49 protein-coding genes (1 of these 49 running past the window's edge) are annotated in these 57,671 nt (G+C 66.0%); 24 read left to right on the forward strand and 25 right to left on the reverse strand.

All coding sequences use genetic code 11. The annotated features are described in order from the left end of the window. Positions 1-123: 123 nt before the first annotated feature. Positions 124-1,455, reverse strand: a complete 1,332-nt coding sequence (locus AB0876_RS29090; RefSeq protein ID WP_526043632.1) for an acyltransferase family protein — start codon at positions 1,453-1,455, stop codon at positions 124-126. A gap of 292 nt (positions 1,456-1,747) precedes the next feature. Between AB0876_RS29090 and AB0876_RS29095 the strand changes: the two genes are divergently transcribed. After that, a complete protein-coding gene (locus AB0876_RS29095) occupies positions 1,748-3,178 on the forward strand; it encodes an RNA-guided endonuclease TnpB family protein (RefSeq protein ID WP_526043633.1) in 1,431 nt (476 codons plus the stop codon). A gap of 57 nt (positions 3,179-3,235) precedes the next feature. On the opposite strand, the gene AB0876_RS29100 is transcribed toward AB0876_RS29095, so the two are convergent. The 8 genes from AB0876_RS29100 to AB0876_RS29135 form a co-directional block, all read right to left on the reverse strand. After that, on the reverse strand, positions 3,236-4,414 hold the full coding sequence (locus AB0876_RS29100) for an MFS transporter (protein WP_491842213.1): 1,179 nt from the start codon (positions 4,412-4,414) through the stop codon (positions 3,236-3,238). Positions 4,415-4,523: 109 nt separating this feature from the next. Continuing rightward, positions 4,524-6,155, reverse strand: a complete 1,632-nt coding sequence (locus AB0876_RS29105) for a monocarboxylic acid transporter (RefSeq protein WP_526043634.1) — start codon at positions 6,153-6,155, stop codon at positions 4,524-4,526. After that, complete coding sequence (locus AB0876_RS29110; protein WP_491842215.1) at positions 6,152-6,496, reverse strand: DUF485 domain-containing protein; 345 nt, start codon at positions 6,494-6,496, stop codon at positions 6,152-6,154. The genes AB0876_RS29105 and AB0876_RS29110 overlap by 4 nt, the downstream gene beginning before the upstream one ends. Before the next feature lie 151 nt (positions 6,497-6,647). Then, positions 6,648-8,378, reverse strand: coding sequence for a sodium/solute symporter (locus AB0876_RS29115; RefSeq protein WP_491842216.1), 1,731 nt, complete (start codon positions 8,376-8,378; stop codon positions 6,648-6,650). Further along, positions 8,375-8,686, reverse strand: coding sequence for a hypothetical protein (locus AB0876_RS29120; RefSeq protein ID WP_491842473.1), 312 nt, complete (start codon positions 8,684-8,686; stop codon positions 8,375-8,377). The genes AB0876_RS29115 and AB0876_RS29120 overlap by 4 nt, the downstream gene beginning before the upstream one ends. Before the next feature lie 97 nt (positions 8,687-8,783). Next, on the reverse strand, positions 8,784-9,581 hold the full coding sequence (locus AB0876_RS29125) for a LytR/AlgR family response regulator transcription factor (protein WP_491842217.1): 798 nt from the start codon (positions 9,579-9,581) through the stop codon (positions 8,784-8,786). Positions 9,582-9,600: 19 nt separating this feature from the next. Continuing rightward, on the reverse strand, positions 9,601-10,800 hold the full coding sequence (locus tag AB0876_RS29130; RefSeq protein ID WP_491842218.1) for a sensor histidine kinase: 1,200 nt from the start codon (positions 10,798-10,800) through the stop codon (positions 9,601-9,603). Positions 10,801-10,849: 49 nt separating this feature from the next. Then, a complete protein-coding gene (locus AB0876_RS29135) occupies positions 10,850-11,152 on the reverse strand; it encodes a DUF732 domain-containing protein (protein ID WP_491842219.1) in 303 nt (100 codons plus the stop codon). A gap of 91 nt (positions 11,153-11,243) precedes the next feature. Between AB0876_RS29135 and AB0876_RS29140 the strand changes: the two genes are divergently transcribed. Together AB0876_RS29140 and AB0876_RS29145 are read left to right on the forward strand one after the other, a co-directional pair. Beyond that, entirely contained in the window at positions 11,244-11,828 is a 585-nt protein-coding gene (locus AB0876_RS29140) for an HhH-GPD-type base excision DNA repair protein (protein ID WP_491842220.1), read from the forward strand. 102 nt (positions 11,829-11,930) lie between these two features. Then, positions 11,931-12,080: a DUF1059 domain-containing protein gene (locus AB0876_RS29145; RefSeq protein WP_003882209.1), complete on the forward strand. Its 150-nt coding sequence runs from the start codon at positions 11,931-11,933 to the stop codon at positions 12,078-12,080. Positions 12,081-12,180: 100 nt separating this feature from the next. On the opposite strand, the gene AB0876_RS29150 is transcribed toward AB0876_RS29145, so the two are convergent. Both AB0876_RS29150 and AB0876_RS29155 read right to left on the reverse strand, forming a co-directional pair. Further along, a complete protein-coding gene (locus tag AB0876_RS29150; protein WP_526043635.1) occupies positions 12,181-13,251 on the reverse strand; it encodes an Rv1157c family protein in 1,071 nt (356 codons plus the stop codon). A gap of 42 nt (positions 13,252-13,293) precedes the next feature. Next, positions 13,294-13,950: a hypothetical protein gene (locus tag AB0876_RS29155; protein ID WP_491842222.1), complete on the reverse strand. Its 657-nt coding sequence runs from the start codon at positions 13,948-13,950 to the stop codon at positions 13,294-13,296. Between the two features lie 328 nt (positions 13,951-14,278). Between AB0876_RS29155 and AB0876_RS29160 the strand changes: the two genes are divergently transcribed. Further along, positions 14,279-15,508, forward strand: a complete 1,230-nt coding sequence (locus tag AB0876_RS29160) for a mannosyltransferase (RefSeq protein WP_491842223.1) — start codon at positions 14,279-14,281, stop codon at positions 15,506-15,508. Here AB0876_RS29160 and AB0876_RS29165 read toward each other — a convergent pair. After that, a complete protein-coding gene (locus tag AB0876_RS29165) occupies positions 15,477-15,770 on the reverse strand; it encodes a 4a-hydroxytetrahydrobiopterin dehydratase (RefSeq protein WP_491842224.1) in 294 nt (97 codons plus the stop codon). The two genes, AB0876_RS29160 and AB0876_RS29165, sit on opposite strands and share 32 nt — an antisense overlap. Positions 15,771-15,795: 25 nt before the next feature. Here AB0876_RS29165 and AB0876_RS29170 point away from each other — a divergent pair, with 25 nt between their 5' ends. The 6 genes from AB0876_RS29170 (at position 15,796) to narI (ending at position 24,303) form a co-directional block, all read left to right on the forward strand. After that, positions 15,796-16,194, forward strand: coding sequence for a (deoxy)nucleoside triphosphate pyrophosphohydrolase (locus AB0876_RS29170; RefSeq protein WP_526043636.1), 399 nt, complete (start codon positions 15,796-15,798; stop codon positions 16,192-16,194). A 220-nt stretch (positions 16,195-16,414) separates the two neighbouring features. After that, positions 16,415-17,593 (forward strand): nitrate/nitrite transporter, encoded by a 1,179-nt coding sequence (locus AB0876_RS29175; RefSeq protein ID WP_526043751.1) that lies wholly within the window; start codon positions 16,415-16,417, stop codon positions 17,591-17,593. Next, a complete protein-coding gene (locus tag AB0876_RS29180; protein ID WP_526043637.1) occupies positions 17,593-21,279 on the forward strand; it encodes a nitrate reductase subunit alpha in 3,687 nt (1,228 codons plus the stop codon). Before AB0876_RS29175 ends, AB0876_RS29180 begins: the two co-directional genes overlap by 1 nt. Next, on the forward strand, positions 21,276-22,925 hold the full coding sequence (gene narH / locus AB0876_RS29185; RefSeq protein ID WP_064882719.1) for a nitrate reductase subunit beta: 1,650 nt from the start codon (positions 21,276-21,278) through the stop codon (positions 22,923-22,925). The genes AB0876_RS29180 and narH overlap by 4 nt, the downstream gene beginning before the upstream one ends. Next, entirely contained in the window at positions 22,925-23,575 is a 651-nt protein-coding gene (gene narJ, locus AB0876_RS29190) for a nitrate reductase molybdenum cofactor assembly chaperone (RefSeq protein ID WP_526043638.1), read from the forward strand. Before narH ends, narJ begins: the two co-directional genes overlap by 1 nt. Next, entirely contained in the window at positions 23,575-24,303 is a 729-nt protein-coding gene (narI, locus tag AB0876_RS29195) for a respiratory nitrate reductase subunit gamma (protein WP_491842229.1), read from the forward strand. Before narJ ends, narI begins: the two co-directional genes overlap by 1 nt. 6 nt (positions 24,304-24,309) lie before the next feature. Here the strand turns inward: narI and AB0876_RS29200 are convergent, their stop codons facing one another. Beyond that, on the reverse strand, positions 24,310-24,780 hold the full coding sequence (locus tag AB0876_RS29200) for a MarR family winged helix-turn-helix transcriptional regulator (protein ID WP_526043639.1): 471 nt from the start codon (positions 24,778-24,780) through the stop codon (positions 24,310-24,312). Between the two features lie 35 nt (positions 24,781-24,815). Then, positions 24,816-25,859, reverse strand: coding sequence for a TIGR03617 family F420-dependent LLM class oxidoreductase (locus AB0876_RS29205; RefSeq protein ID WP_526043640.1), 1,044 nt, complete (start codon positions 25,857-25,859; stop codon positions 24,816-24,818). Positions 25,860-25,972: 113 nt separating this feature from the next. Here AB0876_RS29205 and AB0876_RS29210 point away from each other — a divergent pair, with 113 nt between their 5' ends. From AB0876_RS29210 to AB0876_RS29225, 4 genes are all read left to right on the forward strand, one after another. After that, positions 25,973-27,127: a sulfotransferase gene (locus tag AB0876_RS29210; RefSeq protein ID WP_526043641.1), complete on the forward strand. Its 1,155-nt coding sequence runs from the start codon at positions 25,973-25,975 to the stop codon at positions 27,125-27,127. After that, positions 27,117-28,424 (forward strand): hypothetical protein, encoded by a 1,308-nt coding sequence (locus AB0876_RS29215; protein ID WP_526043642.1) that lies wholly within the window; start codon positions 27,117-27,119, stop codon positions 28,422-28,424. The genes AB0876_RS29210 and AB0876_RS29215 overlap by 11 nt, the downstream gene beginning before the upstream one ends. A gap of 71 nt (positions 28,425-28,495) precedes the next feature. Beyond that, complete coding sequence (locus AB0876_RS29220; protein ID WP_526043643.1) at positions 28,496-29,881, forward strand: WS/DGAT/MGAT family O-acyltransferase; 1,386 nt, start codon at positions 28,496-28,498, stop codon at positions 29,879-29,881. Positions 29,882-29,884: 3 nt separating this feature from the next. Next, positions 29,885-30,322: a pyridoxamine 5'-phosphate oxidase family protein gene (locus AB0876_RS29225; protein WP_064882726.1), complete on the forward strand. Its 438-nt coding sequence runs from the start codon at positions 29,885-29,887 to the stop codon at positions 30,320-30,322. On the opposite strand, the gene AB0876_RS29230 is transcribed toward AB0876_RS29225, so the two are convergent. After that, on the reverse strand, positions 30,319-30,585 hold the full coding sequence (locus tag AB0876_RS29230; protein ID WP_055120552.1) for a hypothetical protein: 267 nt from the start codon (positions 30,583-30,585) through the stop codon (positions 30,319-30,321). The two genes, AB0876_RS29225 and AB0876_RS29230, sit on opposite strands and share 4 nt — an antisense overlap. Positions 30,586-30,872: 287 nt before the next feature. Here AB0876_RS29230 and typA point away from each other — a divergent pair, with 287 nt between their 5' ends. Further along, positions 30,873-32,774, forward strand: a complete 1,902-nt coding sequence (gene typA / locus AB0876_RS29235; RefSeq protein ID WP_491842235.1) for a translational GTPase TypA — start codon at positions 30,873-30,875, stop codon at positions 32,772-32,774. A gap of 159 nt (positions 32,775-32,933) precedes the next feature. Here typA and AB0876_RS29240 read toward each other — a convergent pair whose 3' ends face one another. Next, on the reverse strand, positions 32,934-34,217 hold the full coding sequence (locus AB0876_RS29240) for a hypothetical protein (protein WP_491842236.1): 1,284 nt from the start codon (positions 34,215-34,217) through the stop codon (positions 32,934-32,936). Positions 34,218-34,829: 612 nt separating this feature from the next. Between AB0876_RS29240 and AB0876_RS29245 the strand changes: the two genes are divergently transcribed. Continuing rightward, positions 34,830-36,710: an ABC transporter family substrate-binding protein gene (locus tag AB0876_RS29245; protein ID WP_526043752.1), complete on the forward strand. Its 1,881-nt coding sequence runs from the start codon at positions 34,830-34,832 to the stop codon at positions 36,708-36,710. 51 nt (positions 36,711-36,761) lie between these two features. Here the strand turns inward: AB0876_RS29245 and AB0876_RS29250 are convergent, their stop codons facing one another. From AB0876_RS29250 to AB0876_RS29260, 3 genes are all read right to left on the reverse strand, one after another. Continuing rightward, positions 36,762-38,006 carry a hypothetical protein gene (locus AB0876_RS29250; protein WP_526043644.1) on the reverse strand — a complete coding sequence of 415 codons (1,245 nt, stop codon included), beginning with the start codon at positions 38,004-38,006 and terminating at the stop codon, positions 36,762-36,764. A gap of 565 nt (positions 38,007-38,571) precedes the next feature. Next, positions 38,572-39,942: a hypothetical protein gene (locus tag AB0876_RS29255; protein WP_526043645.1), complete on the reverse strand. Its 1,371-nt coding sequence runs from the start codon at positions 39,940-39,942 to the stop codon at positions 38,572-38,574. 517 nt (positions 39,943-40,459) lie between these two features. Next, positions 40,460-41,695 carry a chloride channel protein gene (locus tag AB0876_RS29260; RefSeq protein WP_526043646.1) on the reverse strand — a complete coding sequence of 412 codons (1,236 nt, stop codon included), beginning with the start codon at positions 41,693-41,695 and terminating at the stop codon, positions 40,460-40,462. Positions 41,696-41,774: 79 nt separating this feature from the next. On the opposite strand from AB0876_RS29260, the gene mshB reads away from it, so the two are divergent. Together mshB and AB0876_RS29270 are read left to right on the forward strand one after the other, a co-directional pair. Further along, a complete protein-coding gene (gene mshB / locus AB0876_RS29265; RefSeq protein ID WP_526043647.1) occupies positions 41,775-42,632 on the forward strand; it encodes an N-acetyl-1-D-myo-inositol-2-amino-2-deoxy-alpha-D-glucopyranoside deacetylase in 858 nt (285 codons plus the stop codon). 110 nt (positions 42,633-42,742) lie between these two features. Beyond that, positions 42,743-43,165 carry a hypothetical protein gene (locus tag AB0876_RS29270; protein ID WP_526043648.1) on the forward strand — a complete coding sequence of 141 codons (423 nt, stop codon included), beginning with the start codon at positions 42,743-42,745 and terminating at the stop codon, positions 43,163-43,165. Position 43,166: 1 nt separating this feature from the next. Here the strand turns inward: AB0876_RS29270 and AB0876_RS29275 are convergent, their stop codons facing one another. Then, positions 43,167-44,528, reverse strand: a complete 1,362-nt coding sequence (locus AB0876_RS29275; RefSeq protein WP_526043649.1) for a hypothetical protein — start codon at positions 44,526-44,528, stop codon at positions 43,167-43,169. Positions 44,529-44,730: 202 nt separating this feature from the next. On the opposite strand from AB0876_RS29275, the gene AB0876_RS29280 reads away from it, so the two are divergent. Beyond that, on the forward strand, positions 44,731-47,322 hold the full coding sequence (locus AB0876_RS29280) for a bifunctional FO biosynthesis protein CofGH (RefSeq protein WP_526043650.1): 2,592 nt from the start codon (positions 44,731-44,733) through the stop codon (positions 47,320-47,322). Positions 47,323-47,646: 324 nt separating this feature from the next. Beyond that, positions 47,647-48,195: a YceI family protein gene (locus tag AB0876_RS29285; protein ID WP_055120547.1), complete on the forward strand. Its 549-nt coding sequence runs from the start codon at positions 47,647-47,649 to the stop codon at positions 48,193-48,195. A 93-nt stretch (positions 48,196-48,288) separates the two neighbouring features. Here AB0876_RS29285 and ctaD read toward each other — a convergent pair whose 3' ends face one another. After that, complete coding sequence (gene ctaD / locus AB0876_RS29290; protein WP_491842239.1) at positions 48,289-49,986, reverse strand: aa3-type cytochrome oxidase subunit I; 1,698 nt, start codon at positions 49,984-49,986, stop codon at positions 48,289-48,291. 47 nt (positions 49,987-50,033) lie between these two features. Between ctaD and fdxA (AB0876_RS29295) the strand changes: the two genes are divergently transcribed. Further along, positions 50,034-50,378 (forward strand): ferredoxin, encoded by a 345-nt coding sequence (fdxA, locus tag AB0876_RS29295; protein ID WP_085105683.1) that lies wholly within the window; start codon positions 50,034-50,036, stop codon positions 50,376-50,378. Continuing rightward, positions 50,375-50,998 (forward strand): helix-turn-helix transcriptional regulator, encoded by a 624-nt coding sequence (locus AB0876_RS29300; protein ID WP_491842240.1) that lies wholly within the window; start codon positions 50,375-50,377, stop codon positions 50,996-50,998. The genes fdxA (AB0876_RS29295) and AB0876_RS29300 overlap by 4 nt, the downstream gene beginning before the upstream one ends. A gap of 7 nt (positions 50,999-51,005) precedes the next feature. On the opposite strand, the gene AB0876_RS29305 is transcribed toward AB0876_RS29300, so the two are convergent. The 4 genes from AB0876_RS29305 to AB0876_RS29320 form a co-directional block, all read right to left on the reverse strand. Then, positions 51,006-51,809 (reverse strand): slipin family protein, encoded by an 804-nt coding sequence (locus tag AB0876_RS29305; RefSeq protein ID WP_526043651.1) that lies wholly within the window; start codon positions 51,807-51,809, stop codon positions 51,006-51,008. Then, positions 51,806-52,432: a hypothetical protein gene (locus tag AB0876_RS29310; RefSeq protein WP_526043652.1), complete on the reverse strand. Its 627-nt coding sequence runs from the start codon at positions 52,430-52,432 to the stop codon at positions 51,806-51,808. Before AB0876_RS29310 ends, AB0876_RS29305 begins: the two co-directional genes overlap by 4 nt. Beyond that, positions 52,429-54,729, reverse strand: coding sequence for a nitric-oxide reductase large subunit (locus AB0876_RS29315; protein WP_526043653.1), 2,301 nt, complete (start codon positions 54,727-54,729; stop codon positions 52,429-52,431). Before AB0876_RS29315 ends, AB0876_RS29310 begins: the two co-directional genes overlap by 4 nt. A gap of 129 nt (positions 54,730-54,858) precedes the next feature. Beyond that, positions 54,859-56,874, reverse strand: a complete 2,016-nt coding sequence (locus AB0876_RS29320; RefSeq protein WP_526043654.1) for an FAD-dependent oxidoreductase — start codon at positions 56,872-56,874, stop codon at positions 54,859-54,861. 262 nt (positions 56,875-57,136) lie between these two features. Between AB0876_RS29320 and fdxA (AB0876_RS29325) the strand changes: the two genes are divergently transcribed. Further along, positions 57,137-57,460 (forward strand): ferredoxin, encoded by a 324-nt coding sequence (gene fdxA / locus AB0876_RS29325; protein ID WP_003882174.1) that lies wholly within the window; start codon positions 57,137-57,139, stop codon positions 57,458-57,460. Positions 57,461-57,489: 29 nt separating this feature from the next. After that, on the forward strand, positions 57,490-57,671 hold the 5' end (the start) of the coding sequence (gene dapC / locus AB0876_RS29330; protein WP_491842244.1) for a succinyldiaminopimelate transaminase. Its footprint extends 919 nt past the window's final position; 182 of the gene's 1,101 nt are visible here — the first part of the coding sequence; the start codon lies at positions 57,490-57,492; its stop codon lies beyond the right edge, outside the window.

Genomic DNA, 57,671 nt, shown 5'->3' on the forward strand with positions numbered 1-57,671 from the left:
GGCCACCTAGAGCACCACCAGACACGACAAATCCCCTGCCACATCCAACGACATGCCAGGGGAATCATCAGCCGCACAGAAAATGCAACAGCCACTATCGAGCAGCAATCCGCCGCGTTGAAGTCAGTCGCGGGCCAGCGCCCGGGCCACGACGAGGGCGGCCAGCATGACTGCCACGCAGTACACGCCCTGATCCTTCAGGCCCCAGGCGACCGAGGTCAGCGTCGCCGCACCGGCCAGGCACAGCAGCAGACCCACCGCGGCGCTGCGGATACCGGTGTCGGCCACCGCGCCACCGTCCCACAGTGGCAGCGGCGAATTCTCCAGCGGTCGCAGCGCGACGAAGGCGACCGCGACCAGTCCGGCCATCACGGCCAACTGCAGCACCGACAGCGCGATGAAGCCGGGGGCGGACGGGTCGATGCGGTCGGCGCCGAGGTAGTCGAACACCAGGTGCAGGCCCAGCAGCAGCGGCATGTGCCACAGGTACAGCGTCATCGCTCCGGAGTTGCCGATCGCGGTCAGCCACCACACCCGCGGCCGCTGAGCCCACCGGTTGATGGCGGGAGCGGCGGCAATCGCGAACGCGCACATCATGATTGCGTGGCCGGCCAGCAGCAGCGACGGCGGCGTCATGTTCTTCAGGTGCTGGGTCTCGATGCCGACCAGGCTCAGCTCGTAGGGGCCGAAGTACAGCAGTGCCAGGTTCACACCGAGCATGCCGATCCCGATCTTCAGTGCGGCGCCGCTGGACAGCAGGTGGCGGCGGTAGGCCACACCGAACACGCCGGGGATCAACCACACCACGGTGTTGAGATAGCCCAGTGTGGCGTAGCCGGCTTGGTCCACGTTAATCCGGACAAAGTCGATGACGGCGATGAACGCGTACGTGCCGATCACCGCCGCCGCCATCTGTCCGGTGGTGTTGATACGGGCCAGCAGCGGTACGGCCGCCAACACCAGGACATAGGCGCCCAGGAACCACAGCAGCTGGATGGAGATCCCGGCGACGGGCTCGTAGACGTGCTCCGGAAGCACGAACCGCAGCACCGCCAGGGCCGCGGTCCAGAAAGCCAGGTAGTAGAACACCGGCCGGTACAGCCGGGTGCAGCGTCGCAACAGCCATCCGCCCCAGGACGAGCCGGGCTTCCAGGACTGCACGGAAGCGGCCACACCGGCGAAGAAGAACAACGGCATGATCTGGAACACCCAGGTCAGCGCCTGAAACACGACGGACGCGGTGAGCAGGTTGCTCCAGATGAACACGTCGTCGCGGATTGTGCTGGTCGCCATGATCGTGTGGCCGAACACCACACCGACCAGGGACACGATCCGGATGACGTCGATGGCGCGGTCCCGGTCGGGCGGGGTCTGCGCCTCGACCTCGGCGGGCGAGGGGAACAGCCCGGCTTTCGCGGGGGCTTTCTTGGCAGCTGTGTCAGCAGCAACGGTCATGGCTAGAACGCTATGGCCCCGCGGCTGCGTAGTCCCTAGGTAGAAATACGGGATTCTTCGCTGAATTAGCAGGGTGATTTGGTTGAGGTGGACGAAGCATTCGTGGTCGGCCACGGGTCGTTTCCTGGTGGAGGTCATTGCGGCGGCAGTGATAGGTCGAAACCGTTGGTTTGTTCGACCCCCAGCGTCGAGGCTGGACGATGAAGCCGTGGCCGGGTGTGGGCGCGGAGACCACGTCGACGTTGTTGCTGGCAAGCGCGCTTGTCGGTGGTGCGTGAGATGTTGATCAGCGATGGCGCGACACACCACATTCCGGTTCTGTCTCGATCCCACGGTCGAGCAGTACGAGGTGCTGGCCCGCCATAGCGGGGCGTCGCGGTTCGCGTTCAACCAATGTTTGCGAATGGTGAAAACTGCGCTCACACAACGTCGCACTGATCCGGCCTTAGAGGTGCCGTGGACCGGTTTTGATCTGATCAACGCGTTCAACTCGTGGAAGAAGACCGAGGCCGCCGGCCGGGTCCTTGCCGTCGATGCCCACGGCGACGCCGAGGTAGTGGTGACAGGTCTGTCCTGGCGGCGTGAGGTGTGTCAGCAGGTGTTCGAGGAAGCCGCCGTCGATCTGGGCAAGGGCCTCAAAGCCTGGTCAGACTTGCGTTCCGGAAAGCGCAAAGGCAGGCGAGTCGGATTCCCGCGGTTCAAGAAGAAATCCGGCGCTGCGGCCTCGTTTCGGCTGCGCAACCACCATCGCAAAGGCAGACCGGCGTCGATCCGTGTCGGTGACGACAATCGCCCCCGCTCGGTCACACTGCCCGGCATCGGGCAGGTCGCAGTGCGCGATGACACCCGCCACCTACGGCGGATGATCGCCAGGAACCGGGCGAGAATCCTGTTCGCCACCATCAGTCATCACGGCGGCCGATGGTGGTGCTCGCTGAATATCGAGGCCGCCGACTTGCATCCACTTCGCCGGCACCCGGCTCGCACCGACCACGCCGGCCGTTGGGTAGGTGTGGACCGTGGCCTATCGGCGTTCCTGGTCGCCGCCACCATCGACGGCGCCGAAGTCGCCCGCATCAGCGATGCACCCAGGGCGCTGGCCGTGGGGCTCAAACAGCAGCGACGGCTGGCCAAATCGTTGTCGCGCAAGAAGAAAGGATCACACAACCGCATGGATGTCGCCGCTCGGTTGGGTCGGCATCATCACCGTGTCGCCAATGTGCGCCGCCATTTCCTGCACCAAGTGACGGGCGAGCTGGTCAAGACCCACGACCGGATCGTCATCGAGGACCTGAACGTGGCGGGAATGCTGGCCAATCACCGGCTGGCTCGGGCTATCTCGGATGCGGGCTGGTCGGAGTTCGCCCGCCTGCTCACCTACAAGCAGGTGTGGCGCGGCGGCCAACTCATCGAGGCCGACCGCTGGTATCCGTCAACCCGGCTGTGCCCGCAATGCCGCGCGGTCAACACCGAGATGACGCTGGCCGATCGGGTGTTCACCTGTGACTGCGGACATACCGCCGACAGAGACACCAACGCAGCGACGAATCTGGCCCGCTGGGCCCACGCCCACCACGATGAGCTTCATCGATCCCCGGACCCCCAAGCAGGAGGCCGGGCCACCAATGCCCGCCGACGGGACGGCTCTGGCCAACACCCCCGTGTTGGTGAAACCAGCCCGGATGACGCGGGAACCGACGTTCACACCGCACCAGCGGCCTGAACCGAAGACGCCCGAGAAGGGCGGTGCCGAACACTCATCCGAGTTGTTCGACATGCTTTAGGTAGAAGCACTCAACTTCGTCCTGGCCTCCGCGAACAGGATCGCGGTCAGACAGATCGCGGCCAGCACCGCGACGGTGATCGCGAAAGTGATGCCGGCGGTCCGCAGGCCCAGTGATTGAGCGGCCAGTCCCTCGCCGATCACCGGAAGCGAGATCGCGACATAGGCGACGACGAAGTACGTGGAGCTGACCTCGGCGCGACGCTGGGCCGGGGCGCGCTCGACGACCGCGGCCAGGCCCCGGCTGAAGCTCATGCCCTGGCCGATGCCGGATACCACCGCAGCGGCGATCAGACCGGGCAGCGAGGAAAAATACAGTGCTGCAGTCAGAATCATCATGCCGACGATCAGCAGTCCGCACCCGACCGCCACCGCCCGCTCGGCGCCCATTCGATTCGCTGCTACCTGGGTCAGGGCCGAGGCCGCGAAGATGGAGCAGGCGATCGCGCCCGCCACCGCGTGGTTGCTGATACCGATGACGTTCGACAGGAACGACGGCGCGACCGCGGTGAACAGTCCGGTCACCGCGAATCCGGCGAAGGCGGCCAGTGCGGCGATGACGAAGACGGTCCGCACCTCGGTGGGCACGGACAGTCGCTGCAACCCGATCCTGCCGACGCGCGCCGACGTCTCCGGCACAACGAACACCGCGATCCCGGCCAGGAGGGCGAGGCCGATGTGAATCAGGAACGGCAGGTGAAGGGGTTGCGGTGCGTACTGCACCAGTAGACCGGCCAGCAGCGGGCCGGCACCCAAGCCGCCGATGTTGGCCACCGTGGCCACCGCCGCGGCCCTGGATTTCCAGGCCTGCGGGGCGGCCTCGATGACGGCCGCCGTGGCGGTTCCGGTGAAGAGACCCGCCGACAGACCGGACAGCACCCGGCCGATCAGCAGCAGCGGCACCGAATCGGCGAACAGGAACACCACGGCACTGGCCAGGGCCGCCGCCACACCGGCGAGCAGCATCGGCCGCCGTCCCACGGCATCCGACCAGCGGCCGAACGCGAGCAGCGCGAACAGCACACCGCAGGCGTACGTGGCATAGATGACCGTCGTGGTCAGCACCGCGAAATGCATGCGGTCGGCGTAGAGCGCATACATCGGGGTGGGCAGCGTGGTGCCCACCATGATCGCGGCGAACGCGTAGGCGAGGAGAGGAAAGGAGAAGCGGCGCACGCTGAATGGTAGCCGTGCGATTCCAGTCGTTATTCCGCCGAAATGGCATTCCGGCAGCGTGCTACTCGCACTTTCGCTGCCGGAATGCCATTTCGGGGATTGGGTGGCGTTAGTGCGCGACCGCCTTCTCGGCGCCGACACCGGTCAGCGACCGGACTTCCATCTCGGCATTGAGCTCGGGGTCGCCGGTGTCGGGCGACGTGAGCGTGCCGATGATGCCGAGCGCGAATGCCAGCGGGATGGACACGATGCCCGGGTTGGCCAGCGGGAAGAAATCGAAGTCCGCGCCGGGGATCATGGCGGTCTTCGAACCTGATACGGCGGGGGAGAACACGATCAGCACGATGGTCGAGATCAGGCCGCCGTACATGCTCCACAGGGCACCGCGGGTGTTGAACCGCTTCCAGTACAGCGAGTACACGATCGTCGGCAGGTTGGCCGCGGCCGCCACGGCGAATGCCAGGGCGACCAGGAACGCCACGTTCTGGCCGTTGGCCAGGATGCCCAGCCCGATCGCGAACACACCCAGCACGACCGCGGTGATACGCGAGACCCGCACCTGCTCGTCCTCGGTCACCTTGTGGGACTTGAGAACCGAGGCATAGATGTCGTGCGCGAACGACGCCGACGCCGTGATGGTCAGGCCGGCCACGACGGCGAGGATCGTCGCGAACGCCACCGCCGAGATGACCCCGAGCAGGATCACCCCGCCGAGTTCGAAGGCCAGTAGCGGGGCGGCGGAGTTCACGCCACCGGCCGCCCCGAGGATCCGGTCCGGGCCGACCAGTGCGGCCGCCCCGTAGCCGAGCACCAAGGTGAACAGGTAGAAGGCGCCGATCAGCGCGATCGCCCAGACCACCGACCGCCGAGCCTCTTTCGCGGTCGGCACGGTGTAGAAGCGCATCAGCACGTGCGGCAGTCCCGCCGTGCCGAGCACCAGCGCGAGCGCCAGCGAGATGAAGTTGATCTGCGAAGTGAGCGATCCGCCGTACTGCGCGCCCGGGGCCAGCACGTCGCGGCTGGACACGCCCTTGGTGGTGGCCCCGGAGATGGCAGACTGGGCCGAGCCGAGGATCTCGGAGAAGTTCAGCCCGAACTTGCTCAGCACCATCACGGTCATCAGGGCGGCGCCGGCGATCAGCAGAACCGCCTTGATGATCTGCACCCAGGTGGTGCCCTTCATGCCGCCGACCAGAACGTAGACGATCATCAGGATGCCGACGACGGCGATCACGATCGATTGTCCGGTCCGGCTGTTGACGTCGAGCAGCAGGGCGACCAGTCCGCCCGCCCCGGCCATCTGGGCCAGCAGGTAGAAGAGCGACACCGTCAGTGTGGAGATGGCCGCGGCCAGCCGCACCGGGCGCTGCTTGAGCCGGAAGCTCAGCACGTCGGCCATGGTGAATTTGCCGGTGTTGCGCAGTAATTCGGCCACCAGCAGCAGGGCGACCAGCCAGGCCACCAGGAAACCGATCGAGTAGAGGAAGCCGTCGTAGCCGTAGACGGCGATGGCGCCGGCGATGCCGAGGAAGCTGGCCGCCGACAGGTAGTCGCCGGCGATGGCGATGCCGTTCTGCGGGCCGGAGAAGCCGCGGCCGCCGGTGAAGAACTCGTCGGCGGTGGCGTTGCGCTTGCTGGCCTTGATCACGACGATCATCGTGACGACGACGAAGAGGCTGAAGATGCCGATGTTGGCGACCGGGTTGCCGACGGTCTCGGCGGCGAGCGTTGTGACTGTCATCGGGTGCCTTCCAGTTCTTCGCGGATGGCGGTGGCCCGCGGGTCGAGCTCCTTGTTGGCGAAGCGGACGTACAGCCCGGTGATGAGGAACGTGGTGAGGAACTGGCCCAGCCCGATCAGCAGGCCGACGTTGACGTTGCCGAACACCCGGATGGCCATGAAGTCGTGGGCGAACGCGCCGAGAGCGACGTAGAGGCCATACCAGACCAGGAAGAACGCGGTCATCGGAAAGACGAAGCGGCGCAGGCGGGTACGCAGCTCCTGGAACTCAGGACTGGCCTGCATGGCGAGGAACTGTTCCCCGGTGGGGGCAGCCCTCTCGGGAAGGTCGGTTTCGGTCACCCGAGGACTCCTGACAATTGGCTGTGAGAGCGGATAGCGCCTGAACCTAATTGAGAGCTGGGTCACATGGGTGGGGTATCGGGGGCGATACGCCGAATTCGGTCATCGCTGCGCCGAGCGGTCGGTCGTCGGGGCTGAGCGGCAGGCGGGATCAACCCGCGGGGACGCGCTCGACGCCGAGGCCGAGGCGCTCCGGCACATGCATACGCGCGAAGATCTGCGCGACGCCGGGAGTGGGCCGGGTGAGCAGGCTGACGACGATCATGGTGAGGAACGCGATCGGCACGCTGACCGCGGCTGGGTAGCCCACCATCACCGCGGGCCATCCGCCGAGTACGTCGTCATCGATACCACCACTGATCGCCACGAGCACCGCGCCGCCGCACACACACCCGCCCACCACGAGCCCGCACGCCGCGCCGATCGCCGTCAGGCCGCGCCACCAGATGCCGAGCACCAGCAACGGACAGAGGGTGGACGCTGCGACCGCGAAGGCCAGGCCGACGCTGCGCGACAACTCGAGTCCGGACACCATCAGCGACAACGGGATCGGGATCAGCCCACCGATTACCGCGGCGATCCGGAAGTCGCGCACCCGGCCGCGCAGCACATCGGTGGCCAGGGCGCCGGCGACGCTGATCAGCAGGCCCGAGGAGGTGGCCAGGAATGCCGCGATGGCACCCGCGGCCACCAGGGCGGCCAGCAGTTGGCCGCCGATACCGCCGACGGCCGCACCCGGGGCCAAAAGTACTGCAGCATCGGCAGTTCCGGTGATGAGCAGCTGCGGGACGTACAGCCGGGAAAACACGCCGAGCAGGATCGGGAAGAAGTAGAACACCGACAGCAAGGCCACCACCGCCAGCGCGGTACGGCGGGCGGCCCGCCCGTCGGGGTTGGTGTAGAAGCGGACCAGCACATGCGGCAGTCCCATCGTGCCCAAGAACGTGGCGACGATGATGGACAACACCTGATAGAGCGGATGTCCGCCGCCCAGACCCCCGCCCGAGGCGATCCACTCACCGCCGGTGCCCGGCGTGCCGGCCACCACGGGCGTCGCCGCGCCGGCGGCGAGCGTGAGCGTGGTGCCCGCGCCGAGAGTATGTTGCCCGGGCGCGGTGATCCTCGCGGAGTCGACATGACGGCCGTCCAGATCGCCGGACACGGTGATGCCGGCAGGTTCGATCACCTGGACCACCACTGCGGTCTCGATCTGCACGGTGGTCTGCTGTTGCACAGTGGGCGGCAGCGGGCCGCCCAATTCGCCGCGGTCGCCGATGAACAGCCCGAGTAGTGCCAGGGCGGGGACTGCGATGGCGGTGAGCTTGAGCCAGTATTGAAAGGCCTGCACGAACGTGATCGACCGCATGCCCCCGGCCACCACATTGGTGATGACGATCGCGGCGACCAGCAGCGGACCGATCCAGACCGGAACGCCCAGAAGTGTTTTCAGGGCGAGCCCGGCCCCCTGATACTGCGGGGCCAGATAGAACAGGCAGATCACCACGACAACGAGCATGGCCACCTTGCGCAGGCGGGCCGAGCCGAGCCGGAACTCGGCGAAGTCGGGGACGGTGTAGGCCCCCGAACGTCGCAGCGGAGCGGCCACGAACAACAGCACACCCAGATAACCCGCGGTGAAACCGACCGGGTACCACAGTGCGTCGGCACCGTACTTCGCGATCAACCCGGCCACCCCGAGAAATGAGGCAGCGGAGAGATATTCGCCGGAGATCGCGGCGGCATTCCACTGCGGGCCGACGCTGCGTGAGGCCACCAGGAAGTCGGAGGTGGTGCGCGACAACCGGACTCCGTACGCGCCGATGGCGATGGTGGCGACCACGGAGGCCAGCAGGGCGGCGGCGGTCAGCGGTGCCCCGGTCATGGTTCGCTGTCGACGACCCGGACGAAATCCCGTTCGCCCTGTTCGGCCAGACGCACATAGAGTCGTCCGACCCCGTACAGCAGCGGGTAGAGCAGTCCGGCCAGGATCAGCCAGTTGAGCCGGATGCCGAGTACGGTGAGCGCGGCGAACTCCGGTACGGCGGAATTGAGTAGTACCAGTGCCACCACGACCGTGACCACTACGGCGGCGAGCCGCAAGGCGAGCCCCAATTGGGTGCGCACCAGGCCACGCACGAGTGCGTCGCCCACCTGGGTCTGCTCGGCCACCTCGATGCGGGTGCGCACCATGCGGGTACCGCGGCGGTGGGCCAGCACGACGCGTTGGCGTCCGGCGGCGGGCCGCCCATTGGGTCCGGCGGCGGGCCGTCCAGAGGACCCAGGTCGCTCACTCATCGCTGCCCGCCGGTTTGAGGGAGCGCATCGGATCGCGGACCAGTCGGTCCCGCAGTTCGCGGGCCTGGCGCCGGCTCACCGGAAGCTCCACGGCGGGGGAGGTTCCGTTGGCGCGTAACCGCACCAGCACCGCGCCTTCGGCCGTACGCAGCCCGGTGACCTGTCGCAGTGACACCAGGTACGACCGGTGGATGCGCTGGAACCCGTGGTCGCGCCAGCGGGTTTCCAAGGTGCTCAACGGGATCCGCACCAGGTGGGCGCCGGTGGCCGAGTGCAGCCTCGCGTAGTCACCTTCGGCCTCGACCCAGCCGATGCTGTCGCGGGGCACCAGGTGGGTGATCCCGCCCAGTTCGGCGGGAACCACGTTCCAGTCCCGGTCCTCGGGCTGTGCCGGTTCAGTGGCCGCGGCCCTCGGCGCGGCGGACGCGACCCGGCGCACGGCTTCGTCCAGGCGGTTCTGCCGGATCGGTTTGAGCAGATAGTCGACGGCGCCGACATCGAAGGCCGCCACCGCCTTGTCCTCGTGGGCGGTCACGAACACCACGGCGGGCCGGTTCGCGTAATTGGCCAGCACCCCGGCCAATTCGATGCCCGACAGGCCGGGCATGTTGATGTCGAGGAACACCGCGTCGAAAGCCTGCTGGTTGAGTTCGCGTAGTGCCGAGGTGGCGTCGGACGCGGTATGCACCTCACCGACGTCGGGGTGCCGGCCCAGGAGGTAGGCCAACTCGTCGAGGGCGGGTGCCTCGTCGTCGACGGCGAGTACGGTCAGCTTGGTGCTCGGCGTCATGATTCGCTCGCGAGTTCGCTCATGCGAACGCACCTCCGCCGGCTCGGACCCCTGAACGGAACTTCGGCACGCGCATCACCACTTTGGTGCCAGCGCCGACCGCTGTCTCGACCACAAGACCGTAATCGTTGCCGAATGCCGCTCGCAGCCGATGGTCCACATTCGTCAGCCCGACATGTGCGGACTCCCCGGTACGGTCGGCCAGTGCGTCGCCGGGGCCGGCGCGCAGCGTGTCGGGATCGATGCCGGCACCGTCGTCCTCCACGGTGATCACGCATTCAGTGCCCGCGTCGCGGGCGATGATCTCCACCGATCCGCCGCCCTGGCCCGCCAGCCCGTGCCGCACAGCGTTTTCCACCAGCGGCTGCAGCGCCAGGAACGGCACGACGACGTTGAGTACCTCGGGGGCCACCTGAAGCCGCACCCGCAGGCTGGTGCCGAACCGGGCCCGTTCCAGCGTCAGGTAGCGGTCGATGTTGCGCAGCTCGTCGGCGAGCGTGGTGTACTGCCCGGCCGCACGGAACGAGTAGCGGGTGAAATCCGCGAATTCCAGGATCAGTTCGCGCGCCCGGTCCGGGTCGGTGCGGACGAACGAGGCAATGGTGTTGAGCGCGTTGTAGATGAAGTGCGGGCTGATCTGGGCCCGCAGCGCCAGTACCTCGGCCCGGTCCAGCCGGGCGCGTGACGCGTCGAGTTCGGCCAGCTCGAGCTGGCTGGCGGCGTAGCGCGCCACCTCGCCGACTGCGCCGAGCATGCCCGGGCCTGGGCTGGCGGGCGCCAGCACCACGAGGGCGCCGAGCACTTCGCCGCCCTCGGTCAGCAGCGGCTGCGCCACGACAGCCGTCGACCGCGCGGTGTGCAGGACCCGACGACCCGCACTGATCGACTCGCGGGCGGTGTCGGCACAGACGTCGACGGTGCCGGACTGCCAGATCGACTCGTCGTCGTGGTCGCGGGCCAGCAGTGCTGCGTCGTCGTCGAACAGGGCCAGCCCCGCGGTGCCGGTCAGCTCGCGTAGATACGGCGCCGCGGTCTGGGCGGATTCGGTGTCCAGGCCTTGTCGTAACGCGCGGGCGGCCTGCGCGGCGGTGTGCAGTGCGGCATGCACGGCGCGTTCGGTGGGGGTGGCCACCACCCGTCGGGTGCGCACCACGACGACGGCGGCGACCGCCGCCAGGATCAGCGCCAGGGCCAGCGCGACTGCCACTTCGCCGGACATCGTGCGGCCAACCTTAGATGGCTGTGCGGCGAAACCGCAGCTAGCTCAATTACTGAACGGGGCAGGTGTACTTTCGGGCCACGTCCATCACCCGCTCCTGCGCTCCGATGCCGATAACCCCTTGTGCGGACATTTCCAAACCGATGTATCCCATCAGGCCGCCGTGACACGCCTGATGAGCAACGCGCCATGCGGTGTCGGGATTCAGGTGATAGCCGTTGCGTTCCAGGCCCTGCATGTAGTTGTCGAACTCCGGTGTGCCCTGATCGGGGATCGCGTTGGCCGTGGCGGCCAAGGCAAGCGCGGTAATCACCGCTGCAAAGAAGGGTGCAACGACGCGTCTCATGTCCATCTCCTATGGGCACATCACCGGTTAACGCGTACACATTCGCACACTCCACCGACACGGACGTCAAAAACGTGGCTAGTCCTAGACTGGCGACGTGGGAAAACTGCAGCTAGTCCAAGACCCGGAGGCAGACGCCCTGCTGGAGTCCAACCCGTTCGCGCTCTTGGTCGGGATGTTGTTGGATCAGCAGATTCCGATGGAGACGGCATTCGCCGGACCCAAGAAGATCGCCGACCGCCTCGGTGGCGTCGACGCCCGCGAGATCGCCGACTACAACCCGGACGAGTTCATCGCACTGGTGTCGCAAACCCCTGCCATTCACCGGTTTCCGGGGTCGATGGGCAAGCGGGTACAGGACCTCGCGCGGGCCATCGTCGACGAGTACGACGGCGACGTGACCGCACTGTGGACCGGCGGCGACCCCGACGGCAAAGAGGTGTTGCGGCGGCTCAAGCAGCTGCCCGGGTTCGGTGACCAGAAAGCCCGGATCTTCTTGGCGCTGTTGGGTAAGCAGTACGGCGTGACGCCGAAGGGCTGGCGTGAGGCGGCGGGCGATTACGGCACGGCCGGCAGCTTCATGTCGGTGGCCGACGTGGTCGATCCCGGGTCGCTGCAGAAGGTCCGCACCTACAAGAAGCAGATGAAGGCCGCCGCGAAGGAAGCCAAGGCCAAGAGCTGATGTCTGCGCCGAGCGTGCGCTGAGATCGCGTTTCGCGGCGGAATCGCGATCTGGGTGCACACTCGGGGTTGAAAGCTCGACTACCTATGCAATGGTGAACATATGGCGAAGACACATCTGAACTGCCCGTGTGGAGAAGCGATCAGCGGGACCGATGAGGACGACCTGGTCGAGAAGGCTCAGGCGCATCTGGCTCAGCAGCACCCCGGGCGTGAGTACGACCGCGAAATGATCCTCTTCATGGCCTACTGAGGCCTCCAGACTCAACCGAAAACAGCCCCCGACAAAATTCCCGGTCGCCAGCCACGAGGCAAGCGACCGGGAATTTCGTTTCCCCATTCATATGGTGTGGTCAGGGCACCACCGTGGATCCGATGGTGGGCATGAACTGGCACTGCTTCTCAGTGGTGGTGACCTGGCCGAAGACCGTCGTCATGATGCTGCCCGATCCGGTGTCGGCGATCGCGGTCAGCGTGGTCGGTCCTTCGGGGTTGATGTCCGAGCGCGGCTGCAGCGTCACACTGCCGGACTTGCCGGTCGTCAGGTTCACCCACGTGGCGTTCAGCGGCAGCTTCTGCTCGGCGGCCGGGCCCGGGGTACCGATCGCGGTGAACACGTATGCGGTCTGACCGGCCTTCGGGCCGGGCAGCGGGATCGTGGCCGGGCCGGCCACCGAGATCGCCGTCGCCAGAACGTTTCCGCCGTCCTTGAGGCAGCCATTGCTGATCGACGGGTACATGAAGTCCTGCGTCGTCGGCGTGTCGGGCCCGAAGCCCGGGGCGGGAGCCGGGGCGCCCGCCGGGGCGGCTTCAGGCGCGGGTACGGGTGCCGGTGCAGGCGCCGCGTCAGGTGCGGGCGCGGGAATGGTGGCCGCGACCGGGACTGCCCCCGGAGCCGGCGCGGGCGCGGGCGCAGCTTCAGGAGCCGGTGCCGCTGCCTGTGCCGCCGGGGCAGCGGGTGCCGGAGCGGGAGCGGGCGCGGCCTCGGGCGCTGGAGCGGGTGCCGGTGCGGGCAGCGCCTCAGGGGCCGGCCCGGCCGCGTGGGCCGGGTCGACACCCATCGGCAGGTGAGCGTCGCCGCCGGCACCCAGAGCAGGAACATGCTCGGGTGCGGCGACGGGCTGGGCCGCGAAATGGTTGACCGCCGTGGCGACATTGCGGGATTCAGCCGACTCCGACTTGTTGGCAGCGAACGCCTGCGCGGCCGCCATCAACAGTTGCACGGCGCCCCCGGGATCGGCTGCGGCCTGCTGGATGATCGGACTGAGATTCTCCATCGCCGGCAGACCGGGTGCCTGTACCGCGTCGATCGGCAGCGGTGCCGGATCGGCGTTCGCTACGGCGCTGCTGAACAGCAACAGGGTGGTGGACCCGATCGCGGCGGCGGTGCCGAACATCGTTTTCAGAGACATACGCGGTGACATGGCTTTCCCAATCGTTTTCGGGCGGTCAGACCAGTTCGGAGATCAGGGCAGGCCGGCGGTCAGCAGCGGAGCCAGTGCCGCGACCTCCGGGTTGAAAGCAGCCGGAGCGGCGGCGGCCGGAGCCGCAACCGCCGGAGCTGCCGCCGCTGCCGGGGCCAACGGGGATGCCGCGGCAGGCAGGGCCGTCTGAGCGGCAACCGGAGCCAGCGAGGCCAGATCACCCGGGATGTTCACCTTTTGAGGCAGGGGGATCGGCATCCCGGGCACCTGCGGGATGGTCAGTTCGGCCGAGGGGATCAGGGATGCCGGGCCGGAGACCGGAGCAGTCGCAGCCGGAACTGCCGGCGTCGCGGCCGGTGCGGTGGGCAAGCCCGGCATCAGCGATCCCAGGGGTGCATTGGCGGCGGCCGGTGAGACGGCCGTAGGTGCCTGCGGCAGCGTCACCGAGGCGGTGGCCCCCGGAGCCGGAGCCGGTGCCGCGGCAGGGGTACCGGTCAGGGCCTGGCTCACCCCCTGCAGCAGTTGCGGCGCGGCGGCCGGCACGCCGGCGAGTTGGTTGACGATCGGCAGGTTCGGCGCCGGGACCGGGGCCGGGGCCACTGGTTCGGCGTTCGCTGAGGCGCTCAGGGCCAACGCGACCGGGACTGCGCCGGCGGCCGCGATCATGCTGGTGGAAAGTGCTTTCCAGGTGAAGATCATGGTTCTCCCAATCGGTTGCTTGCACGTCTGAAGGGAAAACTAGCGAGTTACTGATGGGACTCAAGTGACACGTGTGGCGGTTATTCAACCGTTACTGCTCCGGCCGAATTCGTTATCTCGCAGTGCCTTGAGCGTGACGCGTCGGGAGCGGGAACCTCCCCCTCGGGGATTGTCACGCTGGAGTGGCGCCCGCCGCCGGGAGCCACTCCAGCGTGACAATCGGCGCCAGGCCGTGGGCCGTCCGTCACTCCAGCGTGACTCTCGGCGGCGAGAGCCACGCTGGCGTGACAAACCGCCGACGAGACGAACCGGGCGGGTCGCTAAAGTCGTGTCCGTTAACACCGAACCGGCCACCCACGTCTCAGCAACCGCGCGGCTCTACCGTCTGGCGCCTGTGTTGCTGGTCCTCAGCATTGCGGCGCGCCTGGCCTGGACGTATCTCGTTCCCAACGGCGCGAACTTCGTCGACCTGCACGTCTATGTCGGTGGCGCCGCCACGCTCGACGGTCACGCGGGCGCGCTCTATGACTACGTCTACGCGGACCAGACACCGGATTTCCCACTGCCTTTCACCTATCCGCCGTTCGCCGCGGTGGTGTTCTATCCGCTGCACCTGCTGCCCTTCGGGCTGGTGGCGTTCTGTTGGCAGGTCGGCATCATCGCCGCGCTGTACGGCGTGGTGCGGATCAGTCAGCTGTTGCTCGGCGGCCCGGCGCCCCGGCGTGTCGCGATGTTGTGGACGGCAGTCGGCATCTGGACCGAGCCCCTGCGCAGCACGTTCGACTATGGGCAGGTGAATGTCGTCCTGGTGCTGGCGGTGCTCTACGCCGTCTACAGCAACCGCTGGTGGCTGTCGGGGCTGTTGGTCGGCCTGGCCGCCGGGGTGAAACTGACGCCCGCGGTCTCGGGGCTCTATTTCCTCGGTGCCCGCCGGTGGGGCGCTGCGGTGTTCTCGGCCGTGGTGTTCTTCGGCACGGTGGCGTTCTCAGTGCTGGTGATCGGTGATGAGGCGCGCCGGTACTTCACCGAACTTCTCGGTGACGCGAGTCGGATCGGACCCATCGGAACGTCGTTCAACCAGTCCTGGCGGGGCGGGATCTCCCGGATCCTCGGCCATGACGCGGGATACGGCCCGGCCGTACTGCTCGGTATCGCCGTCACCGCGGTCCTTGCGGTGCTGGCCTGGCGAGCCATCGGCGGCAGCGCCGACCGGCTGGGTGCGATCGTGATCGTGAGCCTGTTCGGGTTGCTGCTTTCGCCGATTTCGTGGACGCACCACTGGGTCTGGTTGATTCCGCTGATGATCTGGTTGCTGCACGGGCCGCTGGCGAACCGGCTGGGCGCGCGGGTGCTGGGCTGGGGTTGGCTGGCGCTCACCCTGGTCGGCGTGCCGTGGTTGCTCAGCTTCGCCCAGCCGACGATCTGGGAGATCGGTCGGCCCTGGTATCTGGCCTGGGCCGGGCTGGTCTACATCGTCGCGACGCTGGCGACGCTGGCCTGGATCGCGACGACTGCGCCCAGCGCGCCTAGCCCGGCTGGTCGGCCAGAATCCGGTTGATCTCCGTTGCCATCTGGATGTCCTTCTCGGTGATCCCGCCGGCGGAATGCGTCACCAACGCGAATGTGACGGTGCGCCAGCGGATGTCGATATCGGGATGATGGTCTTTTTCCTCGGCGAATTCGGCGACGCGGCGCACCGCGTCGATGCCGTCGAGGAACGTCGGGAATTTGGTGGACCTGCGCAGGGCGCCCGCCGCGCGTTCCCAGCCCGGCAGATCGGGCAGTGCGGCGTCGACCTGATCGTTCGATAACACGGCCATACCCGACGGTATACCGTCGGGCGCGATGGATGAGCAGATCGTCGTGGCCGGTGCCCTGTTCTCCGAGGCCGGGCTGTTGGTCGCCCAACGGCAACGGCCGCCGGAGCTAGCGGGATTGTGGGAACTGCCCGGTGGCAAGGTGGCCGCCGGCGAGAGCGACGCCGACGCGCTCGCGCGCGAATTGCGTGAGGAACTGGGCGTCGAGGTGAGTGTCGGTGCCCGTCTCGGAGTGGATGTTGCTCTCAAGGCGGGCATGACCCTGCGCGCCTATCGGGCGACGCTGACTGCGGGCAGCCCACAACCGCACGATCACCGGGCGTTGCGCTGGGTCACCGCCGACGAACTCGACGAGCTGCCATGGGTACCCGCCGATCGGGCCTGGCTTGCGGATCTGACCGCAGCGCTCTCCGCCGAGAAGACGTGAAAGTACCTGAAACGGCCATATTTCGGGTACTTCCGCGTCTGCTCGCGCAATAAAGCGTCACCGCGCAAGGGGATTTATTTCGGCATACCGATGTTGCGGATTACATTTCCATGAAACCACCCGCAACGTTTCCGGGAAAATGACGCGACCGTGCCGAACATGATGTTTTGCTGTTCGGGTGACCACGGCAAGTACGCCGTACCTGGGCCAAGGGCAGGGCATGAATCTTGTGCTGGCCACCTGGGTCTCGGCCATCAATTTCTGGGCCTGGAACATGATCGGCCCACTCTCCACTACTTACGCCGGCGACATGAAGCTCAGTGCCACGCAGGCTTCGATGCTTGTCGCCACGCCGATACTGGTCGGATCGCTCGGGCGCATAGCGGTCGGCGCACTGACCGACAGGTACGGCGGTCGCACCATGTTCCTCGCGGTGACGCTGGCTTCGATCGTGCCGGTGTTGGCGGTCGGGGCGGCGGGTGAGGCCCGGTCTTATCCGATGTTGTTGGTGTGCGGATTCTTCCTGGGAATCGCGGGCACCATATTCGCGGTCGGAATCCCGTTCGCCAACAATTGGTACGAGCCGTCCCGGCGCGGATATGCCACCGGCGTCTTCGGTATGGGGATGGTCGGCACAGCGCTGTCGGCATTCTTCACGCCGCGATTTGTCCGGTGGTTCGGACTGTTCCCGACGCATCTCATCATCGCGGCGGCCCTGGCACTGACGGCGGTGTTGTGCATTGTGGTGATGCGCAATTCACCGGCATTCCAGCCGAACACCGACCCGGTGCTGCCGAAGCTCAAGTCGGCGCTGAAACTTCCGGTGACGTGGGAGATGTCGTTCCTGTACGCGGTGGTCTTCGGTGGGTTCGTCGCATTCAGCAACTACCTGCCCACCTACATCAAGAACGTGTACGAGTTCTCCTCTGTCGAAGCAGGTTCCCGCACAGCGGGCTTCGCACTGGCCGCGGTGCTGGCCCGGCCGATCGGCGGTGCGCTCTCGGATCGAATACCGCCCAAGTACGTCGTGCTCACGTCCTTCGCCGGAACCGCGGTACTCGCCTTCATCGCGATGTTCCAGCCGCCCCCGGACGTGTGGTCGGCGGCGACCTTCATCGCCCTGGCGATCTTCCTGGGCATCGGTACCGGCGGCGTGTTCGCCTGGGTGGCGCGGCGTTCACCGGCCAAGGAGGTGGGCTCGGTCACCGGAATCGTGGCCGCCGCAGGTGGTTTGGGCGGCTACTTCCCGCCGCTGGTGATGGGCGCTACGTACGACGCGGTGGATCACGACTACTCCGTCGGGCTTGTGCTGTTGGTGGCGACGGCGTTGGTGGCGTTCGGCTACACCGCTCTACGACTGCACGCCCACGAACCTCAGCAGGCCAAGGAGGCCCATTGATGAGCAAGCCCCACGTCGGCGGATCGATCGAGGAATTGCTCGAGCGCAGTGGGAGGTTTTTCACCGCCGGTGAGTTCTCCGATGACCTGCGTACGGTCACACGCCAGGGGGGCCGTCAGGGCGACGTGTTCTACCGCGACCGGTGGAGCCACGACAAGGTGGTGCGCTCCACCCACGGGGTCAACTGCACCGGTTCCTGCTCCTGGAAGATTTATGTCAAGGACGGGATCATCACCTGGGAAACCCAGGAGACCGACTACCCGTCGGTGGGGGCGGACCGACCCGAGTACGAGCCACGCGGATGCCCGCGCGGTGCGGCGTTCTCCTGGTACACCTACTCGCCGACGCGGGTGCGGTACCCGTACGCACGTGGCGTACTGGTGGAGATGTATCGGGAAGCCAAGGCGCGCCTGAAGGATCCGGTGCTGGCCTGGGCCGACATTCAGGGCGATCCGGAACGCCGCAAGCGGTATCACCGGGCGCGCGGTAAAGGCGGCCTGGTCCGGGTCAGCTGGACCGAGGCCACCGAGATGATCGCCGCCGCGCATGTGCACACGATCAAGACCTACGGGCCGGACCGGGTGGCGGGTTTCTCGCCGATCCCGGCGATGTCGATGGTGTCGTTCGCGGCCGGATCCCGGTTCGTGGAGCTCATCGGCGGGGTGATGACGTCGTTCTACGACTGGTACGCCGATCTGCCGGTGGCCTCCCCGCAGGTGTTCGGCGATCAGACCGATGTGCCGGAGTCGGGCGATTGGTGGGACGCGTCGTATCTGATGATGTGGGGCTCGAACGTCCCGGTGACGCGTACGCCCGATGCGCACTGGATGGCCGAGGTCCGCTACCGCGGAACCAAAGTGGTGACGGTCAGCCCGGATTACGCCGACAACACCAAGTTCGCCGACGAGTGGATGCCGTGCGCGGCGGGCACCGACGGGGCGCTGGCAATGGCGATGGGCCACGTCATCCTCGACGAATGCTTTGTGCAGAACCGGATTCCCTATTTCGTCGACTACGTCCGCAAGTTCACCGATCTGCCGTTCCTGGTCAAGCTCGAAGAGCGCGACGGTGTGCTTGTTCCCGGGAAGAACCTCACCGCAGCAGATCTCGGCGGCCCGACCGCGGAGCAGGAGAACGCGGCGTTCAAGCCGGTGCTGCTCGACGGTGCGAGCAACAGTGTCGCGGTCCCGCAGGGCTCGCTCGGGTTCCGGTACGGCGCCGATGGTGTCGGCAAGTGGAATCTCGATCTGGAGGACCTGGTTCCCGCGCTGACGGTGTCGGGGGACATCTTCGAGACCGCCGAGATCACGTTGCCGCGTTTCGACACCGTCGACGGCAGCGGCGCGACCATGCAGCGCGGGGTGCCGGTCCGACGGGTCGGTGAGCACCTGGTGTGCACGGTGTTCGACCTTATGCTGGCCCAGTACGGCGTGCATCGGCCCGGACTGCCCGGTGAGTGGCCCACCGGATACGACGACGCCACCCAGCCGTACACCCCGGCCTGGCAGGAGCAGATCACCGGGGTATCGGCGGGCCAGGCCATCCGGGTGGCCCGCGAATTCGCCCGCAATGCAGAGGAATCCGGCGGCCGGTCGATGATCATCATGGGCGCCGGCATCTGCCAGTGGTTCCACGGCGATGCCACCTACCGGGCCGTACTGGCGCTGTTGCTGCTCACCGGTTCGATGGGCCGTAACGGCGGCGGCTGGGCGCACTACGTGGGTCAGGAGAAATGCCGCCCGGTGACCGGATGGGCCGCGATGGCGATGGGCACCGACTGGTCGCGCCCACCGCGGCAGATGGCGGGCACGTCGTACTGGTATGCCCATACCGACCAGTGGCGCTACGACGGCTATCGTGCCGACGCTCTATCCAGTCCGGTCGGGCGGGGAAGGTTCCGCGACAAGCACACCATGGACGTACTGAGCTCGGCGGTGGCCATGGGGTGGACACCGTTTTTCCCGCAGTTCGACCGCTCGAGTCTGGACGTGGTCGACGAGGCGAAGGCGGCCGGCCGAGAGGTGCCGGAATATGTCGCCGAGCAGTTGGCAAGTGGCGAGCTGAAACTCTCGGTCACCGACCCGGACAATCCGGTGAACTGGCCGCGCGTGCTCAATGTCTGGCGGGCCAACCTGCTGGGCTCGTCCAGCAAGGGCAACGAGTACTTCCTGCGGCACCTGCTGGGCACGACCTCGAACGTGCAGGCCGAGCCCACCGGAGAGGACCTGCGGCCCAAGGACGTCGCCTGGACCGAGGATGTCCCGGAGGGAAAGCTCGACCTGCTGATGTCGATCGACTTCCGCATGACGTCGACGACACTGCTCTCCGATGTGGTGCTGCCCGCGGCGACCTGGTACGAGAAGTCCGACCTGTCCAGCACCGATATGCACCCGTATATCCATGCCTTCAGTCCGGCGGTCGATCCGCCGTGGGAAACCCGCTCGGATTTCGAGGCTTTCGGTGCGATCGCCCGGACCTTCAGCGCGCTCGCCGCCCGGCACCTCGGTACCCGTACAGACGTGGTGATGGGCACACTGCAGCACGACACCCCGGGTGCGATGGCGTATCCGGGTGGCACCGAACATGATTGGCGGGTCACCGGTGAGACGCCGGTGCCGGGCAAGACGATGGGTCCGCTGGCCGTCGTCGAGCGCGACTACACGGCGATCGCCGAGAAATGGGCAACACTGGGCCCGCTGGTCGAGAGCCTGGGCCTGACCACCAAGGGCGTCACCACCCATCCCGACCAGGAGGTGGCCGAACTCGCCGCGAAGTTCGGGGTGATGGATTCGGGTGCCGGCCAGGGCCGTCCGGCGATCACCACGGCCGAGCGGATGTCCGATGTGATCCTTGCGCTGTCGGGCACGTCCAACGGCCGGCTCGCGGTGGAAGGCTTCCGGGAACTCGAACGACGCACCGGTCGCAAGCTCATTCACCTGGCCATCGGCAACGAGGAACGTCGGATCACCTACGCCGACACCCAGGCCAGACCGGTCCCGGTGATCACCAGCCCCGAGTGGTCGGGCAGTGAGACCGGCGGCAGGCGCTACGCGCCGTTCACGGTGAACATCGAGGAGCTCAAGCCCTTCCACACCCTCACCGGCCGAATGCATTTCTATGTCGACCACGACTGGTTGGAGGAACTCGGCGAACAGTTGCCGATCTACCGGCCACCGTTGGACATGGCGCGGCTGTTCGGTGAATCGAAGCTGGGCCGCGACGGCATCGGGCTCACTGTGCGGTACCTGACCCCGCACTCCAAGTGGTCGATCCACTCGGAATACCAGGACAACCTGTTCATGCTGTCGCTGTCGCGTGGCGGCCCCACCATGTGGATGAGCCCGTTGGACGCCGCGAAGATCGAAGTGAAGGACAACGATTGGATCGAGGCGGTGAACCGCAACGGGGTGCTGGTCTGCCGCGCCGTGGTCAGCCACCGCATGCCCGAAGGGGTGGTGTACGTCTACCACGCCCAGGAACGGACCATCGACGTACCGCTGAGCGAAACCACCGGAACCCGCGGCGGTATCCACAACTCACTGACCCGGCTGTTGGTCAAGCCCAGCCATCTTGCCGGCGGGTACGCCCAGCACTCGTTCGCCTGGAACTATCTCGGCCCCACCGGAAATCAGCGTGACGAAGTGACGGTGGTCCGCCGCCGCTCGCAGGAGGTGAAGTACCAGTGAAGGTCATGGCCCAGATGGCGATGGTGATGAACCTCGACAAGTGCATCGGGTGTCAAACGTGTTCGGTGACGTGCAAACAGGCCTGGACGAACCGGGCCGGCACCGAGTACGTCTGGTTCAACAATGTCGAAACCCGTCCCGGGCAGGGTTACCCGCGCACCTATCAGGATCAGGAGAAGTGGCGCGGGGGGTGGAAGCTGGACCGGCGCGGCCGGCTGCGGCTGCGTGACGGCGGTCGGCTGGCCAAGCTGGCCAGGATCTTCGCGAACCCGAAGTTGCCGTCGATCGACGACTATTACGAGCCGTGGACCTACGACTACGAGAACCTGACCTCGGCGCCGCTGGGTGAGCACATCCCGACCGCGCCGCCACGCAGCCTGATCACCGGCAAGCCGATGAAGGTGTCGTGGTCGGCGAACTGGGACGACGACCTGGCCGGGTCGCCGGAGATCGTGCCAGGGGATCCGGTCCTCAAACAGGTCAGCGAGCAGATCAAGCTCGAGCTTGAGCAGACCTTCATGTTCTATCTGCCCCGGATCTGCGAGCACTGCCTGAACCCGGCGTGTGTGGCGTCTTGCCCGTCGGGCGCGATGTACAAGCGTTCCGAGGACGGCATCGTGCTGGTCGATCAGGACCGTTGCCGCGGCTGGCGCATGTGTGTGTCCGGATGTCCTTACAAGAAGGTGTATTTCAACCACAAGACCGGCAAGGCCGAGAAGTGCACGCTGTGCTACCCGCGGATCGAGGTCGGGTTGCCCACGGTGTGCTCCGAGACCTGCGTGGGCCGGTTGCGCTACCTCGGTCTGGTGCTCTACGACGTCGACCGGGTGCTCGAAGCGGCGTCGGTGCCCGACGACAAGGACCTCTACGAAGCGCAGCGGCAGATCCTGCTCGACCCGACCGATCCCGAGGTGATCGCCGGCGCGCGTGCCGAAGGCATCTCCGACGAGTGGATCGAAGCCGCTCAACGCTCCCCGGTGTACAAGCTCATCCACACCTATGGTGTTGCGCTGCCGCTGCATCCGGAATTCCGGACGGTTCCGATGGTGTGGTACATCCCGCCGCTGTCGCCGGTGGTCGACGCGGTCAGCCGCGACGGGCACGACGGCGAGGATGTCGGCAACCTGTTCGGGGCCCTGGAGGCGCTACGCATACCGATCGAGTATCTGGCCGGGTTGTTCACCGCGGGAGACACCGCGGTCGTCGAGGGAGTGCTGCGCCGTCTGGCGGCGATGCGCTCCTACATGCGTGACATCAACCTCGGGCGCGACACCCAGCCGCACATCCCGGCCGCGGTGGGGATGACCGAGGAACAGATGTACGAGATGTACCGGCTACTGGCGCTCGCGAAATACGAGGAGCGTTACGTCATTCCGACCGCGTACAGCACCGAGGGCATACCTGGGACGGAGGAGCCCGGTTGCTCACTGTCCTTCGAAGGCGGGCCCGGAATGTACGAGTCGGGTCCTTTCGGCGAGGCCAGCGGTGGGCCGGTACCGGTGGCGGTGGAGACGTTCCACGCGTTGCAACACCGGCAGACCAGCGACGGCATGGCCGCCAACGCCGACCGTCCCTCGCGCGTCAATCTGCTCAACTGGGACGGCAGGGGAGTGCCGTCCGGGATGTTCCCAGGTGGTGATCGGTGATGAAGCGTCGCAACCGAACCCGCGACAACGCGATGCAGGACCGGCTGGTGTGGCAGGCGGCGTCGCTGATGCTGGCCTACCCGGACGACGGGCATAGCGACCGGCTGCATGCCGCGGCACGCCTGCTGGACCACGTCACCGGTGACGCCAGGGCGCTGCTCGGCGAAACCGTTGTCGGGTTGAGCCTGCGCCCCACCATGGAGCTGCAGCAGGAGTACGTCGACACCTTCGACCTGCAGAAGCGGTGCACCATGCTGCTGACGTACTGGACGTCCGGCGATACCCGTAACCGGGGAGCCGACATGGTCGAATTCACCCAGACCTACCGGGCCGCGGGCGTCGAGATCCCGAAAGGCGAGGCGCCCGACCATCTTCCGGTGGTGCTGGAATTCGCGGCCACTGTCGACCCGGAGGCGGGGCGACGGCTGCTCGCCAAGTACCGGGTACCGATCGGTGTGGTTGCGCGCGCGTTGGCCGACGCAGGATCACCGTACTCACCGGTTGTCGCAGCAGTGGCCGGAACCCTGCCGTCGCTGGCGTCGGTCGATGACGTGTCGCGTCTGATGATGTCGGGACCGCCGGCGGAATCGGTGGGACTGCAGCCATTTCAGCTGACCGTTCCGCCCCGCCGGGTACAGGAGGTGCGCTGATGTCGGGCTGGGAGATCTTCTGGGATGTGGTGCCGTATGTGACCTTGGCGATGGTGGCCGTGGGCACCTGGTGGCGGTACCGCTATGACAAGTTCGGCTGGACCACTCGCTCGTCCCAGCTCTATGAGTCACGGTTGTTGCGCATCGCCAGCCCGATGTTCCACTTCGGAATGCTGGTGGTGTTCATCGGACACGTCATCGGCCTGTTCATCCCCGAATCGTGGATGGACCTGGTGATGAGTGACCACATCTATCACCTGCAGGCGGTGATCCTCGGCGGGATCGCGGGCATCGCGGCCCTGGTCGGCATCGCCCTGCTGATCTACCGCCGCCGCGCCACCGGCCCGGTGTTCATGGCGACCACCGTCAACGACAAGACGATGTATGTGGTCCTGGTGGCCGCGATGGTGGCCGGGTTCGCCTGTACGGCGATCGGGGCGACGCCCGAGGGCGCCGAGCACGACTACCGCGAGACCGTGTCGCCGTGGTTCCGCTCGATCTGGATCTTCCAGCCCCGCGGCGATCTGATGGTCCAGGCGCCGGTGTACTTCCACATCCACGTGATGATCGCGCTCGTGCTGTTCTGCCTGTGGCCGTTCACCCGGCTGGTTCACGTCTTCAGCGCGCCGATCGGCTACCTGTTCCGGCCCTACGTCGTGTACCGCAGCCGCGATGTCGCCAAGGAGAGTGAACTGGTCGGGTCCCGCCCGCAGCGTCGGGGTTGGTGAGCGGCCTCAGTATTCGACGATGGGTGTTTGTTTCGTATCGTCGAGAAATCTCGCCAGCAGGCGATCGAGTTCTTGCAGGTCGGCCGCGCTCCAGTCCGACAATGCGCGTGCCAGGTGCTCCCGTCGCAGGTCCTGCAGTGCGGTGGCGGCCTTCTTTCCGGCGTCGGTGACGGTGACGATGGAGATGCGCCCGTCGTCGAGATCGGCGTGCCGGGTGATGAGTCCCGCTTTGACGAGAGCCTGCACGCGGCGGGTGGTCATGCCGACGTCCATGTGGGCCATCTTCGCGAGCCGGCCGGTGGGCTGTGGGCCCTCGTCGATCAGGACGCGCAACAGAGCGTAGGACGGCTGCGACAGTTCGGCATCGGCAGTGGTGGCTTGTCGCTTGAACGCCGACCTGCTGAGATTCAGCCGGACTATGCGCGCCAGCGTGGCACTGATGGAGTCCACCGAGTCCATCTTGCGCTTCGCCGGCACGTCAGCTCCGATCGGTATGTCTGGGCTTGCTCTCGTCAATCTGTACCAAGGCTACCCAGGTCGCGAGCGGCCCGGATGTCGCTGACGCAGGTCGCGAGGCCGTCGTCGTCACCGGCACCAACGGGTGGGAGGACGACGCCGTCGGCAAGGCCCGCATACTTCGCCCGCAGCAGCGCGGGAAGTTCGTCGTATCGCCCGACGGTCACGAGTTCGTCGAGCAGGTCGTCGTTCAGCACGGACGAAAGGTCCTCCCATCGCTGCTGTTTCGTGAGAACCCGGAGGTCGTCTGCGAGCTCGGTCCATCCACGTCGTCTGAGTGCGGTCGCGTAGGAAGGAGTCGAGAGCAGGAAGGCCAGCATGCGACGTTGACGTTCGCGTTCCTGGCTGACGATGTGATCCGTCGGGCCGGTGGCGATCGCGGTCGAGGCGATGACGTGGGGATCTTCGTCGCGCCCCGACGACTGGGCGCCCCGGGCCAGGGCAGGCCGCACCACGTCGCGCAGGAACTGGGGGTCTGAGTTCGTGGAGTGGGTGACGACGCCGTAGGCGCTGCGTCCGGCGAGCTCGCACATTCCGGCGTTGACCGCGCCGAGCCAGATCCTGGGCGGGTCAATGTCTTTCGGGCCTGGATTGAAGTAGGGCTGCAGGCGGGTGATCCGGTAGGTATCGCCTTCGTGGTTGACGGGTTCCCCGGTCCGGAAGGCGGCGAAGATGGCGTTCAGGGCCGCGATGTAGTCGGCCATCCGTGCGCGGGGTTCGCTCCAGGGCATTCCGAATCGACCTTCGATGTTCTGCCTGACCTGGGTGCCCAGTCCCAACTCGAAACGGCCCTCGGACAAGACCGCCAGATCCCACGCGGTGTAGGCCATGAGCATGGGGCTGCGGACGAACGCCAGGGTCACCGCGGTTCGGATGATCAGCCTCTCGGTGCGTTCGACGGCCAGCAACGCCGCCGCCAGCGAGTCATGGATCGTCTCGGCGATGTGCAAGCCGTCGAAGCCGAGGTGCTCGATTCGCTCGGCGTAGGCGGCGACCTGTGCCAGTGGCATGTCCGGCGCCACTGCAGCGAAAACCTTCATGGCAAGACACCGTAATTCCGTGTAGTTGACTATGTCAAATGATTGACTTAGTCAACTAATTAGGTTTACGTTGCAGTCGGCCCGTTCCCAATCGCTTTGTCCAAGGAGAGCCGATGGCCGGCATGCGTTTCTACTTCGACTGGTCCAACTACTTCACGATGGCGCGGTTGCTGCGCAGCGATCCGACGCAGCGCAACCACCGTGCCCGGTATCTACGGTTCGTGCTGGGTGTCCCGGTGATCGCCGGTATTCACGCGCTGTGTTTCGCGCTCGATCCCTTGCTGTTCCCGACGCTGCGCCGCACCGAAGTGTGCAAACCCACGTTCTGTATCGGGCACGCGCGCAGCGGCACCACCTACCTGCACCGCTTGATGGCCGAAGATCCGCAGTTCAGCTATGCCCTCATGTACGAGCTGTTCTTTCCGTCGCTGCTGCAGAAGAAGCTGCTGCGCCTGATGTTCCGGATCGACGGGGCGACGGGCGGAGGTCTGCGGCGCCGGCTCGACGAGGTTGAAGAACGAGCCTTCGCTCCCACTGACGACATCCACAAGACAGGATTCTTTGTTCCCGAGGAGGACGACGCACTGCTCACGTGGTCGCTGAGCTCCGGCTTCTGGATCGTGGCATTTCCCTACATGGGGGAGCTGGACTTCTATCACGTCGACCGCTGGCCAGTGCGGAAGCGGCGGCGGATGATGGCCTTCTACAAGGAATGTGTGCGGCGCCAGCTCGCGCTCAACGGCGGAGGCACACACCTGAGCAAGAACCCCACGTTCTGTGGCCGGGTGGAAACGCTGATCGAGACCTTTCCGGACGCGAGAATTGTTGTGCCGATGCGTAACCCGTACAAGACGATACCGAGCCTACTCAAGCTGATGAAAACCGAGTGGTCGCTACGGGGCCGCGACGAGCAACTGGTCCTGAACTCGCTGCGGGTCCTGGCCGACCAGTCGGTGGACACCTATACGCATCCGCTCGAGGTGCTCAGCCAGCATCCCGAGATCTATTCCAGCGTAGTCGATTATCGCGAGCTGGTCGGATCGCCGGCGAGCACGATGAGACGAATCTATGACGATCTCGGGCTCGACATAGGGCCGGAGGCGAAGCGCGCTTTCGCCGCAGCCGAGGCCCGCGGCGGCCATGAGACCGCGCATCGCTACAGCCTGGCCGAGTTCGGTCTCGATCCGCGCGAGATCCAGATCCGGCTGGCCGACCTGTTCGACCAATACCAGTGGGATATCGAGGGAAAAGAAGCACATGTCAACTGAATCAGGGCAACTCGTGCTGGAAGCGGCATGGACGGACATGATCGCAGCGCTCAACCGGGCGCGCGAAGCGGTCGTTTCCGCGGACCTGCACGCCCCTGAGGTGACCGCGCTAGGAATCGCCGAAGGTCATCGATACCTGATGGGTTTCGCGTTCAGTGCGATCGAGCGGGCGTTCTGCGAGGATCCCGACTTCCCGTACTTCCGGCGCGCGATCCAACCGATCGACAAGGCCACCATCGACAACGCGGACGCCCTGTACCTGTCGGCGCACATCGACGGCGCCCGCAGCTACCGGATACGGGGCCGGCTGGCCGATCGTGCGAAGCCGCCGCAGTACATGATCTTCGAGGCTCACACGGTGTATGCCGGCGATACCGGCAGCCTTGCTGAACTGGGCCCGGGCGGCCGGGTTGTGACCGGAATCCTCGATGCATCGGATCTGCTCGTCGACGACGACGACGGTTTCGAGATTCTCCTGGCTCCACAGCGGCCCGACGGTCATACGGGCAACTTCCTGTGCACCGCAGCCGCGGACGGGCCCAGTGCTCGATACGTCATCGCCCGCATGCTCTTTCACGACTGGGAGAACGAGGCGTCGCCGGACCTTCACATCGCCCAGATCGGGAAAGAAGGATTACCTTCGGGGCCCATCAACCCCGAAACGGCCGCGGCGAATCTGCGCCGGGTCGGCGAGCTCGTCGAGAACCAGATGAGGTTCTGGAACGAGTTCTACGACGTCGTGCTCGAGTCCAACGGAGACAAGAACGGTGACGGCGTCACCTTCATGCCCCGCAACGCACTCAATACGCCGATGGCCGCCAATCTCGCGACCGGCGGCGGGCAGAGCACCAACGTGTACTCGGGTGGTGTCTACGACCTGGCCGAGAGGGAGGCGCTGCTCGTCGAGGTCACTGTGCCGACAGCTCCGGCCTATATGGGTTTCCACCTGTCGAACCTCTGGGGCGAATCGCTCGATTACGCCAACCACATCAGCAGCCTCAACGGGTTTCAGTCCGAACCCGATCCGGACGGAACGCTGCGATACGTGATCGCCGGCTCCGACCCACAGGTGCCGAACTGGCTCGACACCTGTGGGCACCAGAACGGTTTTCTGACGTTCCGGTGGACCTACTCGGAGCCGACGTCGGAGTTGCCGGTCACCACGGTCACGGCGATGTCGCTGGCGGACGTGGCGGCACACCTGCCCGACACCACACGGAGGGTCGCGGAAGCTGAGCGCAGAGATCAGGTGCGTATTCGCCAGGAGCACGTGCAGCGGCGCTACCGCCAGTACTGATCCCGCCCGGATCGGATACTAGGGACCTTTGACCCTCCCTGAGCAGGGCAGCCGGGCGGAGGATCAACGGCATGGAGCAGTTGACCGCACTGGACGCGGGGTTCCTGGAAGCAGAGGACTCCGACCGGCACGCAAGCCTGGCAATCGGGGCGATCGCCGTGCTGGACGGACCGATTCCCGGCGCCGATACCGTCGTTGCCTCGCTTGCCGAGCGGGCCATGACCGCACCTCGCCTGCATCAGCTGCTGCACACCCAGCCCCTCGACCTCGGGGCACCGCGATGGGTCGAAGACACCAACTTCGACGCGGCCCACCACATCCGGTATGCGGCGCTGCCACAACCCGGCGACGATGCGGCGCTGTACCGGTGGGCCGCCGACATCATGGAACGTCGCCTGGACCGGGACCGGCCGCTGTGGGAGTGCTGGGTCGTCGACGGCCTGGCCGGCAACAGGTGGGCGATCCTGTTGAAGGTCCACCACTGCATCGCCGACGGAATCGCGGCCACCCGGCTGCTCAGTCGGCTGTGCGACGACGGCGACCTGACCGGTCCCGCGGTAAAGCAACAGACCGCCGGGGGGACAGCGGTTTTCAATCCCGCCGAGTGGATCGGTAAGGCGTGGCGCATTTCGACTGGGCTGCCCGTGGCGGCGATGCAGGCCGTCCAGGGTGCGCTCGGCATCGTCACCGGCCTACTGCATCCGGCGGCCGCCACCTCGTTGACCGGCCCCGTGACCAGCATGCGTCGCTACGCCGCCGGTGAGGTGTCGATGGACGACGTCGACACGGTATGCCGGGAATTCGGGGTGACCGTCAATGATGTTGCCTTGGCGGCGATCACCGACAGCTTCCGCAACACCCTCATCCGTCGCGGCGAGAACCCCAGCCGGGATGCGCTCCGTACCTTGGTGCCGGTCTCGGTGCGCCCCGCGGATGCGGACGATCGGACCGGCAATCGCGTGTCGGTGATGTTGCCGTACCTCCCGGTCGACAAGGCCGATCCGCTACATCAGTTGCGCGCCGTGCATTCGCGGCTGTCCCGGGCCAAAGCCAGCGGGCAGCGCGAAGCGGGAAACATCCTGGTGTCGGCGGCCAACGCGATTCCGTTCCCGCTCACCGCGTGGACGGTACGCGCACTGACCCGGTTGCCGCAGCGCGGCGTCGTCACCGTGGCCACGAACGTGCCGGGCCCACGGAAACGGTTGCGTGTCATGGGTTGCGACATCGTCCGGTTGCTTCCGATTCCGCCGCTGGCGTTGCAGCTACGAACCGGTGTGGCCATCATGAGCTACGCCGACCGCCTGGTCTTCGGAGTGATCGGCGATTACGACGCGGCACCCGATGTGTCGGAATTGGCCCGTGGCATCGAACGCGCGGTCGCCCGTCTGGTCGATATCGGCATTGGCCACTGGCGGGCCACCCCCGTGGGTACTCTGCAACTCGTACAGGGAGGTTGACCGATGAAGGGATCCGAACTCGGCGTTCTCACCCGCAGGCAGTGCCTGGATCTGCTGGAGGGGGTACGCGTCGGCAGGTTGGTGTTCACCGAGGACGCCCTGCCGGCAGTGCAGCCCGTCAATTTCCGGGTGTGGCATGACGATGTGGTGATCCGGGTGGCCGGTGGGCCCAAACTGATCGCCGCGACCGATCGTCAGGTGGTGGCGTTCGAGGCCGACGAACTCGACCCCGACCTACGCACCGGCTGGAGCGTGACGATCGTCGGGCATGCCGAGCACATCACCGACGTGGACGAGCAGGTGCAGGTCGCCGGGACGTTCGTGCAGCCGTGGGCTGAGGGGCGGCGCGATCATTTCGTGCGGATCCGGTCGGAGAAGGTCACCGGGCGTCAGCTCCGGAACCATGCGATGCCGCACTACGGTGCGGCGGGCGGCGGTTAGTACCGAAGCCGGTCGTCGACGACCCGCACGGCGTGGCCCGGATGCTGCGTCGCGTACAGCGGGTGCATCAGCATCGGGTGACGGCAGTGCGCGCAGGAGGCCTGCGGCTGGTTCGCCGACGCGAAGGTCAGATGGTGGCATTCGCTGCAGCGGACCATGTAGCAGGCGCCGATCCAGTTGGCCATACCCACGTAGATCGCGACCGTGGTTCCCGCAGCGAGCACCATGATCAATGCGACTGTGAGCGCTTCATAAACCGTCATCACCGGCACCTCCAAGCTCGCCTATCGCAACGTGACGGATACCTGAAACGGTACTCGCGAAACCTAGGACTTCCTGGCCCGTTTGAAGACCTTGTCCAGTTCTTTACCGTGCAATCCGTTGTGTTCGGCCTTGCGGACTTTGTGCAGAACCAGCGGGCAGCGTTTGCAGCGCGGCTTGCTTTTGCAGCACTTTTTCTTGGGCTTCAGGCCGGCAATTTTTGCGGACTTCAACGTGACGGGGCTCTCTCGTTTTCGTGATCGACCGGCCAGCCTGCGAGAATGTCGGTGTGGATTCACGCCCGAGCTTTCGCAATGTCGCCATCGTCGCCCACGTCGACCACGGCAAGACGACCCTAGTCGACGCGATGCTGCGACAGTCCGGTGCCTTGACGCACCGTGGCGACGACGCAGTCGAGCGCCTGATGGACTCCGGTGACCTTGAGAAGGAAAAGGGCATCACCATCCTGGCCAAGAACACCGCGGTGCACCGGCACCACGCGGACGGCACCATGACGGTGATCAACGTCATCGACACCCCTGGTCACGCCGATTTCGGTGGCGAGGTGGAACGTGGCCTGTCCATGGTCGACGGTGTGGTCCTGCTGGTGGACGCCTCGGAGGGGCCGTTGCCGCAGACGCGGTTCGTGCTGCGCAAGGCGCTGGCCGCGCACCTGCCGGTGATCCTGGTGGTCAACAAGACCGACCGGCCCGACGCCCGCATCGCCGAGGTCGTCGAGGAAAGTCACGACCTGCTGCTCGACGTCGCCTCCGACCTCGACGACGAGGCCCAGACGGCCGCCGAGAAGGCACTGGACCTGCCCACCCTGTATGCCTCGGGCCGAGCCGGCATCGCCTCGACGACGCAGCCCGCCAACGGTGAGAACCCTGACGGCGAGAACCTCGACCCGCTGTTCGACGTGCTGATGGAGCACATCCCGGCACCCTCGGGTGACCCGGAGGCGCCGCTGCAGGCCCTGGTCACCAACCTCGACGCCTCGGCCTTCCTTGGCCGTCTCGCCCTCATCCGCATCTACAACGGCCGGCTCAAGAAGGGCCAGCAGGTCGCGTGGATGCGCGAGGTCGACGGCTCGCCTGTGATCACCAACGCCAAGATCACCGAGTTGCTGGCCACCGAGGGCGTCGACCGTAACCCGACGGAGGAAGCGGCGGCTGGGGATATCGTGGCGGTCGCCGGGATTCCCGAGATCATGATCGGCGACACCCTGGCCGATCCCGACAACTCGCACGCGCTGCCGCGCATCACCGTCGACGAGCCCGCCATCTCGGTCACGATCGGCACCAACACCTCGCCGCTGGCCGGCCGGGTGTCGGGGCACAAGCTGACGGCCCGCATGGTGAAGAACCGTCTCGACGCCGAACTCGTCGGCAACGTGTCGATCCGCATCGTCGACATCGGCCGCCCCGACGCCTGGGAGGTGCAGGGCCGCGGTGAGCTGGCGCTGGCCATCCTCGTCGAGCAGATGCGACGCGAGGGCTTCGAGCTGACCGTCGGCAAGCCGCAGGTGGTCACCAAGAACATCGACGGCAAGCTGCACGAGCCGTTCGAAGAGCTGACCATCGACTGTCCCGAGGAGTTCGTCGGTTCCATCACCCAGCTGATGGCCAACCGCAAGGGCCGGATGGAACAGATGACCAACCATGCCGCCGGTTGGGTGCGCATGGACTTCGTGGTGCCCAGCCGCGGACTGATCGGCTTCCGTACCGACTTCCTGACCGAGACGCGTGGCACCGGTATCGCCAACGCGGTGTTCGAGGGCTACCGGCCGTGGGCCGGGGAGATCCGGGCCCGCCACACCGGCTCGCTGGTGAGCGACCGGTCCGGCTCGATCACCCCGTTCGCGATGATCCAGCTGGCGGACCGCGGGCAGTTCTTCGTCGAGCCGGGTGAGGACACCTACGAGGGCCAGGTCGTCGGGATCAACCCGCGCGCCGAGGATCTCGACATCAACATCACCCGCGAGAAGAAGCTGACGAACATGCGGTCGTCGACGGCCGACGTCATGGAAACCCTGGCCCGGCCCCTGGACCTGGGCCTGGAGCAGGCCATGGAGTTCTGCGCCGAGGACGAGTGCGTCGAGGTGACCCCCGAGGTGGTCCGGGTGCGCAAGGTCGAGCTGACCGCCTCGCTGCGGGCACGTGCCAAGGCCCGGGCCAAGGCGCGCGGATAGCTCTCGCATTCGGTCGTCGAATGGCCAGTTATAGCACCGCTTTTCGGGCGCAACGTGCGATAACTGGCCACTCGCGGTGGGGGCCGCGGGGGTGCGGATCAGGACAGTGATGCGCCAGTAGCGATATCCCCCGCGATATCGCTACTGGCGCACCAGTTCTCAGGCCGCGTCGCTCTTAGAGTCGGTCTTCTTGCCTGCACCGTCATCAGCGGTGGAGGAACCGGTGGTGTTGCCGGTGGCGGTGGCTTTGCCTGGGGTCGGGCTGTCGGCGCCACCCTTCAAGCCGAACTTCTCCTTGAGCTGATTGACGGTGGTTTTCAGATCGGTGGTTTCGGGCTTGGGCGGTGTCGACGTGTCCGAGCCTCCGGACACCTTGGCTCCGGTCTGGTGCGTGCTGAAGTTGAGGCTCTCGCGAAGCTGAGTCCGTGCCTTCACGAGAGGCGTCGTCTTCTCGACCCTGGGCTTCTTGACCTCCAGTGTCTCCGTCGTGGCTTTCTCCGGCGCCGGCGGGGCCGTTTCGACGTCGAGGCTGACCAACGTCTTCGGAGCGGGAGGTTCGCTCACCTTGCTGGTGACCAATGTGGTTTGCGGATTGTTCGGATTCTCACTCGGGTCCACGCCGAGCGCCTCGCGGACGACTTCACGGACGGAGTTCGTCGCCTTCCACAACACGTCGTTCCGGAAGTCCTGAATACCGTCGGCCCGGTTGGGCAACAGCGCCTTCAGTCCGATGGGGATGGCCTGCTGGGTCGGACCGGTGCCCATGAAGGAGTCGGCCACCCAAAGTGGTGCGCTGATGTAACTGTCGAGCATGTGGTAAACGGCAACGTTGGGCTCCATGCCGCCGGCGATGTCGATGATCGCCTTGATCGGTCCGAACGGGGCGAGCGCGAGGCCTTCCACCAGTCGATAGCCGGAGTCGAGGGCGCCCGCAGCGAAACCGGCGAGCGGGGTGAGCACGTCGAGGGGAGTGCTGGTGTCCTCGACCCCGAGGAGGTCGGCGATCGATGATCGGAAACTGTCGGTCGCTGCCCACAGCACGTTGTTGCGGAAGGCCTGGATATCGTCGGCGTGGTCGGGGAACAGCGCCGCCAGGCCCTTGCCGGTGAGTGACGTCTGGTTGATTCCGAGGGCGGGGTCGATGACCCACAGCGGTGCATCGATGACTTGGCGGATCGAGTTGTAGAAGGCTTGGGGGTCGCCGTCGGCGATGGCCAGGGCGGCGGCGATGGCGGCCACCGGTAGCCCAGCGATGCCTTGGACGAAACGCACCCCGGATTCGGTGAAACCCTCGAGTGCCGCAATCGGATCCGGTGCCGCCATGAGGTTGACATCCGCAACGTGCGCGGCTCGAAGTGCTTCCGGCGCCTGTGCGCCGACCGGTCCGATGGCCGGGCCGATGGCGATCGCGCCTGCCGCGAGTAGCGCTGTGGCTCCTGTCATCGATTGCTTCACACCGACGTGCATAGTGGCTCCCCCTGATTTGGTTGCTCTGGTCCGAAACTGACGTGATCGACGATAACGTCGACTTAGCGATTTCTCAGGTGAATTTGAGATTTTGCACACACAAATACCGTCAGAGCCTTCAAATTTTGTGGCAAGTTGTGTCATGCAAGCGAAAATCGCGGTCCCGTGTGTGTTGGGTTTAGCTGAAGAGTGGGACTGGGCCGGAAACGTCGTCCAGGCGTGACGGGCCAGTCATCTTGATGTCGGCGGTGTCCCGCCAAATGTCCTCGAAAGATCTGCATTTCAACCACTCTGATCGGGTTGCGGAGGCATCGCCGCCAGGCGAAGTGGTGTGACCGTCCTTCGTGCCGGGTTTGCGGCGCCGCACCAATTGCCGGCTTGTGCCTGCCTGCAATGTTGGGCAGCAATCAGATTTGATCTTGGGGTAGGTGCCGCGATCGGCCAGTTTTTGGCGCCCTATTGCGCTCTTTCGCGCGAATTTTCGCCCGGAGTTCACATATTCGATGCATGCCGGACACCATTTGCGGGCCAAGGGGTTGGGGCGGACTGTCGGTGCGGGGACAAGTGCGCTGCCGGGCGGTCGATACGCTGAGTGGCGTGCCGACACCCCTCCGCTGCGCCCAATTGACGATCGGGGCGCTCATATCGGTGCCGGCGCTCTTGTTCAGCGGTTGCACTGTGAGCCCGCCGCCGGCTCCGCAGAGCACCGAGACGACCGAGACGACACCGCCGCCCCCGATGAAGGCAACGCAGATCATCATGGCCATCGATTCGATCGGCCCGGGATTCAACCCGCACCTGCTGTCGGACCAGTCTCCGGTGAACGCGGCGGTCGCCTCGATGGTGTTACCGAGTTCCTTCCGGCCGGTACCCGACCCGAAGTCTCCGACAGGTTCGCACTGGGAGCTCGATCCGACGCTGCTCGAATCGGCCGAGGTGACCAACCAGAACCCGTTCACGGTCACCTACAAGATCCGTCCGGAAGCGCAATGGACCGACAACGCGCCCATCGCCGCCGACGACTACTGGTACCTCTGGCGCCAGATGGTGAGCCAGCCGGGGGTCGTCGACCCGGCCGGCTATGACCTGATCACCGGTGTGCAATCGGTGGAGGGCGGCAAGCAGGCGGTGGTCACCTTCTCCCAGCCGTATCCGGCGTGGCGGGAGCTGTTCAACGACATCCTTCCGGCCCACATCGTCAAGGACATACCAGGTGGCTTCGGCGCCGGACTGGCGCGGGCGATGCCGGTCACCGGCGGGCAGTTCCGGGTGGAAAGCATTGACCCGCAACGTGATGAGATCCTGCTCGCCCGTAACGACAGGTACTGGAGTGCGCCGGCCAAGCCTGACCTGGTGTTGTTCCGGCGTGGTGGAGCACCGGCCGCCCTCGCCGATTCCATCCGCAACGGCGACACCCAGGTGGCCCAGGTGCACGGCGGCGCAGCCACTTTCGCGCAACTGAGCGCGATCCCCGATGTTCGCACCGCCAGGATCGTGACACCGCGGGTGATGCAGTTGACGCTTCGAGGAGGGCAGCCCACCTTGGCCGAAGCCCAGGTGCGCAAGGCGATCCTGGGTCTGATCGATGTCGACCTGCTGGCCTCGGTGGGGGCGGGCGACGACAACACGGTGACGCTGGCGCAGGCGCAGGTCCGCTCGCCATCGGATCCCGGCTACGTACCTACGGCCCCTCCGGCGATGTCGCGGGAGGCTGCGCTGGATCTGTTGCGCGGCGCGGGTTATCAGATCGAGCCCGTGGCCGAGCCGCCCGCGCCGGGCGAGCCGCCTGCGCCGGACAACGGCAGGCAGCGCATCACCAAGGACGGCGCGGCGCTGACGCTGGTGCTCGGTGTGGCATCCAACGATCCGACGTCGGTCGCCGTCGCCAACACCGCGGCCGATCAGCTTCGCAACGTCGGAATCGATGCCTCGGTGCTGGCCCTGGACCCCGTTGCGCTCTACGGAGATGCGCTGACCAACAACCGGATCGACGCCGTCGTCGGCTGGCATCAGGCCGGAGGGGATCTGGCCACCAGTCTCGCGTCGCGTTACGGCTGCCGGGCGTTGGAGGCGACCTCTGTTTCGACCGCGGTCCCCGGGGTCACTCCCTCGTCGTCGCCGAAGCCCACCACTACGGCCGCGCCCCCGGCGCCGAGCACCACACCGACGCCCACTCAGCCCATCCCTGCTCCGGAGTCAGGTGATCTGGTGCAGGCGCCCAGTAACATCACCGGGATCTGTGATCACAGTATTCAGCCGAAAATTGATGCGGCACTGGATGGTTCGCAGAATATTGCCGAGGTTATCCAGGCTGTGGAGCCGCGGCTGTGGAACATGTCGACAGTTCTTCCGATCCTGCAGGACACGACGATCGTTGCCGCTGGACCGAGTGTGCAGAACGTCAGTCTGAGCGGCGCCGTGCCGGTCGGCATCGTCGGCGACGCGGGCAGCTGGACCAAGGGGCGATAGCAGGCGTGCAGTAGGCCCCCTCGTACGAGGAGGCCCACTGGCTGGTGTGAATCAGGACGCGTCGCCCGATCCTGACGATGACGAGCCGCCGCCGGAGTTCGCCGCGCGGTGCTTGCCGGCCGTGCCGCTCTTGCCGCTCAGCCCCTCTGTGGCCTTCTTCAGTCCGTCGGTCACATTCTTGACGGACCCCTGAAGGCCCTCACGGACCTGTTTGGCCGAGGCGGACCGGTTGGTCGACAGGGTCTTGCCGGGTTCGGCCTTGAGACTGTCCTTCACCACCGGAGTGGAGGCCCTGGACGGCGCTTTCGTCGCAGCGGAATCACCTGCAGCATTGTCGGTTTCGGCAGGAGCGGCCACAACCGGAGCCGCCTCGACCGGAGCGGCGGCCGGTGCCGGTGACACGGCGGAGGCCTTCGGGCTGACATCCAGTGTCACGACCTTCGACGCGGACGTGAGGGTTGCGTCCGCTGCCGTGCGCGCCGCGTCCGCCGTTGGTGGGGTGATCGCGGCGGCGATCAGCTCGCGGGCCTGTCGCAGGGTGCTCAGCAGGCCGAGGCTGGGACCGAACACACCGCCGCCGAGCGCGTCGCCGTTGAGGAACGCATCCGCGACGACGGCAGGGCCGCCGAGCATCGCATTGACGACTCCCAGCGCATCGCCCGCCGTGGCAGAGTCAACGATGTCCTGGCCGACGTTTCCCGCCACCGTGACTGTCCGATAGGCGACGTTGAGCAAGCCGAGGGCCGGCAATGCCACAATCGCCGGGTTGCTCAGCACATTGGCCAGGTTCTGCACCGGCTGTCGGATGGCATTGATGGCAGGTTCGAGCAACGGAAGCACCGCCCCGGCCACAGGGGTGAGGAATGCGCTCCAGAGGTTGGACACCGCGCCGTTGATGTCGCCGGCGAGGAGATCGGTCAACGAGGCCTGCAGCAACGACGGGATGCTCCAGGGATTCGACGGGTCCAGTGCGTTACCCAGTGCGGTGGCGGAGCCCTGCAGCGCAGTGAAGAGCGAACCCGCGGTGGTGAGCTGATTCGTGATCACCTGCAGCAGGATGGGCGCGGGATCGGTCACCTCCGTGCCGATCAGAGCCGACACGTTGGCGATCGTGTTCGCGAACAGGTCCGCATAGGCCTGGATTGGATCGGTTGCTGCAGACAGGCTCACCGCGGCCGACGAAATCGCCGGAACCGCGATGTCGGGCATCGGCGGAGCGACCGGACTCATCGCGATGGCACTGGCTCCGAACAACGCGACGCCAGCGGCGAGATAGGGACGAGCTGCGACTTGCATTGCTTCTCCTCTAGATGGATCCAATCCCCGACGAGGCTGAAGCTACCTGAGAGTAACTTTACAAATTCGTGATTTTGAAAAGTTGCCGCCGAAGAGTCCGTGGCGGCTAATGGGGTCGTGAGCAAGGTGAACTAGCTGCTAGATGGTAGTGCTTAGGTGATCTTGAAAAGATCGCTGGGTCACGCCGGCCGGAGGGTATCGATAGCTGTCGCCAAAGGACATTGAATATAACGAGTTCGCTGATTCCGTCGTTCGACGGTGAAAGGCATGTGAAACGCCCCGCGAACCGGGCGATCTTGATGTTTGCGAAATCAACGGTTCCATGCGCAGTGTGGCGGCGTTCTCCCGGGGCTCTCGAGCGGGTAGCCCGCTGCGTTGCAGACCTCGCAGGCGAGTTCGCCATACCGTTGCTGGGGCATTGAAAAGTCGGAGGCCGTCATTTTGCGCCGAAGCGGGTCCAGAGCGCACCGGCCCAGCGCACAGCTGAGTGGAGGCTGAGAACTTCCGAAGAAGCGAAAGGCCCTCTCCATCGGTCGATGGAGAGGGCCTGGCGCTGGTGCTGGGGTTACTTGTCGGAGCCCTTGTCGGAGCTGCTCGACGACTCGGACTTCTTCGGTGCGGCCTTCGGGGTGCCGGCCTTGTCCTTCTTCAGGCCGTCGGTCAGCTTCTTGACGGCGGACTTCACCTGGGTGCGGACGGCCTTGGCGGAGGTCGCCTTTTCCTGTCCCTTGGTGGCCTTCGGTGATGCCTTCGTCGACAGCTTGGTGGCGGCCTTGGTGGTGTCGTCACTGTCGCTCGCGTCCGTACCGGCGCCGACGGAGTCTGCGGCGTCGGCCTTCGGTGCAGCCGCACCATCGGTGGCGTCCGAGGTGGCGTCAGGGGCGGCGGCACCATCGACGACGTCAGAGGCATTGCCCGCGTTGGTAACTGGGGTCGATGCCGGCGTCTCTTCCTTCAGCGTCGAGACCTCGATCGTCACGGGTGCCGGGGCAGTCAGGGCCTTGGCGGTCGGGAGCTCGATCGGGGGGTCGAACGGCTTGGGCTTGAGCTGCTTGAAGGCGTTGGCGAAGGTGTCCTCGATGTAGTTGCCCATCGAGATCGTCGCATCGGTTTGGAAGACCACACTCTCGGCGAAATCGGCGATGCCGTGTTGGAGCGCGTTGATCACCTTGACCGGATCGCCGGTGGTGACGGCGTTCACCACGTCCTGAGCTCCGACGAGAGCCTGCTTCAGAATGGCTCGCGGCTGACCGTCCAGGTCGTACCCGACGCCGACGGTCGCGGCGGCCAGGCCGATCACCACTCCGATTGCGGCCTCCGATGCGGCGTCGATGAGCGGCTGCGGAATGTTGAGTACGTGCCCGACCGCATTGATCTCGGGGGACACCGCGAAGATCAAGATGTTGATGATGGGCTGCATCCCGTCCAACACCAAGCCGTCGAGCGCGCCACCGGGATCACCGGCGGCGATCTTCGCAATCGCGGCCTCGAGTCCGGCGGGCAGTCCGGCGCCCAAGTCGCTCAGGGCTTCACCGAGTGCGGTCCCGGCCGCAGACGTGGTTTCACCGAGTGCTGCGAGGTTGGGGCCGAAGTTCTGAGCCGCGATGACACCGTCGGCCAGTACCTTCGCGATCTGCCACACCGGGGGAGTGGACAGCGCCACCTGGTAACCGGCGACCGCGTTCTCGACGAGCTGCTTCGCGATCGGTGCCGGGTTGGTGGTCTGGCGCTCGATGATGTTGCTGATCATCGTCTGCGTGGCGGCGAACGCGGGCTCGAAAACCGTCAGCGGGTTGTCCACGGCGGCGGTCAGGGCGACCGGCATGTGTACCGACGAGGCCGCCGGCACGGCCGGAGCCATCGGGCTGACCGCGATGGCGCTGGCACCCACGAGTGCCACGCCGGCGGCCAGGTAAGACCGGGGAGCGAGTTGCATTGAATCTCCTTACGGGAGCGTAACTAACGTCGGCGCAGAAGTTACCCCAAAGTAAGTTGGGTTGTCTGCAAATTTTCTTAAGTAATTTTCAGCTCGTCGGAACCCGTTCTGGCCTCCGCAAATGAACGTCGGGTATCTGAGATATTGCTGGTAGTCGGGATTTCCCGTGGTCGCGCCCGCCCATTGCGAAACCGGGCGTAGCGTTATGAGGCGGGACATCGGCCTATCGCAGCAAATAGTTGGCTGGTCATGTCACTAGGTTGCCAGCGAAGGCTTGAACGGCAGGCTCGGCCAGGTTACCCAGCGGTAATGTCGCCTGGGGGGCGGCTGGAAAGTTAGCGCGCACACAGTGGACATTGCGGTGTGATCTGTAAAACACGGCGACCCCGGATGCGGTGCTGCCCACTAATGGGACCAACGGTCTCGGTATTCGCACCGTGCTTGCGTTGGCAACTATGTGGCAGGCTCGGTCAGTTTCAAAATCTACGGATTTCGTTGCCGAGTTTGCCTGGTCTAATCAGTCGACCATTACCTCGTGGCGTCTCTCGGCAAGCGATTGCAGCCCGTGGGCCGCGAGCGCGGCGGCGAGGAACGGCAGCAGTACCCAGTACGGCGGACGTGCCAACTCCCAGACAAAAAGTGCCGCCCAGATGGGTGCCCGCTGCGTCACCGCCAGCACGCCGGCGGCACAAGTCAACGACACCGCGGCGATGCTCACGGTGTGTTCGGTCCAGGTATTGATCGACAGGGCGATCACGGACCCGAGGGCCGCACCGGTCGCGAGCGACGGCGTCAGCATTCCGCCCACCGCGCCCGCACGGAGAAAGATCGCCGTCAGCAGCGGCTTCAGTAGGAGTATGGCCGCTGCCGAGCCCACGGTCAGGGCACTGTTCAGACTCACCGTGAGAATGCTCTTGCCGTTGCCCGGCAGCTCCGGCAACCACACCGACCCCAGGCCCACCAGCAGCCCCGCCAGGGCAATGCCGGGAATGATCAGCCACGACGTGACCGGCGCGGCAGGTCGCGCCATGGCCATGATCCGGTTGAACGCCGTCCCCACCGCGAATGCCAGCGGCGCCATCACCAAGGCGAAGGCAGTGAGTAGATAAGACAATTCAGGCTTCGGCCAATCGAGCGGAGCTCGCACATGGGTCACCGGCGCTGCGACTGCCACGGCGAGCACCGAGGTGATCAACGCAGCGCCGACGGCTCGCGGGTGCCACGTGTGCATCATGATCCGGATCGCGAACAGGGCGCCACCGACCGGGACGCTGTACACCGCGCCGAGTCCGGCCCCTGCGGCGCAGGCGAGCAGAATCTCGCGGTCGTGGGGTGTCAGTGCCCAGCGGGACGTTCCGACGTCACCGAGCACCGCAGCCATCTGGCGCGGCGCGCCCTCACGTCCCAGGGACGCGCCCGCGCCGACGACCAGAACCTGCAGCCCGGCATCGAGCGTCATCGCCACCCGCGGGATGGGGCGGTGATCGGCGATGGTCGAGGCCAGTGCGGGCACCTCGTAGTGCCGGCGCAGCAGCCACCAGCCGAAACCGGCCAGTGCGCCACCGATCATCGGTCCGACCGTGCGTCGCACCGGACTGCTGTCGGTGACACCGTCGAGCAGCGAGCCGAAGGTGAAGTCGTAGGTGAGGTGTTCGACGAAGTGCAGAAGGACCGTCGTCGCCATCCCCGCGAGGCCTGCCAGCAACCCGATCACGACGATGCTGCAGCCGAACTCAAGCTCACGGCGGGTCACTTCAGTGAATGTAGGCGCGGAGGTGGGGCGGTGCTCGACTTTCTGCGCGGCCAACGACGCGTCGCTATCGTCAGTCTCGATGCCCAGCGAAACGCCCCGCCTGTTGTTCGTTCACGCCCATCCGGACGACGAAACCCTCACCACCGGTGCCACGATCGCGCACTACGCAGCGCGCGGTGCCGACGTCCGGGTGGTCACGTGCACCCTCGGAGAGGAGGGGGAGGTCATCGGCGACCGCTACGCCCGGTTGGCCGTCGACCAAGCCGATCAGCTCGGCGGATACCGGATCAGCGAGCTGACCGAGGCCCTGAGCGCGCTCGGCATCGGAGCACCGCATTTCCTGGGCGGCCCCGGCCGATGGCGGGACTCGGGCATGGAGGGTTCACCGGCGCGCAAGCAGCAGCGCTTCATCGACGCCGATTTCGACGCAGCCGTGAGCGAACTCGTGCGCATCATCGAGGAGTTGCGGCCGCACGTCGTCGTCACCTACGACCCCGACGGCGGGTATGGGCACCCCGACCACAAACAAGCCCACCGCGTCACCACCGCGGCCGTCGCGGCCGCCGGATGGGCCGTGCCCAAGTTCTATTGGACGGTCATGGCCAGCACCGCGATGCGGGCCGGCCTCCAGAGCCTGCAGGACGTGCCGGCGGACTGGATCCGGATCGATGTCGGGGACGTTCCCTTCGGGTATGCCGACGACCGGATCGACGCCGTCGTCGACGCCACCGCCCAGCTGCCCGCCAAAATCGCCGCGATGCGCGCGCACGCCACCCAGGTCACCGTCGCTGCCGACGGCGGCGCCTTCGCGCTGTCCAACAACCTCGCGCTACCACTGCTCGGTGAGGAGCACTATGTGCTCGTTTCGGGCGACGCGGGGGAGCGGGATGCACGCGGGTGGGAAACCGACCTGCTGACCGGACTGAATCTGCAATAGCCAAAACCGGACGAGGTAAGCTCGCCACTCAGAAGCGTCGAAGGGACATTCATGGACCCCGATCTGGATCCGAATCTGCAGCACTGGCAGGACCGTTTTGACAACTACCAGTGGGTAGTGGGCTCGATGGTCGGACTGCTCGACAGCATTCCCACCTGACCCCGCCCTCGGACCTTGTGCTGGGCCGTATCGTCCTGGCACTGCTCGCGGTTGACGGCATCATCTCCGCCGTCGTAGGCGCACTTCTGCTGCCTACATATATCGGACCGATCCCGTTCCCGGTGAGCGCGCTGGCGGCCGGAGCGGTCAACACCGCGCTCGTATGGGCAGCCATGTACTGGACCGACTCCATGCGGATGGCGGCGCTGCCACTGTGGACCTGGCTGGCTGCCGTCGTCGCGATGACCTTCGGTGGACCTGGCGGCGACATCATCTTCGCCGGCCCCGGACTGATGGCCTATGGCTCGCTGATATTCATCGCCGCCGGTGCGCTACCACCGGTGGCGATGCTTCGACGGCGTCACCGCCGCTGACTTACTTCTTGCTGTCCTTCTTCGACTTGCCGCTGTCGCCGGAGTCCTTGGACTGCTTGCTGCCCTTGGGCTTTGCGTCCTTGGGCGAAGCCGCCTTGTCCGTCTTGTCTGCCTTGGTCTTCGGCGTCAGGTTCTTCACGGCCGTCTTCACCGCGTCACGTGCGTCGTCGCCGGCCTTCGTCGCGTCCGTTGTGGCCTTGTCGACCGCTGCGCGGACGCCTTGTCGCACCGAACCGGCCGCCGGCTTGTCGGCCGAGACCTGGTCGGTGCCGGTCTTGACGGCTTCTTCTGTGTCAGCGTCGGTGACAGCTGTGTCGGCAACGGTGTTCCGCAGCGACTGACGGACCGAGGGCGGGACCACGCCGATCTCGTCGGTGACCTGCTTGAACTGCTGGCCGGAGTTGCTCGCAACGTCCTTGGCGGTCTCCTTCAGGCCGGTCGCGAGGTTCTCTGCAGCGTTCTCGATGTTGTCGATGGTGCCCTCGACGGCCTGGTCGACCGAGCTTCCGGCAACTTCTGTGACCGGCGTCTTCTCGGTCGCCGCCGCTTGCTCTTTGAGCCGGTCGGCGAGGGTCGCGAGACCGGTCCCCTCGGTCAGTGACTTGACTGCCGTGGCGAAGTCGTCGCGGGCCTTGGTGATCGCATCGGTGAGGTGGGTGAGCGGGTTCTGGACGGCGCCTTCGAGGGCTGCTGTCGGTGCGGCGAGCGTGCTGGCCAGGAACGGTCCCTGCAGCGGCGGACGCGGCGGCAGGGGGATCGGCGGCAGCGGGATGAACGTGCCGACGACGTCGATACCCAGCCACGCTACGGCCAGGACGGCATCGACTCCGAAGTCGGCGAGGTTCTGGATGATGCCGCCGTCACCGCGCAACCAGTCGGTGAAGTTGTAGACGCCGCTGGCGACGAGGGATTGGCCGAAATTGTAGGCGTCCATCAGCAGGCCGCCGGCCCATCCGCCGACCCAAGGGATCCATCCGAGTGCGTATGCGCCGACTTCGAATCCCCACTGCACCCAGGGCTCGACCGTCACATAGACCTCGTCGATCGTGTTGGCCAAGTTGGGTGCGATCGCGATCGCGGTCGGCGCCGCGGTGACATTGCCGGTCGCCGCTGCGGCCGGGGCCGTGCCGAAGGCCGGAGCCGAGCCGGACTGGCTGGAGAGGTTCGGCGCCACTGCGGCGGTCATCCGGCTCGCCGCGGCGAGCAGATCGACCATCGCCTGCGTCAGCTGCGGCTGAGTCGATGTCGGGTGTGCAGGGACTGCGATGTCTGCCGGGGCAGCCTGTACCGGGGTGAGCGCGATGGCGGTGGCGGTGGCTGCGGCAGCTCCCGCTACGAGATACGAACGAACACTTGTGGACATCACGACTCCTTCGGTATCCCCTTCCCGACGGAAATAACTTACGCGGTCGGCAACCCGTTCGTCGCACCTTTAAGTTGTGTGTCCAGTAAGGGCCCCGCATTGCAGTGAGTTGCACGGTCTACTGTGGCCGGTATGCCGGGCGCATTGGTTTCAGAATGTGAGACGCGTGGATGATCGTGCACAACGACGGGGTTACACGGAAGTGGCTCTGAACCCCCAGCACGGCGCCGATCTGCCCATCCCGGCCGTCCCACCGAAGCCTGCTGCGCCCAGCGCGCCGCCCACTTCGGCAGCCCTGCGCCGGGTGTTACGCCGGGCCCGTGACGGCGTGACCCTCAACGTCGACGAGGCCGCGATCGCCATGACCGCCCGCGGCGACGATCTGGCCGATCTGTGTGCCAGCGCCGCCCGGGTGCGCGATGCGGGCCTGGAATCGGCGGGCCGGCGCGGAGCCAACGGCCGGCTTCCGGTCAGTTATTCGCGCAAGGTCTTCATCCCCGTCACGCATCTGTGCCGCGACACCTGCCACTACTGCACCTTCGTGACCGTGCCCGGCAAGCTGCGCGCCCAGGGCATGGGCATGTACATGGAGCCCGACGAAATTCTCGATGTCGCCCGCCGGGGCGCCGAGCTGGGCTGCAAGGAGGCGTTGTTCACCCTGGGCGACCGCCCCGAGGAACGTTGGGACGAGGCCCGCCAATGGCTCGACGAGCGCGGCTACGACTCCACGCTGGACTACGTGCGGGCCATGGCGATTCGCGTGCTCGAGGAGACCGGCCTGCTGCCGCATCTCAATCCGGGCGTGATGAGCTGGTCGGAGCTGTCTCGGCTGAAGCCCGTCGCTCCGTCGATGGGAATGATGCTGGAGACCACCTCCCGGCGCCTGTTCGAGGTCAAGGGCGAGGCGCATTACGGCAGTCCCGACAAGGATCCAGCGGTGCGGCTGCGGACCCTGGACGACGCCGGCCGGCTGTCGATCCCGTTCACCACCGGCCTGCTGGTCGGAATCGGTGAGACCCTGACCGAGCGTGCCGAGACGATGCACGCAATCCGTAAGTCCCACAAGGAGTTCGGGCACGTTCAGGAAGTGATCGTGCAGAACTTCCGGGCCAAGGACCACACCGCCATGGCGTCGACGCCCGATGCCGGGATCGACGACTTCATCGCGACGATCGCGGTGACGCGCCTGGTTCTGGGGCCGAAGATGCGTATCCAGGCACCGCCGAATCTGGTGTCGCCCGACGACTGCCTGGCGCTCATCGGCGCCGGCGTCGACGACTGGGGCGGTGTGTCACCGCTGACCCCCGATCACGTCAATCCCGAACGGCCGTGGCCGGCGCTGGACGATCTGGCCGACGTCACCGGCGAGGGCGGCTACGACCTGGTGCAGCGACTCACTGCGCAACCGCAGTACGTGCAGGCCGGTGCGGCCTGGATCGATCCGCGGGTGCGCGGGCACGTCGATGCGCTGGCCGATCCCGACACCGGGTTCGCCCTCGACGTCAACCCGGTCGGGCGGCCGTGGCAGGAACCCGACGAAGCTTCAGAATCGTTGGGCCGCACCGATCTGCACTCCGCGATCGACTCCGAAGGCAGGCTCACCGAGACCCGAAGCGACCTCGACAGCGCGTTCGGCGACTGGGAGTCGATCCGCGCCAAGGTGCATGAACTGGCCGCCCGCGCTCCCGAACGCGTCGACACCGACGTGCTGGCCGCATTGCGTTCCGCCGAACGTGATCCGGGCGGCTGCAGCGACGACGAGTACCTCGCGTTGGCCACCGCGGACGGTCCGGCGCTGGACGCGGTTGCCGCCCTGGCAGATTCGCTGCGTCGCGATGTCGTCGGCGACGACGTCACCTACGTCGTCAACCGCAACATCAACTTCACCAACATCTGCTACACCGGCTGCCGGTTCTGCGCCTTCGCGCAGCGCAAGGGCGACGCCGACGCCTACTCGCTGTCCACCTCTGAGGTGGCCGACCGGGCCTGGGAGGCGCACGTCGCCGGTGCGACCGAAGTCTGCATGCAGGGCGGCATCGACCCCGAGCTTCCCGTCACCGGTTACGCCGACCTGGTGCGGGCCGTCAAGGCCCGGGTGCCCTCGATGCACGTGCATGCGTTCTCTCCCATGGAGATCGCCAACGGCGTCACCCGCAGCGGGTTGTCCGTGCGGGAATGGCTGACGTCGTTGCGGGAGGCCGGCCTGGGGTCGATCCCCGGCACCGCCGCCGAGATTCTCGACGACGAGGTGCGTTGGGTGCTCACCAAGGGCAAGCTGCCGGCCTCGGAGTGGATCAACGTGGTGACGACCGCGCACGAGGTGGGGCTGCGCTCGTCGTCGACGATGATGTACGGCCACGTCGACACGCCCAAGCACTGGGTGGGCCACCTCAACGTGCTCCGGGGCATCCAGGACCGGACCGGTGGCTTCACCGAGTTCGTGCCGCTGCCGTTCGTGCATCAGTCTTCGCCGCTCTACCTGGCCGGCGGTTCCCGTCCCGGGCCGACACACCGTGACAACCGGGCGGTGCACGCGCTGGCCCGGATCATGCTGCACGGCCGGATCCCGTCGATTCAGACGTCGTGGGTCAAACTCGGGGTCGAGCGCACCCAGGTGATGCTGCGCGGCGGTGCCAACGATCTCGGCGGCACGTTGATGGAGGAGACCATCTCCCGGATGGCCGGCTCCGAGAACGGATCGGCCAAAACGGTGGCCGAACTCGTCGCCATCGCTGAGGGCATCGGCCGCCCGGCCCGTCAACGCACCACGGATTACTCGCCGCTGGCGGCCTGACCGGCGGCCTACGCAGCACCGCGAGCGTGCGCGTCTGCCGGTGGACTCGCCGCTGAACGTCAGCGTTTTGCGCATGCTCGCGCGGGCGTCACCGGGCATCGGCGCAGGTGACGCGTACTTCCGATAGCCCGCAGTCGGCCCCTCATGCCTGTTTGAGCGTGCCCGAACTGCGGGGATCTTGCGGCGCGCCGGGCAGCAGACACGCACCCTCGGCCAGAAAAAGGCGGAAAAAGTCTCCGAAACCGGGAAATTATTCGGACTGCGGTCCGGTTATGTCTCGTGAAGGTGCCGGATCGACCGGGCCGCACAACCCAAGGAGACACCATGACCGTCGCAGTAGCCACCGACCTGACCGCAGGCACCTGGGCCATCGATCCCGTGCACTCGTCGATCAACTTTTCCGTCCGCCACCTCATGGTGAGCAAGGTCCGAGGCAGCTTTGAGACGTTCAGTGGTGCGATCACCGTCGCCGAGGACGGCACGCCGTCGGTCAGCGCCACCATCGACGTCAACTCCATCGACACCCGCAACGAGCAGCGCGACGCGCACGTGCGGTCCGCAGACTTCTTCGACGCCGACAACCACCCGACCGCCACGTTCGTCTCCACCGGCGTGCGCCCAGACGGTGACGACTACATCGTCGACGGCGACTTCACCCTCAAGGGCGTGACCAAGCCGGTTTCCCTGAAGCTCGAGTACAACGGCGTCAACCCCGGCATGGGCCAGGGTCCGGTCGCCGGTTTCGAGGCTTCGGTCGTGTTGAACCGCAAGGACTTCGGCATCGACATCGACATGCCGCTGGAGACCGGCGGCACCGTCGTCGGCGACAAGGTCACCATCACCCTCGAAATCGAGGCCCTCAAGCAGGCGTGACCCGCTGCTCGACCCACCGCTTTGTCACACTGGAGTGGCTCTCGGACACGAGGGCCACTCCAGCGTGACATTGGGCGGGTCGGCGAGCCCGGTTCAGTGCCGGCCCACATGCGACTCGGCCCTCATCCGTTCGACCATGTGCGGATAGTGCAGTTCGAAAGCCGGCCGTTCGGAACGGATCCGGGGCAATTCGGTGAAGTTGTGCCGCGGTGGCGGACAACTGGTGGCCCACTCCAGTGAGTTGCCGTAGCCCCACGGGTCGTCGACGACGACAGGTTCGCCGTAGCGCCAGCTCTTGAAGACGTTCCAGACGAACGGCAACATCGATACGCCCAGGATGAAGGCGCCGATGCTGGAAACCACATTGAGCGTGGTGAAGCCGTCCGATGGCAGGTAGTCGGCGTAGCGGCGCGGCATGCCCTCGTTACCCAGCCAGTGCTGCACCAGGAATGTGGTGTGAAAACCGATGAACGTCAACCAGAAATGGATCTTGCCCAGGCGCTCGTCGAGCAACCGGCCGGTCATCTTCGGGAACCAGTAGTACACCCCGCCGAACGAGGCGAACACGATGGTGCCGAACAGCACGTAGTGGAAGTGTGCGATCAGGAAATAGGTGTCGGTGACGTGGAAGTCGATCGGCGGGCTGGCGAGCATGACGCCGGACAGTCCACCGAGCAGGAACGTGACCATGAAGCCCACGGAGAACAGCATGGGTGTTTCAAAGGTCAACTGTCCCTTCCACATTGTGCCGATCCAGTTGAAGAACTTGATACCTGTCGGCACGGCGATGAAGTACGACATGAGGGAAAAGAACGGCAGCAGAACGGCTCCGGTTGCGAACATGTGGTGGGCCCAGACCGCCATCGACAGGGCGCCGATGCTGATCGTCGCGTAGACCAGTGTGGTGTAGCCGAACAGCGGCTTGCGGGAGAACACCGGGATGATCTCGGTGACGATGCCGAAGAACGGCAGCGCCACCACGTAGACCTCGGGATGGCCGAAGAACCAGAACAGGTGCTGCCACAGGATGGCTCCGCCGTTGGCGGGGTCGTAGATGTGGGCGCCCAGGTGGCGGTCGGCGGCCAGGCCGAACAATGCGGCGGTCAGCAGCGGAAACACCATCAGCACCAGAATGCTGGTGACGAGGATGTTCCAGGTGAAGATCGGCATCCGGAACATCACCATTCCGGGCGCGCGCATACACACCACGGTGGTGATCATGTTGACGGCGCCGAGGATGGTGCCGAGACCGGCCACTGCCAGGCCCAGGATCCACAGGTCGCCGCCGGCGCCGGGGGAGTGGATGGCGTTGCTCAATGGGGCGTAGCCGGTCCAGCCGAAGTCTGCTGCGCCGCCGGGAGTGATGAACCCCGCGAGGGCGATGAGCGCGCCGAACACGAACAGCCAGAACGAGAGTGCGTTGAGCCGTGGGAACGCCACGTCGGGCGCGCCGATCTGCAGGGGCAGCACGAGGTTGGCGAATCCGAACACGATCGGGGTGGCGTAGAAGAGCAGCATCACAGTGCCGTGCATGGTGAACAACTGGTTGTACTGCTCGGTGGACAGGAACTGCAGCCCGGGTTCGGCGAGTTCGGTGCGGATGAACAACGCCATCAATCCGCCGGTGAAGAAGAATACGTAGCAGGCGACCATGTACATGATTCCGATCAGCTTGTGATCGGTGGTCGTGATGAGCTTGTAGACCAGGTTTCCGCGTGGCCCCAGGCGCGACGGGAATGGCCGCGTGCTGACGAGGTCGGTGCCGATTGACGAGGTTGTGTGTGCCGTCATCGCGTTGCTCCAGTTTTTACAAACAAACCTTGTATAAACTATGGGCCATGACATACGTGATCGGCAAGCCATGTGTCGATGTGATGGATCGCGCGTGCGTCGAGGAGTGCCCCGTCGACTGCATCTACGAGGGCGCCCGTGCGCTCTACATCCATCCCGACGAGTGCGTGGACTGTGGCGCCTGCGAACCCGTCTGCCCGGTCGAGGCCATCTATTACGAGGACGACCTGCCCGACGAGTTCGAGGCTTACAAAGACGACAACGACGCGTTCTTCTCCGAGACGCTGCCGGGACGGGACGAACCGTTGGGTTCGCCCGGCGGGGCAGCCAAACTGGGGCCGGTGGCCGCCGACGCGCCGCTGGTGGCGAGCCTGCCGCCGCAACAGCCATGAACGCGCCGCGTGGAAGACGCCGCGATGTGCTGATGCTGCTGCGCGACAGCGATGCGCCGATGAGCATCGCGGCCATTGCGGAAAAACTCGATGTGCATGTCAACACCGTGCGATTCCACCTCGACGCGCTGCTCGAGCAGGACCAGGTCCGCCGGGTCACCGGCGCGCGCGACAAGCCCGGGCGACCGCCACAGCTGTTCGCCGCGGTCCGCGGCATGGACCCTGGCGGTCCGCGACACTACCGGTTGCTTGCCGAGGCATTGGCGGAGTCGGTGGCCTCGGAGGCAGTACCGGGGGCAGGCACCGATGAGGCCGGACGCAAGATGGGCGCCCGGTTGGCCGCCGCCCGATCCGATGCCGCCGATGGAACAGCTGTGGAGAAGTTGGTCGACCTGCTCGGCGACCTCGGCTTTGCCCCAGAAGCCGACGCCGACGGCGCCGAAATCTCCTTGCGGCACTGCCCATTTCTGGAAATCGCACGGGTGCGTCCCGAGGTGATCTGCCCGATCCACCTGGGCCTGATGCAGGGAGCGATGACGGCCTGGGACGCGCCGGTCACGGTCGACGGCCTGCGCCCGTTCGTGGAATCCGACCGGTGCGTTGCGCAACTGAGCGGCTGATCAGCGGCTAGTCCCGGTGTCGGGCCAGACCATTGGCCAGCGCCTCACCGAGACTGGCGGGGTTCTTCAAGAACGGCGTGATGATGTCGACCGGCAGCGGGAACACCACCGTCGAATTCTGGTCCGCGCCAAGCTCAAGCAGTGTCTGTAGGTACCTGAGCTGTAGCGAGGCCGGGTTCTTCGACAGCGTTTCGGCGGCCTGACGCAACTCGTCGGAGGCCTGCAGTTCGCCGCGGGCGTTGATCACCTTGGCGCGGCGCTCGCGTTCGGCCTCGGCCTCACGGGCCATCGCCCGCTGCATCGATTCGGGGATCTCCACATCCTTGATCTCGACCACGCGCACCTCGACACCCCAGCGAGTGCTCTGTTTTTCGATGATGCCGCGCAGGTCGACATTGAGATCTTCGCGGTGCGCCAGTAGCGTGTCCAGATCGGCCCGGCCCAGCAGTGACCGCAGTGTGGTCTGCGCGATCTGCGACGTGGCCACCGCGTAGTTCTCCACGGCCATGATCGCTTTCAGCGGATCGGTGACCTGGAACATCACCACGGCGTTCACCCGGGCCGGCACATTGTCGCGGGTGATCACTTCCTGCGGCGGGATGGTCAGCGTGACCACCCGCTGATCGACGCGCACCATCCGATCGGCCAGTGGCAGCAGGACCACCAGCCCCGGCCCGTACAGCGGGCGGGCGCGGCCCATCCGGAACACCACACCCCGCTCGTACTCGCGCAGCACCTTCAGCGAGAAGTACGCGAACGCCACCAACACGATCAACCCCGCCGCGGCGAGCAAGAACCACAATCCGGTCACTGGATCTCCTTCCTGTCGGCCCAGCCGCCGCCCCACTTCGTGGTGAACCGGTCGACGCTGACGGCCGTGATGTCCTGTTCGCCCGTGCGGTGCGGGAGGTGATCGGGTGCGTTGGCCGGGCTGGCCCAAAGGTGGCGGGCCAGTGGCACACCGGCGGCGACGATGACCGTCGCCGTCACCGCCAGAACGATCACGTCACCGGCGCCGTGCTGCCCGATCGCCATCGCCGCGACCATGACCAGTGCCAATCCGGCTACCGCGCAGGCGATCCCGCGGTGAAACTGTCCGGCCTCCGAGTACGGCCACGGATCGACCTCCCGACTGATCTCGCGGCCGTGATCAGAGCTGGTGCAGGTGGACTTCACCGGGCAGCTGTTGCAGACTGACGGCTTCGCTCGATACCTCATCACCCGGTTGGCCGGGTCGAAGGACGTGGGCCACAACCACTGGTCCTGAGGGCACATCCAGGCGTCGTGATCGGCGTGGTAGGTGAATTGTCCAGTGCGCCAACGGGCCGCGCGCATCGAGGCGCGCCGCGCCATCATGTCGAATCCCCAGGCCACCGCGACCAGTGCCAGGGCGTACCCCGCCATCAGCCACACCGCGGTGCTCGGAGGGTTCATCGCGCCTCCGGCGCGGGCGTCGGGCTGACCTCGGTGTACAGCGGGTTCTCGGGCATCTCGTCGGTGGTCGGACCGGACTTGAAGTGCCGCACCGCCTGCAGGGCGATCCAGACGAACGGGACCACTCCACCGATGATGAAGATCAGATCACCGGGCAACCGGAGCCACTCCAGCACCGCGTTACCGGGCTGGGTGATGTATCCCAGCGAGCGCGCCTCGAAGTAGCCCTCGTTGACCGAGTGGTACAGCTGCAGCACACCCAACGGCAACAGGCTGGCGAACACCATCCAGGCCAGGCCGATGTTGAGGCACCAGAACGACACTCGCGCCCATTTCTCCGGCCACTTGTCCGCCGGAATCACATACCGGAAGGCGAACATGGCCAGCCCGACGGCCAGCATGCCGTAGACGCCCATCATCGCGGCGTGAGCGTGATTGGCGGTCAGCGCGGTTCCGATCTGGTAATAGGACACGATCGGCAGGTTGATCAGGAAGCCGAAGATGCCGGCGCCCACGAAGTTCCAGAAGCCGACCGCCACGAGGAACATCACTGCCCATCGGTGCGGGAACGGTTTGGCATCTCCGGTGGTCTGTCTGGACCCCAATTGAAGGAAGGCCCAGGCCTCCACGGTGAGGAACGTCAAGGGGATCACCTCGGCTGCGGAGAAGAAGGCGCCAAGGGCCATGTGTTCCACCGGAGTTCCGGAGAAATACAGGTGATGCATGGTGCCGATGACGCCGCCGGCCGAATACAGGATCACGTCGAGGAAGATCACCCCGAGCGCGATGCGCTGGCTGACCACCCCGAGCATGACGAAGATGTAGGCCACCATCACCGTGGTGAACAGTTCGAGGAAGTCCTCGACCCACAGGTGCACCACCCAGAAGCGCCAGAAGTCGGCCACTGTCAGGTGGGTTTCGCTGCCTGCGAGCAGGCCCACCGCGTAGAACATCGGAATCGCCAGGCCCGAGAAGAAGAACACCCACGGCATGTTCAACTTGGACTCGGTTTTGAGCCGGGCCCTCATGCCGCGCCAGATGATCGCAATCCACAGGAACATGCCGACGATCAACAGGATCTGCCACAGCCGCGGGAGATCGAGGTACTCCCACTGCTGCGAGAACAGCGAACCTGACGGGACGATCCCGTAGATCGACAGCGCCTCGGTGATCAGCGAGCCGACGACGACTATCACCACCGCGCCGAGCAAGCCGTAGGACAGCCAGTGCTGCCGTCGCGGCTCACGCCGGGAGATGAACGGGGTCAAGAAGATTCCACCTGCCAGGAACGCCGCAGCGGTCCACAGCAGGGCCAGTTGCAGATGCCAGGTGCGGGCCAGGTTGTAGGGCAGGATGGCAGCCAGGTCGAGCCCGAAGAAGTTCGACAGGTCGGCCCGGTAGTGCTGTACGGCGCCGCCGAGCAGGGCCTGGGCCAAGAACAGCAGCGACACGATGGCGAAGAACCAGATGGTCGAGCGCTGTGCACGTGTCAGCGGAACTTCGCCAGGCTGGCGAAACGACAGCATCGGGGCTTCGGCGCTGTGCCAACCGATCTTCTGACTCCAGCGCCCGTAGACGGCGAACATGATGCCGGTCCCGCCGAGCAGCATGATCAACGAGAGCGTCGACCAGACGATGAGCTGCGCGGTGGGGCCGTTGTCGACGCGGGGTTCGCTGGGCCAGTTGTTGGTGTAGCTGTAGTTGTGGCCGGGCCGGTCAGCGGCCGACGCCCATGCGGTCCAGGCGAAGAAGGCGGTCAGGTCGTGAATCTCGGCGGGGTCGGTGATGAGCCGGGGGAGCAGCCCGTGTTTGGTGGAGTCCTCCCCGAAGAATTCCGCATAGTGCTCGGTGATCCGGTTGAAGGCCTCGGCCTGCCGGTCGGTGAACACCAGGGTGCGGGTCTCCGGGTTGAAGCGGTTGGTGCGGAACTCGGTGACGACGGCGTCGTGGGTGTCGGCCATACCCCCGTCCCGCAGCTGGGCGGCCACATCATCAGTTGCCCGGCGGAGGTAATCAGCGGTGTAATCGGGGCCCAGATAGGCACCGTGACCGACGATCGACCCATACTCCTGCAGGCCGCGCGACTGGAAGAGCTCCTGCCCGCGGGTGATTTCGTCGCCGGTGAACACCACCTGCCCGGATTCGGTGACCACCTTGTCGGGCATCGGCATCGATGCCGTGTAGGTGCGGTAGGCCAGCAGGCCCATGACGAAGAAGCCGAAGATCATCACCAGGGCGACGCCCTGGACCCAGCCCTTGCCGATCAGCGGTTGGCTGGTGGACTCCTTGACGGCCATGCGCTTGCTCCCCCCACCACATGGGTGCGGGCGGCATCTGAACCCGCACGTGCGGAATCTTCGACGGGGTCAAAAATACCGACGGGGCAGCACCATTGCGGGCTTTTCGGAAAGTTTGCGCAGCGCAGCCTAGAGCGCGGCGGCCAGTTCGGTGCCCTGTTTGATTGCTCGTTTCGCATCGAGTTCGGCTGCCACAGCAGCGCCTCCGATGATGTGGGGTTCGATGCCTATGCGCCGCAGGTCCTCTTCGAGATCACGCACCGATTCCTGTCCGGCGCAGATCACCACGTTGTCGACCGGAAGCACGCGTCGGTCCCGGTGTTCGGAACCGAAGCTGATGTGCAGACCCTCATCGTCGATGAGCTCGTAGTTCACTCCGGAAAGCTGATGCACCCCTTTGGCTTTCAGCGACGCTCGGTGCACCCAGCCGCTGGTCTTGCCGAGATTGCGGCCCTGTGGTCCCTTGGTGCGCTGGAGGAGGTACACCTCGCGCACGGCGGGCGCGGGCAGGGGAGTGGTCAGCGCGCCGCGGGCTTCCTGCGGGTCGGCCACACCCCACTCGGCCTTCCACTCCTTGAGGTTCAGGGTCGGCGACTGATCAGTAGTGAGGAATTCGCTGACGTCAAAGCCGATTCCACCGGCGCCGATCACCGCTACCGACTTGCCTACCGGCGCACCGGTGATGGCCTGGGCGTAAGTGAGCACCTTCGGATGATCGATCCCGGGAATGGCGGGAAGGCGCGGAGTGACCCCGCTCGCGAGCACCACATCGTCGAAGCCGGCCAGGTCGTCGGCTCCGGCCCGAACTCCCAGCCGCACGTCGACTTCGAGCTTGCCGAGCATCGTCGTGTAGTACCGGATGGTCTCGTTGAACTCTTCCTTGCCGGGAATCCTTCTGGCCAGGTCGAATTGGCCGCCGATGACCGGCCCCGCCTCGAACAGCGTGACCCGGTGACCGCGCTCGGCGGCGTTGACCGCGGCCGACAACCCGGCCGGGCCGGCGCCCACGACGGCCACCGAACGGGCCCGACGCGTCGGGCTGAGCACCAGTGTCGTCTCCCGCCCGGCCCTCGGGTTGAGCAGACACGAAACCTTCTTGTGCACAAAGGCATGGTCGAGGCAGGCCTGATTGCACGCGATGCAGGTGTTGATCTCGTCGGCCCGCTCCTCGGCGGCCTTGAGCACCCAGTCCGGATCGCTGAGCAGGGGCCGCGCCATCGAGATCAACTGGACGTGCGTGTCCGCCAGGATCTGCTCGGCGCTCTGCGGCATGTTGATCCGGTTGGACGCCACCACCGGGATGGAGACGTGCTCGGCCACCGCACTGCTGATGTCGGCGAAGGCGCTGTTGGGCACCGAGGTGACGATCGTGGGTACCCGCGCCTCGTGCCAGCCGAAGCCCGAGTTCAGGATCGTCGCGCCGGCTGCCTCGACTTCGGTTGCCAGCGCGACGATTTCCTCCCACGTCTGTCCGTCCTCGACGTAGTCGGCCATCGAGAGGCGGTAGCAGATGATGAAGTCGGAACCGACGGCCTCGCGCACCCGTCGCACGATCTCGACCGGGAAGCGGCGACGTTTCTCCGGGGTGCCGCCCCACGCATCGGTGCGCTTGTTGGTGCGCGGTGCCAGGAACTGGTTGAGCAAATAGCCCTCGCTGCCCATGATCTCGACACCGTCATAACCCGCCTCGCGGGCGAGCAACGCACAGCGGACGAAATCGTCGATGGTGCCTTGGATATCACGGAGTCGTCTCGGCTTAAACGGGTTGATGGGGGCCTTGATCGACGATGCGCTCACCGAAAGTGGGTGGTACGCATAGCGTCCGGCGTGCAGGATCTGCAGCAGGATCTTGCCGTCGGCGTCGTGCACGGCGCCGGTGATCCGGCGGTGCCGTCGCGCTTCGGTGGAGGAGACCAGTTGTGAGGCGAACGGCAGCAGCCAGCCGGTCTTGTTGGGGGCGTAGCCGCCGGTGATGATCAGCCCGACGCCGCCGCGGGCCCGCTCGGCGAAGTATTCGGCGAGTTTCGCGGTGTCGCCGGCACGGTCCTCGAGGCCGGTGTGCATCGAGCCCATCACGACCCGGTTGCGCAGAGTGGTGAAGCCGAGGTCCAACGGCGACAAGAGATGCGGATAGGTCAACCCCATGTCCGCAGGGTAGGTGGGACCGACGGTCCTATGCAACTAATTGACTGGTTTGGGTTGGGTAAAAGGAATCGGTCGGGCGGCTAGGCGAGCTGTATCTGCGACGGCTAGTATCAGTTACCACGCGCCACCCATAACTGGGTGACGCGTGAAGTTAGGACACACTGAGACGCGCGTCCAAGTATCGGCAACGCATACTGTGACGTCGAACTCAACAGAGTCCCGACCACCGAGCCCAGCAGCCCACTGGACAGGAGAGACATCAGTGACGTACGTCATTGCCGAACCCTGCGTCGACGTCAAAGACAAGGCATGTATCGAAGAGTGCCCGGTCGATTGCATCTACGAGGGTGCCCGCATGCTGTACATCCACCCCGACGAGTGTGTGGATTGCGGCGCGTGCGAACCGGTCTGCCCGGTCGAGGCCATCTACTACGAAGACGATGTGCCGGACCAGTGGAGCAGCTACGCGCAGGCCAACGCTGACTTCTTCTCCGAACTGGGTTCGCCCGGCGGCGCGTCCAAGGTCGGCCAGACCGACAACGATCCGCAGGTCATCAAGGACCTGCCGGCCAAGGCCGAGGACTGAGCACGGTCGAATCCGGCTTCGAGACTGACGTGGTGCGACAGCGTCGTTCGGCGGCACTTCCAGAGTTTCCGTGGGACACCCTGGCCGACGTCACTGCTCTGGCCCGCTCGCACCCCGACGGAATCGTCGACCTTTCGGTAGGTACTCCGGTAGATCCGGTGGCACCGGTGATCCGGGAGGCACTGGCCGCCGCCAGCTCGGCTCCCGGCTA

Source organism: Mycobacterium sp. NPDC049093 (assembly GCF_040704635.1).
Lineage (GTDB): Bacteria > Actinomycetota > Actinomycetes > Mycobacteriales > Mycobacteriaceae > Mycobacterium.

What these genes read in the sequence shown, in the direction of transcription:
- narI (WP_491842229.1), top strand. Translation starts at nt 23,575, where the DNA reads ATGTCGGGCTGGGAGATCTTCTGGGATGTGGTGCCGTATGTGACCTTG.
- AB0876_RS29240 (WP_491842236.1), bottom strand. Translation starts at nt 34,217, where the DNA reads ATGACAGGAGCCACAGCGCTACTCGCGGCAGGCGCGATCGCCATCGGC.
- AB0876_RS29250 (WP_526043644.1), bottom strand. Translation starts at nt 38,006, where the DNA reads ATGCAAGTCGCAGCTCGTCCCTATCTCGCCGCTGGCGTCGCGTTGTTC.
- AB0876_RS29090 (WP_526043632.1), bottom strand. Translation starts at nt 1,455, where the DNA reads ATGACCGTTGCTGCTGACACAGCTGCCAAGAAAGCCCCCGCGAAAGCC.
- ctaD (WP_491842239.1), bottom strand. Translation starts at nt 49,986, where the DNA reads ATGACGGCACACACAACCTCGTCAATCGGCACCGACCTCGTCAGCACG.
- AB0876_RS29125 (WP_491842217.1), bottom strand. Translation starts at nt 9,581, where the DNA reads ATGACGCCGAGCACCAAGCTGACCGTACTCGCCGTCGACGACGAGGCA.
- AB0876_RS29135 (WP_491842219.1), bottom strand. Translation starts at nt 11,152, where the DNA reads ATGGACATGAGACGCGTCGTTGCACCCTTCTTTGCAGCGGTGATTACC.
- AB0876_RS29220 (WP_526043643.1), top strand. Translation starts at nt 28,496, where the DNA reads ATGGAGCAGTTGACCGCACTGGACGCGGGGTTCCTGGAAGCAGAGGAC.
- mshB (WP_526043647.1), top strand. Translation starts at nt 41,775, where the DNA reads ATGCCCAGCGAAACGCCCCGCCTGTTGTTCGTTCACGCCCATCCGGAC.
- AB0876_RS29155 (WP_491842222.1), bottom strand. Translation starts at nt 13,950, where the DNA reads ATGATCTTCACCTGGAAAGCACTTTCCACCAGCATGATCGCGGCCGCC.
- AB0876_RS29105 (WP_526043634.1), bottom strand. Translation starts at nt 6,155, where the DNA reads ATGACAGTCACAACGCTCGCCGCCGAGACCGTCGGCAACCCGGTCGCC.
- AB0876_RS29285 (WP_055120547.1), top strand. Translation starts at nt 47,647, where the DNA reads ATGACCGTCGCAGTAGCCACCGACCTGACCGCAGGCACCTGGGCCATC.
- narJ (WP_526043638.1), top strand. Translation starts at nt 22,925, where the DNA reads ATGAAGCGTCGCAACCGAACCCGCGACAACGCGATGCAGGACCGGCTG.
- AB0876_RS29115 (WP_491842216.1), bottom strand. Translation starts at nt 8,378, where the DNA reads ATGACCGGGGCACCGCTGACCGCCGCCGCCCTGCTGGCCTCCGTGGTC.
- AB0876_RS29215 (WP_526043642.1), top strand. Translation starts at nt 27,117, where the DNA reads ATGTCAACTGAATCAGGGCAACTCGTGCTGGAAGCGGCATGGACGGAC.
- AB0876_RS29205 (WP_526043640.1), bottom strand. Translation starts at nt 25,859, where the DNA reads ATGAAGGTTTTCGCTGCAGTGGCGCCGGACATGCCACTGGCACAGGTC.
- AB0876_RS29150 (WP_526043635.1), bottom strand. Translation starts at nt 13,251, where the DNA reads ATGTCACCGCGTATGTCTCTGAAAACGATGTTCGGCACCGCCGCCGCG.
- AB0876_RS29175 (WP_526043751.1), top strand. Translation starts at nt 16,415, where the DNA reads ATGAATCTTGTGCTGGCCACCTGGGTCTCGGCCATCAATTTCTGGGCC.
- AB0876_RS29255 (WP_526043645.1), bottom strand. Translation starts at nt 39,942, where the DNA reads ATGCAACTCGCTCCCCGGTCTTACCTGGCCGCCGGCGTGGCACTCGTG.
- AB0876_RS29165 (WP_491842224.1), bottom strand. Translation starts at nt 15,770, where the DNA reads ATGGCCGTGTTATCGAACGATCAGGTCGACGCCGCACTGCCCGATCTG.
- AB0876_RS29230 (WP_055120552.1), bottom strand. Translation starts at nt 30,585, where the DNA reads ATGACGGTTTATGAAGCGCTCACAGTCGCATTGATCATGGTGCTCGCT.
- AB0876_RS29120 (WP_491842473.1), bottom strand. Translation starts at nt 8,686, where the DNA reads ATGGTGCGCACCCGCATCGAGGTGGCCGAGCAGACCCAGGTGGGCGAC.
- AB0876_RS29095 (WP_526043633.1), top strand. Translation starts at nt 1,748, where the DNA reads ATGGCGCGACACACCACATTCCGGTTCTGTCTCGATCCCACGGTCGAG.
- AB0876_RS29145 (WP_003882209.1), top strand. Translation starts at nt 11,931, where the DNA reads ATGGCGAAGACACATCTGAACTGCCCGTGTGGAGAAGCGATCAGCGGG.
- AB0876_RS29320 (WP_526043654.1), bottom strand. Translation starts at nt 56,874, where the DNA reads ATGGGGTTGACCTATCCGCATCTCTTGTCGCCGTTGGACCTCGGCTTC.
- AB0876_RS29225 (WP_064882726.1), top strand. Translation starts at nt 29,885, where the DNA reads ATGAAGGGATCCGAACTCGGCGTTCTCACCCGCAGGCAGTGCCTGGAT.
- AB0876_RS29180 (WP_526043637.1), top strand. Translation starts at nt 17,593, where the DNA reads ATGAGCAAGCCCCACGTCGGCGGATCGATCGAGGAATTGCTCGAGCGC.
- AB0876_RS29210 (WP_526043641.1), top strand. Translation starts at nt 25,973, where the DNA reads ATGGCCGGCATGCGTTTCTACTTCGACTGGTCCAACTACTTCACGATG.
- AB0876_RS29275 (WP_526043649.1), bottom strand. Translation starts at nt 44,528, where the DNA reads ATGTCCACAAGTGTTCGTTCGTATCTCGTAGCGGGAGCTGCCGCAGCC.
- AB0876_RS29130 (WP_491842218.1), bottom strand. Translation starts at nt 10,800, where the DNA reads ATGTCCGGCGAAGTGGCAGTCGCGCTGGCCCTGGCGCTGATCCTGGCG.
- AB0876_RS29300 (WP_491842240.1), top strand. Translation starts at nt 50,375, where the DNA reads ATGAACGCGCCGCGTGGAAGACGCCGCGATGTGCTGATGCTGCTGCGC.
- AB0876_RS29310 (WP_526043652.1), bottom strand. Translation starts at nt 52,432, where the DNA reads ATGAACCCTCCGAGCACCGCGGTGTGGCTGATGGCGGGGTACGCCCTG.
- AB0876_RS29170 (WP_526043636.1), top strand. Translation starts at nt 15,796, where the DNA reads ATGGATGAGCAGATCGTCGTGGCCGGTGCCCTGTTCTCCGAGGCCGGG.
- AB0876_RS29315 (WP_526043653.1), bottom strand. Translation starts at nt 54,729, where the DNA reads ATGGCCGTCAAGGAGTCCACCAGCCAACCGCTGATCGGCAAGGGCTGG.
- fdxA (WP_085105683.1), top strand. Translation starts at nt 50,034, where the DNA reads ATGACATACGTGATCGGCAAGCCATGTGTCGATGTGATGGATCGCGCG.